Annotated in this window: 53 protein-coding genes and 1 pseudogene (2 of these 54 only partly in view); 22 read left to right on the forward strand and 32 right to left on the reverse strand. The window is 67.6% G+C overall.

The annotated features are described in order from the left end of the window. Nucleotides 1-35: the 3' end of an HNH endonuclease gene (locus tag AC3WTE_RS25045; protein ID WP_492441874.1), read on the forward strand. Its footprint begins 1,204 nt before the window's first position; 35 of the gene's 1,239 nt are visible here — the last part of the coding sequence; its start codon lies beyond the left edge, outside the window; its stop codon occupies nt 33-35. A 132-nt stretch (nt 36-167) separates the two neighbouring features. On the opposite strand, the gene AC3WTE_RS25050 is transcribed toward AC3WTE_RS25045, so the two are convergent. The 14 genes from AC3WTE_RS25050 to glf form a co-directional block, all read right to left on the reverse strand. Then, on the reverse strand, nt 168-1,058 hold the full coding sequence (locus AC3WTE_RS25050; protein ID WP_492441875.1) for an alpha/beta fold hydrolase: 891 nt from the start codon (nt 1,056-1,058) through the stop codon (nt 168-170). Beyond that, nucleotides 1,049-1,471: an RDD family protein gene (locus tag AC3WTE_RS25055; protein ID WP_492441877.1), complete on the reverse strand. Its 423-nt coding sequence runs from the start codon at nt 1,469-1,471 to the stop codon at nt 1,049-1,051. The genes AC3WTE_RS25050 and AC3WTE_RS25055 overlap by 10 nt, the downstream gene beginning before the upstream one ends. Further along, entirely contained in the window at nt 1,468-1,917 is a 450-nt protein-coding gene (locus AC3WTE_RS25060) for a hypothetical protein (RefSeq protein ID WP_492441879.1), read from the reverse strand. The genes AC3WTE_RS25055 and AC3WTE_RS25060 overlap by 4 nt, the downstream gene beginning before the upstream one ends. 84 nt (nt 1,918-2,001) lie before the next feature. After that, nucleotides 2,002-3,567, reverse strand: coding sequence for an acyl-CoA carboxylase subunit beta (locus tag AC3WTE_RS25065; protein ID WP_492441979.1), 1,566 nt, complete (start codon nt 3,565-3,567; stop codon nt 2,002-2,004). A gap of 23 nt (nt 3,568-3,590) precedes the next feature. After that, nucleotides 3,591-9,029: a polyketide synthase Pks13 gene (gene pks13 / locus AC3WTE_RS25070; RefSeq protein ID WP_492441881.1), complete on the reverse strand. Its 5,439-nt coding sequence runs from the start codon at nt 9,027-9,029 to the stop codon at nt 3,591-3,593. Nucleotides 9,030-9,085: 56 nt separating this feature from the next. After that, nucleotides 9,086-10,969 (reverse strand): long-chain-fatty-acid--AMP ligase FadD32, encoded by a 1,884-nt coding sequence (gene fadD32 / locus AC3WTE_RS25075; RefSeq protein ID WP_492441981.1) that lies wholly within the window; start codon nt 10,967-10,969, stop codon nt 9,086-9,088. Between the two features lie 220 nt (nt 10,970-11,189). After that, nucleotides 11,190-12,206, reverse strand: a complete 1,017-nt coding sequence (gene culp6, locus AC3WTE_RS25080; RefSeq protein WP_492441883.1) for a carboxylesterase Culp6 — start codon at nt 12,204-12,206, stop codon at nt 11,190-11,192. Between the two features lie 136 nt (nt 12,207-12,342). Continuing rightward, entirely contained in the window at nt 12,343-13,212 is an 870-nt protein-coding gene (locus AC3WTE_RS25085; protein WP_492441885.1) for an alpha/beta hydrolase-fold protein, read from the reverse strand. A gap of 256 nt (nt 13,213-13,468) precedes the next feature. After that, nucleotides 13,469-14,470, reverse strand: a complete 1,002-nt coding sequence (locus AC3WTE_RS25090; protein ID WP_459367418.1) for an esterase family protein — start codon at nt 14,468-14,470, stop codon at nt 13,469-13,471. A gap of 163 nt (nt 14,471-14,633) precedes the next feature. Continuing rightward, nucleotides 14,634-16,661, reverse strand: a complete 2,028-nt coding sequence (gene aftB / locus AC3WTE_RS25095) for a terminal beta-(1->2)-arabinofuranosyltransferase (RefSeq protein WP_492441887.1) — start codon at nt 16,659-16,661, stop codon at nt 14,634-14,636. Beyond that, nucleotides 16,658-17,575, reverse strand: a complete 918-nt coding sequence (locus AC3WTE_RS25100) for a decaprenyl-phosphate phosphoribosyltransferase (protein ID WP_492441889.1) — start codon at nt 17,573-17,575, stop codon at nt 16,658-16,660. Before AC3WTE_RS25100 ends, aftB begins: the two co-directional genes overlap by 4 nt. After that, nucleotides 17,572-18,156, reverse strand: coding sequence for a phosphatase PAP2 family protein (locus AC3WTE_RS25105; protein ID WP_492441891.1), 585 nt, complete (start codon nt 18,154-18,156; stop codon nt 17,572-17,574). The genes AC3WTE_RS25100 and AC3WTE_RS25105 overlap by 4 nt, the downstream gene beginning before the upstream one ends. Further along, nucleotides 18,153-20,102, reverse strand: coding sequence for a glycosyltransferase (locus tag AC3WTE_RS25110; RefSeq protein WP_492441893.1), 1,950 nt, complete (start codon nt 20,100-20,102; stop codon nt 18,153-18,155). The genes AC3WTE_RS25105 and AC3WTE_RS25110 overlap by 4 nt, the downstream gene beginning before the upstream one ends. 5 nt (nt 20,103-20,107) lie before the next feature. Then, nucleotides 20,108-21,343: a UDP-galactopyranose mutase gene (glf, locus tag AC3WTE_RS25115; RefSeq protein ID WP_492441895.1), complete on the reverse strand. Its 1,236-nt coding sequence runs from the start codon at nt 21,341-21,343 to the stop codon at nt 20,108-20,110. A gap of 242 nt (nt 21,344-21,585) precedes the next feature. Between glf and AC3WTE_RS25120 the strand changes: the two genes are divergently transcribed. After that, nucleotides 21,586-22,599 carry a hypothetical protein gene (locus tag AC3WTE_RS25120; protein ID WP_492441896.1) on the forward strand — a complete coding sequence of 338 codons (1,014 nt, stop codon included), beginning with the start codon at nt 21,586-21,588 and terminating at the stop codon, nt 22,597-22,599. Between the two features lie 159 nt (nt 22,600-22,758). Then, nucleotides 22,759-24,375 (forward strand): N-acetylmuramoyl-L-alanine amidase, encoded by a 1,617-nt coding sequence (locus tag AC3WTE_RS25125; RefSeq protein ID WP_492441898.1) that lies wholly within the window; start codon nt 22,759-22,761, stop codon nt 24,373-24,375. A gap of 72 nt (nt 24,376-24,447) precedes the next feature. On the opposite strand, the gene AC3WTE_RS25130 is transcribed toward AC3WTE_RS25125, so the two are convergent. The 3 genes and pseudogenes from AC3WTE_RS25130 to AC3WTE_RS25140 form a co-directional block, all read right to left on the reverse strand. Next, on the reverse strand, nt 24,448-25,260 hold the full coding sequence (locus AC3WTE_RS25130) for an HAD family hydrolase (RefSeq protein ID WP_459367426.1): 813 nt from the start codon (nt 25,258-25,260) through the stop codon (nt 24,448-24,450). Continuing rightward, a pseudogene (locus tag AC3WTE_RS25135) lies at nt 25,260-25,606 on the reverse strand (1-acyl-sn-glycerol-3-phosphate acyltransferase). The gene AC3WTE_RS25130 and the pseudogene AC3WTE_RS25135 overlap by 1 nt, the downstream one beginning before the upstream one ends. Nucleotides 25,607-25,610: 4 nt before the next feature. Continuing rightward, a complete protein-coding gene (locus tag AC3WTE_RS25140; RefSeq protein ID WP_459367428.1) occupies nt 25,611-26,384 on the reverse strand; it encodes a lysophospholipid acyltransferase family protein in 774 nt (257 codons plus the stop codon). A 71-nt stretch (nt 26,385-26,455) separates the two neighbouring features. Between AC3WTE_RS25140 and AC3WTE_RS25145 the strand changes: the two genes are divergently transcribed. The 3 genes from AC3WTE_RS25145 to AC3WTE_RS25155 are packed head-to-tail and all read left to right on the forward strand — an operon-like array spanning nt 26,456 to nt 29,102. Beyond that, nucleotides 26,456-27,124, forward strand: coding sequence for a phosphotransferase (locus AC3WTE_RS25145; protein WP_492441900.1), 669 nt, complete (start codon nt 26,456-26,458; stop codon nt 27,122-27,124). Nucleotides 27,125-27,183: 59 nt separating this feature from the next. Then, the gene (locus AC3WTE_RS25150; protein WP_492441902.1) at nt 27,184-28,734 is read left to right on the forward strand and encodes a Rieske 2Fe-2S domain-containing protein; all 1,551 of its coding nucleotides are present in this window, start codon (nt 27,184-27,186) and stop codon (nt 28,732-28,734) included. Continuing rightward, complete coding sequence (locus AC3WTE_RS25155; protein ID WP_492441904.1) at nt 28,731-29,102, forward strand: hypothetical protein; 372 nt, start codon at nt 28,731-28,733, stop codon at nt 29,100-29,102. Before AC3WTE_RS25150 ends, AC3WTE_RS25155 begins: the two co-directional genes overlap by 4 nt. A gap of 28 nt (nt 29,103-29,130) precedes the next feature. Here AC3WTE_RS25155 and AC3WTE_RS25160 read toward each other — a convergent pair whose 3' ends face one another. Beyond that, on the reverse strand, nt 29,131-29,379 hold the full coding sequence (locus AC3WTE_RS25160; protein ID WP_492441906.1) for a hypothetical protein: 249 nt from the start codon (nt 29,377-29,379) through the stop codon (nt 29,131-29,133). Nucleotides 29,380-29,448: 69 nt separating this feature from the next. Beyond that, the gene (locus tag AC3WTE_RS25165; RefSeq protein ID WP_492441907.1) at nt 29,449-30,270 is read right to left on the reverse strand and encodes a DUF5718 family protein; all 822 of its coding nucleotides are present in this window, start codon (nt 30,268-30,270) and stop codon (nt 29,449-29,451) included. Between the two features lie 108 nt (nt 30,271-30,378). Here AC3WTE_RS25165 and AC3WTE_RS25170 point away from each other — a divergent pair, with 108 nt between their 5' ends. Beyond that, a complete protein-coding gene (locus AC3WTE_RS25170; RefSeq protein WP_492441909.1) occupies nt 30,379-31,107 on the forward strand; it encodes a hemerythrin domain-containing protein in 729 nt (242 codons plus the stop codon). Here the strand turns inward: AC3WTE_RS25170 and AC3WTE_RS25175 are convergent. Then, complete coding sequence (locus AC3WTE_RS25175) at nt 31,097-34,420, reverse strand: ATP-binding protein (RefSeq protein ID WP_492441911.1); 3,324 nt, start codon at nt 34,418-34,420, stop codon at nt 31,097-31,099. The two genes, AC3WTE_RS25170 and AC3WTE_RS25175, sit on opposite strands and share 11 nt — an antisense overlap. A gap of 19 nt (nt 34,421-34,439) precedes the next feature. After that, nucleotides 34,440-35,696 (reverse strand): serine--tRNA ligase, encoded by a 1,257-nt coding sequence (gene serS / locus AC3WTE_RS25180; protein ID WP_492441913.1) that lies wholly within the window; start codon nt 35,694-35,696, stop codon nt 34,440-34,442. Between the two features lie 110 nt (nt 35,697-35,806). On the opposite strand from serS, the gene AC3WTE_RS25185 reads away from it, so the two are divergent. From AC3WTE_RS25185 to AC3WTE_RS25195, 3 genes are read left to right on the forward strand one after another with little or no spacing between them, the layout of a single operon-like run. Continuing rightward, nucleotides 35,807-37,276: a septum formation family protein gene (locus AC3WTE_RS25185; RefSeq protein ID WP_492441915.1), complete on the forward strand. Its 1,470-nt coding sequence runs from the start codon at nt 35,807-35,809 to the stop codon at nt 37,274-37,276. A 2-nt stretch (nt 37,277-37,278) separates the two neighbouring features. After that, entirely contained in the window at nt 37,279-37,629 is a 351-nt protein-coding gene (locus AC3WTE_RS25190) for a metallopeptidase family protein (protein ID WP_492441917.1), read from the forward strand. Between the two features lie 49 nt (nt 37,630-37,678). Beyond that, nucleotides 37,679-37,876 carry a hypothetical protein gene (locus tag AC3WTE_RS25195; protein WP_492441919.1) on the forward strand — a complete coding sequence of 66 codons (198 nt, stop codon included), beginning with the start codon at nt 37,679-37,681 and terminating at the stop codon, nt 37,874-37,876. 1 nt (nt 37,877) lies between these two features. Here AC3WTE_RS25195 and AC3WTE_RS25200 read toward each other — a convergent pair whose 3' ends face one another. Together AC3WTE_RS25200 and pheA are read right to left on the reverse strand one after the other, a co-directional pair. After that, nucleotides 37,878-38,552, reverse strand: a complete 675-nt coding sequence (locus tag AC3WTE_RS25200) for a histidine phosphatase family protein (protein ID WP_492441921.1) — start codon at nt 38,550-38,552, stop codon at nt 37,878-37,880. After that, nucleotides 38,549-39,454, reverse strand: coding sequence for a prephenate dehydratase (gene pheA / locus AC3WTE_RS25205; RefSeq protein ID WP_492441922.1), 906 nt, complete (start codon nt 39,452-39,454; stop codon nt 38,549-38,551). Before pheA ends, AC3WTE_RS25200 begins: the two co-directional genes overlap by 4 nt. A 121-nt stretch (nt 39,455-39,575) precedes the next feature. Here pheA and AC3WTE_RS25210 point away from each other — a divergent pair, with 121 nt between their 5' ends. The 3 genes from AC3WTE_RS25210 to AC3WTE_RS25220 all read left to right on the forward strand — a co-directional run bounded on the left by AC3WTE_RS25210 (nt 39,576) and on the right by AC3WTE_RS25220 (nt 41,906). Then, the gene (locus tag AC3WTE_RS25210) at nt 39,576-40,379 is read left to right on the forward strand and encodes a DUF2470 domain-containing protein (protein WP_492441924.1); all 804 of its coding nucleotides are present in this window, start codon (nt 39,576-39,578) and stop codon (nt 40,377-40,379) included. Nucleotides 40,380-40,439: 60 nt separating this feature from the next. Then, nucleotides 40,440-41,207: a CPBP family intramembrane glutamic endopeptidase gene (locus AC3WTE_RS25215; protein ID WP_492441926.1), complete on the forward strand. Its 768-nt coding sequence runs from the start codon at nt 40,440-40,442 to the stop codon at nt 41,205-41,207. A 150-nt stretch (nt 41,208-41,357) separates the two neighbouring features. Continuing rightward, nucleotides 41,358-41,906 carry a ferritin gene (locus AC3WTE_RS25220; RefSeq protein ID WP_492441928.1) on the forward strand — a complete coding sequence of 183 codons (549 nt, stop codon included), beginning with the start codon at nt 41,358-41,360 and terminating at the stop codon, nt 41,904-41,906. 9 nt (nt 41,907-41,915) lie between these two features. Here the strand turns inward: AC3WTE_RS25220 and AC3WTE_RS25225 are convergent, their stop codons facing one another. From AC3WTE_RS25225 to AC3WTE_RS25235, 3 genes are read right to left on the reverse strand one after another with little or no spacing between them, the layout of a single operon-like run. Beyond that, a complete protein-coding gene (locus AC3WTE_RS25225; protein WP_492441930.1) occupies nt 41,916-42,770 on the reverse strand; it encodes a glycerophosphodiester phosphodiesterase in 855 nt (284 codons plus the stop codon). A 4-nt stretch (nt 42,771-42,774) separates the two neighbouring features. Further along, a complete protein-coding gene (locus AC3WTE_RS25230; RefSeq protein WP_492441932.1) occupies nt 42,775-43,737 on the reverse strand; it encodes a DUF4328 domain-containing protein in 963 nt (320 codons plus the stop codon). A gap of 59 nt (nt 43,738-43,796) precedes the next feature. Beyond that, on the reverse strand, nt 43,797-44,138 hold the full coding sequence (locus tag AC3WTE_RS25235; protein WP_492441934.1) for a rhodanese-like domain-containing protein: 342 nt from the start codon (nt 44,136-44,138) through the stop codon (nt 43,797-43,799). A 394-nt stretch (nt 44,139-44,532) separates the two neighbouring features. On the opposite strand from AC3WTE_RS25235, the gene AC3WTE_RS25240 reads away from it, so the two are divergent. The 4 genes from AC3WTE_RS25240 (at nt 44,533) to AC3WTE_RS25255 (ending at nt 46,995) form a co-directional block, all read left to right on the forward strand. Beyond that, entirely contained in the window at nt 44,533-44,688 is a 156-nt protein-coding gene (locus tag AC3WTE_RS25240) for a hypothetical protein (RefSeq protein ID WP_459367447.1), read from the forward strand. Nucleotides 44,689-44,832: 144 nt separating this feature from the next. Continuing rightward, a complete protein-coding gene (locus AC3WTE_RS25245) occupies nt 44,833-45,456 on the forward strand; it encodes a superoxide dismutase (protein ID WP_020099575.1) in 624 nt (207 codons plus the stop codon). 160 nt (nt 45,457-45,616) lie between these two features. After that, complete coding sequence (locus AC3WTE_RS25250) at nt 45,617-46,150, forward strand: peptidase (RefSeq protein WP_492441937.1); 534 nt, start codon at nt 45,617-45,619, stop codon at nt 46,148-46,150. A gap of 446 nt (nt 46,151-46,596) precedes the next feature. After that, the gene (locus AC3WTE_RS25255; protein WP_020099577.1) at nt 46,597-46,995 is read left to right on the forward strand and encodes a helix-turn-helix domain-containing protein; all 399 of its coding nucleotides are present in this window, start codon (nt 46,597-46,599) and stop codon (nt 46,993-46,995) included. Between the two features lie 47 nt (nt 46,996-47,042). Here the strand turns inward: AC3WTE_RS25255 and AC3WTE_RS25260 are convergent, their stop codons facing one another. The 3 genes from AC3WTE_RS25260 to AC3WTE_RS25270 all read right to left on the reverse strand — a co-directional run bounded on the left by AC3WTE_RS25260 (nt 47,043) and on the right by AC3WTE_RS25270 (nt 49,503). Then, entirely contained in the window at nt 47,043-48,206 is a 1,164-nt protein-coding gene (locus AC3WTE_RS25260; protein ID WP_492441939.1) for a hypothetical protein, read from the reverse strand. Next, a complete protein-coding gene (locus tag AC3WTE_RS25265; protein ID WP_459367450.1) occupies nt 48,203-48,694 on the reverse strand; it encodes a DUF955 domain-containing protein in 492 nt (163 codons plus the stop codon). The genes AC3WTE_RS25260 and AC3WTE_RS25265 overlap by 4 nt, the downstream gene beginning before the upstream one ends. A 62-nt stretch (nt 48,695-48,756) precedes the next feature. Then, complete coding sequence (locus AC3WTE_RS25270; RefSeq protein WP_492441941.1) at nt 48,757-49,503, reverse strand: hypothetical protein; 747 nt, start codon at nt 49,501-49,503, stop codon at nt 48,757-48,759. A 1,044-nt stretch (nt 49,504-50,547) separates the two neighbouring features. On the opposite strand from AC3WTE_RS25270, the gene AC3WTE_RS25275 reads away from it, so the two are divergent. The 3 genes from AC3WTE_RS25275 to rraA are packed head-to-tail and all read left to right on the forward strand — an operon-like array spanning nt 50,548 to nt 52,154. Further along, nucleotides 50,548-51,204, forward strand: coding sequence for a DUF6474 family protein (locus tag AC3WTE_RS25275; protein WP_492441943.1), 657 nt, complete (start codon nt 50,548-50,550; stop codon nt 51,202-51,204). 20 nt (nt 51,205-51,224) lie between these two features. Continuing rightward, the gene (locus AC3WTE_RS25280; protein ID WP_492441945.1) at nt 51,225-51,650 is read left to right on the forward strand and encodes a hypothetical protein; all 426 of its coding nucleotides are present in this window, start codon (nt 51,225-51,227) and stop codon (nt 51,648-51,650) included. A gap of 24 nt (nt 51,651-51,674) precedes the next feature. Continuing rightward, nucleotides 51,675-52,154: a ribonuclease E activity regulator RraA gene (rraA, locus tag AC3WTE_RS25285; RefSeq protein WP_492441947.1), complete on the forward strand. Its 480-nt coding sequence runs from the start codon at nt 51,675-51,677 to the stop codon at nt 52,152-52,154. A gap of 83 nt (nt 52,155-52,237) precedes the next feature. On the opposite strand, the gene AC3WTE_RS25290 is transcribed toward rraA, so the two are convergent. Beyond that, the gene (locus AC3WTE_RS25290; RefSeq protein WP_492441949.1) at nt 52,238-53,707 is read right to left on the reverse strand and encodes a flavin-containing monooxygenase; all 1,470 of its coding nucleotides are present in this window, start codon (nt 53,705-53,707) and stop codon (nt 52,238-52,240) included. 78 nt (nt 53,708-53,785) lie between these two features. On the opposite strand from AC3WTE_RS25290, the gene AC3WTE_RS25295 reads away from it, so the two are divergent. After that, a complete protein-coding gene (locus tag AC3WTE_RS25295) occupies nt 53,786-54,421 on the forward strand; it encodes a TetR/AcrR family transcriptional regulator (RefSeq protein ID WP_492441951.1) in 636 nt (211 codons plus the stop codon). Nucleotides 54,422-54,454: 33 nt separating this feature from the next. On the opposite strand, the gene AC3WTE_RS25300 is transcribed toward AC3WTE_RS25295, so the two are convergent. Both AC3WTE_RS25300 and AC3WTE_RS25305 read right to left on the reverse strand, forming a co-directional pair. After that, nucleotides 54,455-55,114: an MspA family porin gene (locus tag AC3WTE_RS25300; RefSeq protein ID WP_492441953.1), complete on the reverse strand. Its 660-nt coding sequence runs from the start codon at nt 55,112-55,114 to the stop codon at nt 54,455-54,457. 72 nt (nt 55,115-55,186) lie between these two features. Continuing rightward, complete coding sequence (locus AC3WTE_RS25305; protein WP_492435705.1) at nt 55,187-55,861, reverse strand: MspA family porin; 675 nt, start codon at nt 55,859-55,861, stop codon at nt 55,187-55,189. Nucleotides 55,862-56,071: 210 nt separating this feature from the next. Here AC3WTE_RS25305 and dinB point away from each other — a divergent pair, with 210 nt between their 5' ends. Further along, on the forward strand, nt 56,072-56,944 hold the 5' portion of the coding sequence (gene dinB / locus AC3WTE_RS25310) for a DNA polymerase IV (protein WP_492441955.1). It continues 342 nt past the right edge of the window; the window shows 873 of its 1,215 coding nt (coding positions 1-873); the start codon lies at nt 56,072-56,074; its stop codon lies off the right edge, out of view.

A 56,944-nucleotide genomic window follows, 5' to 3' on the forward strand; every position in this document is an offset into this window, starting at 1 on the left:
ACCGCCGTACCATGCGCCTCGACGTGGCCGCCTGACCACCACAGCTACGCCATCGAACCTGCTGTGCACCTTGATAACTCAATAGTGTCAACTGGCCCCATGTTCGCGCGGCGGGTGGAATTCGCACCCGCCGCGCGAACATCAGGGCCCGCAAATTCGGCAGCGCCCTAGGGCGCTCCGATGAACTCGACGCCGGCGACGATGGCCGGGCGGTGCCGCAAAATCCGGTAGTGCGCGAGTCGGCCCAGGCCCTTGGTGGTCTCGAGCCGGGCGTCCGGCCAGATCTGCACGAGTTCTTCACTTTCGGAGTAGAGCGCGTCGGGATCGTCCGGATCGTGAATCACCAAGAGCGGCCGGTCACCGGCGTGAACCGCCAGCTTGGCGATGTCGGTGTCCAGCAGCGGCATGCCGATCCGTTTGTCCAGCCTCCGGTGCAGCCGGTCCCGGATGCGCCGCCCGAAATTGTGACGCTCGGCGAAAACATCCAGGTACCAGGAAAATTCGCCCATCGGCGCGAGGAAGACCAACTTGCCGGCCGCCGCGCCCCGCGCGACCGCCAGTGCGGCCGCCTTGGCGCCCAGCGAATGTCCGATGACCGCGTGCGCCGGACCGTGCTCGGCGATGACAGCCCGCACCGCTTCCGCGCACTCGACTATGGTGCTGCGTCCCGGCGCAAGGGCGCCCGGCTCGGAATCGTTGTGACTCGGCAGGTCGAAGGCGATTACCCGATATCCGGCCGCGACAAGAGGTTTGACGAAAACGGCCATGTGCGCCCGGCACCCACCCCACCCGTGCACCAGGTACACCAGCGGGCCAGAACCCCAGGATTGCCCAGCGAGCCGGTGGCCGTCCCACGACGCCTCGACGGGCGTGCTGTCCGGCAACCCCGGCGGCATCTTGGTGCTCAGGTCGACATCCGGCACCGTGCACCACAGTTCGGTGGCCCAACGGGCACCGATTGCCGGCGCGAAGCGCTCCAGCCACCAGAACGCCCGACGCGTCGCCTCCGGGACAGGCGGATGCACTCCGGATTCGGTACCCGGATCGGTCAGTGCCATGCGTAAACCACCTTGGTGCGAAATATGATGTCCTGCAACGATCGTCGTCGCGCATCGATGACGACCCACAGCAGCCCTACCGGAAACAGTACGCAGGCCACGGCCCGTAGGCAGGCCCGTACCGGCGACAGTCGCTCGCGGCGCAGGCCGGTGACCCGCAACCCCATCACGACTGAACCCACCGTGCTACCCGACACGGCCCAACAGGCCGTCAGATACAGCACCGAGACGACGCCTGTGGCCGCGGTCGAGTAGATGAACGACAGCGTCGGCACGTGGAACATGATGGGACGGAACATGAACTCGGCCAGCCGCAATCCACCGTAGAGCAGTCCCAGCAGTGCGCCGACCACCAGGAAATCCACGACGGCAGCCGCACCGCGGCTGACGATCCCGGCAGTGCGATCCGTCATGTGCGGTGCCGTCCCAGCAGGCGGTCGACGAATCCCGAGATCGCGTCGTCGGCCCGCTCTCCCTGACTGCGGACGTCGGACATCACCTCGGCGGTCATCGAGTCGGTGGATTGCCGGATGACAGCCTCCAAGTCGATGCCGTCGATCACCTCGTTGGCCAGCCCGATCAGATCGACTCGCTGACGCACCAATTCGTTGAGATCGAGTTCGTCGAGAACTAGCTCAACGACCTGGCCGGCGACGTCGGCGATCAACGCCTTGATGGGTCCCAACGCCCGCTCCCCACGCTCCATCATGTCGGATCGAGTGCGGCGAAACAGATTTCCGATGACTGGTAGCCGTTCCACACCACGGTAGACAGCTACGGCACCACCGACGGCTGTCGCCGCCACTCCGGCGACGAGCAGCACCGCGGGGTTCGGCGGCGACGCGGCCGGTTCAGTCACCGCGCGTCACCCGCTCTTGCCAAAAGACGCAGATGTCCCCCAAACACGTTGTGTCGGGGGACATCTGCGTCGACTCGCGAAGAATTACAGCGGGGTCAGGCCGTGCTTGCGGGCAATGCGATCGTGCTTCTGCTTGTCGCGCAACAACTTCAGCGACTTACGCAGCAGCAGTCGGGACTCGTGCGGCTGGATGACCGCGTCGATGTAGCCACGCTCGGCCGCCGTCCACGGGATCGCCATGTTGGCGTTGTAGCCCTCGATGAAGTCCGCCTTGATCTTCTGCACCTCGGGCGCAGTCGGATCGGGGAAGCGCTTCACCAGCAGCTGCGCCGCCCCCTGGGCGCCGATCACCGCGATACGCGCCGTGGGCCAGGCGAAGTTCAGGTCGGCCGAGAGCTGCTTGGAGCCCATGACGGCGTAGCCACCCCCGTAGGCCTTGCGGATCACGAACGTCACCTTCGGCACGTCAGCCTCGACGATGGCGTTGAAGAAGCGGCCACCGCGCTTGATGATGCCGCCCGTCTCCTCGGCGACGCCCGGCAGTGCGCCGGGGGTGTCGACGACGAAAACCAAAGGCAGATTGAAGGAGTCGCAGAACCGGATGAACCCGGCAGCCTTGTCGGAGGCTTCGTTGCCTATCGCGCCCGCCATGAACAGCGGCTGGTTGGCGATGACGCCGACCGGCCGGCCGTCGACCCGCGCGAACGCCGTGATCATCTCCGGAGAGCGTTGGTCGGCGATCTCGAAGATGTCGCCGTCGTCGAACATGCGCAGCAGGATGTCGTGCATGTCGTAGCCGGCGTTGTCGGCGTCCGGCACGATCTTGTCCAGCTCGAAGTCACTCGGCGTCAGCTCGGGCTCCAGGCCCGGGTTGACGATCGGCGGGTCGTCCCACGTGTTGGCGGGCAGGAAGCTCAGGTAGTCACGGACGTACTGGAAGGCGGCCGCTTCGTCCTCGACGACCTTGTGGATGTTGCCGCGCTGAGCCTGGACGTCCGCGCCACCGAGTTCGTCGAAGGTCACATCCTCGCCCGTGACGTCCTTGATGACGTCCGGGCCGGTGATGAACATGTAGCCCTGGTCGCGCACCGCCACCAGCAGGTCGGTCTGGATCGGCGAATACACCGCACCGCCGGCACACTTACCGAGGATGATCGAGATCTCCGGCACCGTCCCGCGGAGCATCTCGTGCCGGCGGCCCAGCTCGGCGTACCACGCCAGCGAGGTCACGGCGTCCTGGATGCGGGCGCCGGCTGAGTCGTTGATACCGATGATCGGGCAGCCGACCATGGCCACCCACTCCATCAGCTTCGCGACCTTGCGGCCGAACATCTCGCCGACCGAACCCTGGAACACCGTCTGGTCGTGGCTGAACACCGCCACCGGACGGCCGTCGATGGTGGCGTGGCCGGTCACCACACCGTCGCCGTACAACGCATTCGGGTCGCCGGGCGTCTTGCACAGCGCGCCGATCTCGAAGAAGCTGCCCGGGTCGACGAGCGCGTGGATGCGCGCGCGGGCCGAAGGAATGCCCTTCTTGTCGCGGCGCGCTTTGGCCTTCTCGTCACCGGGATCGGCTGCGCGCGCAAGCTTTTCGCGAAGTTCGGCGAGCTTCTCAGCCGTGGTGGCAGGGCTGCGCGTTTCGGTCACTTCAGTCACGATTCTCCTACTACCTACTTGCCGGCCTGGATCTGGTTGATGGCTTGGCTCATATGCGCGCCCACCTTGGCGATGTACGGCTCATCGATCGCCTGGACGTGCTCGCCGCCAATATGCACGACCTCCAAGTCGGGAGCGAACTCGCCCCAACCACCGTCTGGCTGACGGGTGGCGTACGCGGGCTCGAACACGATGGCGTCGTCGTGGTAGCGGTCCGCCATGTAGAGCACGACGTGGCCGTCGTACGGCTGGATCTCGATGGTGTCCAGCGCGCGGTTGTCGAGATACGACGTCCGCTGGTGCTCGATGATGCCGCCCGGAATCTGCACGCCGCTCTGGGCGACGATGTCCAGGACGAACTTCACCTGGCCCTCGTCGTCGAGCTTCTCCAGTTCCTCGTAGGGAATCTCCGGAACCTCGACGTTGAAGGTGCGCTCGGCGAAGCGGGCGTAGCGGTCCCAGCGGGCCCGCATGCCGGCCTGCGTCTTGTCGATCGGCACACCGGGCCGCACGCAGTCGATCAATCCGACATACCGCACATCGGCGCCGGCCTGCTTGAGCCCGATGGCACACGCGTAGGCCAGGGCCCCACCCAGCGACCAGCCGGCCAGGATGAACGGACCCTTGTGCATCGCCAGCAGCTTCGGCACGTACTCGGCGGCGCGCTCCTCGATGGAGCCCTCGACCCGTTCGATGCCATAGACCGGGATGTCCTCCGGCAGGCGCTTCAACAGCGGCTCATACACCACCGTCGAGCCACCGGCGGGGTGGAAGACGAACAGCGGAACCTGCGGGCCGCCTTCCTTAGCGGGACGCAGCGTACGGACGAACCCGTCGACCACACCGTCTTCGAGCTGATCACGCACGATGGTCGACAGCGCTTCGATGGTCTTGGCCGACCGCACCTGCTCGACCGTCACGATGCCCTCGGCGCGCTCGGAGAGCCGCTCGGACAGCTTGGTCGCCGTTGCGTCGTCGACGGCGGGCAGCTCGTTGAAGATGCCGCCGGGCGACTTGCCGGTGACGATCGCCCACGTCGCGAAGGTGACGCGCTCAGCCGCGTCGCGCGGGGGGACGTCGGCGCCCAGCGCCTCGGTGACCGCCTCCTGCGTGAGAACCTTGGCCGCAGCTGCGGCCGCGGTGGCCTGGCTCGGTCCGGCAGGTCCCGACGGGTTGGTCGGCGGCGGCGGGACCGCCGGGCCGGCCGGGTTAGTCGGAGGAGCCGGGATACCCTGCGCCACAGCCGCATCCGTAGCGATCGCAGCGGCAGGCGTCTCCTCCGCCTTGTCGGCCAGCGGATGCCCGGCCTCGGCGAGCTTCGCCTCCAGCTCAGCGACAGTGGTTGCGCCGCCCATCAATTCGGCCTGCGCAGCCGCGATCTCCTCGGCGGTCTGCCCCTTCTGCGCCTCGGCCAGCTGGCCGACCTCGTCGCGGTGCTCGATCGCGTACTCGATCAGCTTCTGCACCGCGTACAGGTTGGCGTCGCGCACCGCGGTCAGCTGAATCGGCGGCAGGTCGAAGTCGTACTCGACCCGGTTCTTGATCCGGACCGCCATGAGCGAGTCCAGACCCAGCTCGATCAGCGGCACCTCCCACGGCAGGTCCTCGGGCTCGTAGCCCATGGCGCCACCGACGATGGCACCCAGCCGGTCGGCGATGGTCTCACCGGATTCCGGCGACCACTTCGCGAAGTTGGCGGCCAGGCCGGCACCCGCGGTCAGGTTGTCCTGCAGGATGGCGGCGTCGTCTTCGGGTTCCGGTGCGGCTACGACGGTTTCGGCCACCGAGGCGCCGACGGCGGCCGGCAGGGCCGTGCCACCCATCGCGACCGGCAGCGCTGCGCCGTCACCGCCGCGGGTGACCACGGCGTCGTACACCAAGGTGAAGGACTCGCCCATGCGGGCGTGCACCTGCACCGTGCCACCACCGGGGTGCCGGGTCAGCGTGGTGACCAGGCGGGCACCCGCACCGGGGATGGCGCGCTGCTCGTAGGCGGTCAGCGTGGCATCCGGAAGCACCTGTGCGGCAGCGGCTTTCACCAGCTTGGCGAGCGCCGCGGCGTCGACCTCGCCGCGCGGGGCGTACTCCCACACGTGGCGGCCGTCCGGGGTGGCGACGTGGCTGCCCGGCTCGATGGCCGAGCTGTCGGCGGTGAAGTGCGCGTCCAGCCAGTGCGGCTTGCGCTTGAAGCGCGTCGGCGGGATCGGCGCGTAGTCGACGGCCGGGTCCACGGCCGGCGAGAACATCGTCCGGAAGTCCAGGTCATGGCCATGCACGAACAGCTGGGCCATGGCATTGGTCATCGAGTCGACCTCGTCCTGCTTGCGGGCGAGGGTCGGGATCAGCTGACCGTCATGCAGGCCGGCCGACATGGTGGTGAGCCCAACCTGCATGAGCGCCACCGGGTTCGGCGCGAGCTCGAGGAAGGTGGTGTGCCCGTTGTCGACGGCGTTGCGGATGCCGTGGGTGAAGTAGACGCTGTGGCGCAGCCCCTTCTTCCAGTACTCCACGTCGTGGATCGGATCGGCACCGGCGCGGATCAGCTGACCCTCGTGCACCGTCGAGTAGTAGGCCGTCTGCAGCGGGTGCGGCTCGATGCCCTGGATCTCCGCGGACAGCTCGCCGAGCAGCGGGTCCATCTGCTGTGTGTGGCTGGCGCCCTTGGTCTGCATCTTGCGCGCGAACTTGCCCTCGGATTCGGCGCGGGCGATGATCGCGTCGACCTGCTCCGGCGGGCCGCCGATGACGGTCTGGGTCGGGGCGGCATAGACACACACCTCGAGGCCCGGGAAGTCGGCGAAGACCGTCTTGATCTCCTCGGCCGAGTACTCGACGAGCGCCATCAGGCGGATGTACTCGCCGAACAGCATGGCCTCGCCCTCACCCATGAGGTGGGCGCGCGAGCAGATGGTGCGGGTGGCGTCGGCGAGCGACAGGCCACCCGAGAAGTAGGCCGCGGCCGCTTCACCGAGCGACTGGCCAACCACCGCACCGGGTTTCGCGCCGTGCGCCTTCAGCAGCTCACCGAGGGCGATCTGCAGCGCGAAGATCACGGTCTGGACGACCTCGATGGGGTATTCGCACGTCTCGTTGGTGTAGTCGATCGCGTCGTCGAGGATCAACTCGACGACGGAGTAGCCGCGCTCATCCTGGATGTGGGCGTCGACGTTGTTGATCCATTCCGCGAAGATCGGATCATTCAGGTAGAGGCTCTTGCCCATCTTGCGGTGCTGGGCCCCGAAACCGGCCAGCACCCACACCGGGCCGTTGGTGACCGGGCCGTCGGCGGCCAGCACCAGCGGGTTCTGCTTGCCCTCGGCCAGCGCCCGCAGACCCTTGACCGCCTCGTCGTGGTCGTGCGCGAGAATCACGGCGCGCGAACGGCCGTGGTTACGCCGGGACAGCGAACGACCGATCGATTCCAGCGAGTAGGACCGGCCCGTTTCGCTGTCGATCCAGTCCGCCAGCTCAGCGGCGGCGGCCTTCTTGCGCGAGGTCAGGAAGCCCGAAACCGCAAGCGGCACAATGCGCTTGACCGGCTCAGCAGCGTCCAGCTCAGCGCGCGCGGCTCCGATCAGCTCCAGCGCCCGCTCGGTCAGGCCCGGCAGCTCCGGCTCGTCGTCGGTCTCGTAGCCGTAGAACTCGGCGTCACCGCGAGTGTCATCTTCATGATCGGCGAACTCGCCGTACTCGTCCATCTTGACGCCGCCGACGTAGACGGCGCCCGCGTCGGAAGCCGGCTTCTCTTCGGCCACAACCTCTTTGGGCTCCGGCTCGACGAGGTCGCTGGGCAGCACCTGACGCATGACGAGGTGCGCGTTGGCACCACCGAAGCCGAAGCCGGACACACCGGCGACGGCGTGGCCGCTGTAGCGCGGCCACTCCGACAGCTCGGCGTTGACCTTGAGGTGTTCCTTGTCGAAGTCGATGTACGGGTTGGGACCCGCGTAGTTGATCGAGGCCGGCAGCTTGCCGTGGTACAGCGCCAGTGTCATCTTCGCGACGCTGGCCGCACCGGCAGCCGATTCCAGGTGTCCCACATTGGATTTCACCGCACCGAGCAGCGCGGGCTTGTCGGCGGCGCGGCCACGACCCACGACGCGGCCGAGCGCGTCGGCCTCGATGGGGTCACCCAGGATGGTGCCGGTGCCGTGCGCCTCGATGTAGTCGACGGTCTTGGGGTCGACGCCGGCGTCCTTGTAGGCCTTGCGCAGCACCGCTTCCTGCGCGTCAGGGTTGGGCGCCAGCATGCCATTGGAGCGGCCGTCGTGGTTGATGGCCGAACCGGCGATGACGGCGAGAATCTCGTCACCATCGCGGCGGGCATCGGCGACGCGCTTGAGCACGACCATGCCGCCGCCCTCGGAGCGGGCGTAACCGTCGGCATCCGAGCTGAAGGATTTGATGCGGCCGTCCGCCGCCAGGACGCCGCCGACCTCGTCGAAGCCGACGGTCACCATCGGGGTCACCAGGGCATTGACGCCACCGGCCACCACCACGTCGGCCTCACCGGAGCGCAGTGCCTTCACACCCTCGTGCATCGCGACGAGCGACGAGGAGCAGGCGGTGTCGATGGTCATCGACGGCCCGCGGAAGTCGTAGAAGTACGAAACGCGGTTGGCGATGATGGAACTCGCGGTGCCGGTGATGGCGTACGGGTGCGTGATCGACGGGTCCGAGACGGACAGGAAGCTGTAATCGTTGGTCGAGGAGCCGACGAAGACGCCGACCGCCTCGCCGCGCAGCGACGACGCCGGGATGCGAGCGAACTCCAGCGCCTCCCAGGTCAATTCGAGTGCCATCCGCTGCTGCGGATCGATGTTGTCGGCTTCCATCTTCGCCAGCGCGAAGAACTCGGCGTCGAAACCCTTGATGTCCGAGAGGTATCCACCACGGGTGCGCGCCTTGGCCACGCGCTCGGCGATCCGCGGTTCGGACAGGAACTCCTCCCACCGTCCCTCGGGCAGATCGGTGATGGCGTCGCGGCCTTCCAGCAGCGCCTGCCACATCTCGTCGGGCGTGTTCATGTCACCCGGGAAACGGGTGGCCAGACCGACCACCGCGATGTTCATCACGTCCTCGTCGACGTCGCGGGACCAGTCCTCGGCATCGGCGGCAGCGGTGTCCACTTCCGGCTCGCCCTCGACGATGACCTGTGCCAGCGACTCAATGGTCGGGTGCCGGAACGCCACGGTGGCGGTCAGCGTCACACCGGTCAGATCCTCGATGTCGGAGGCCATGGCCACCGCGTCACGCGAGGACAGGCCCAGTTCCACCATGGCGGTGGACTCGTCGATCCGGTCGGGCGACTGGCCCGTGGCGTTCGCCACCCAGTTGCGCAGCCACTCACGCATCTCCGGCACGGTCATGCCGTTGGCGCGCGGCACGGGCGCGTTGTCACCCTCCTGCGGCGAAGTGTCGAGTTTGTTCGAATTGTCTTCGGTGTCAGTCATTTTCACTGTTCACTTTCGCCGCCGGACGGGGTAGTTCGGGCCCGGGATAGAGGAGTTCAGTTCAGATCGTCGGGGAACGCGTTGGCCACCTTGCCGCTGCGCAGCGAGCCGTCCAGATAAGCCTGGCGGGTGGCGCGGCGGCCGATCTTGCCACTGGAGGTACGCGGGATGGCGCCGGCCGCGGTCAGCAGCACGTCACGCACGGTGACGCCGTGGCGCACCGCGATGGCCGCGCGAATGTCGTCGATGATCGGCTGGGTCTCCAGCTTGTGCGCGCCCGGCGCACGCTCGGCGACGATCACCAGTTGCTCGGAGCTGTCGTCGGGATCGCGCTTGAGGCCGACGTGGGCGTCGGCGAAGACCTCGTCGGGCAGCTGGTTGGCCGGGACCGAGAAGGCCGCCACATACCCGACACGCAGGGCCTTGCTGGCCTCCTGCGCCGAGTACTCGAGGTCCTGCGGATAGTGATTGCGACCGTCGACGATCACCAGGTCCTTGACGCGACCGGTGATGTACAGCTCGCCGTCGTGGTAAGCGCCGAAGTCGCCGGTGCGCACCCAGGTGGCGTCGTCGGCGGCGCCTTCGGCGTGCGACGGGCTGGTGCGCGACTTGAGGATGTTCTGGAACGTCTCGACGGTCTCCTCGGGCTTGCCCCAGTATCCGGTGCCCATGTTGGCGCCGCTGATCCAGATCTCGCCGATCTGGCCGTCGGGCAGCTCCGTGGCGGTCTCGGCGTCCACGATCACGGCCCACTCGTCGACACCGATCTTGCCGGCACCGGCCTGGGCCACTGCCTTCGGCGAGTCGTCCGGGACCACCACGAAGGTGCCGGTGTTCAGGGCGTCGCGATCCACCGAGACGATGGTCGGCTCTTCGGACGACGGCGTGGTGGACACGAACAGCGTGGCCTCGGCCAGACCGTACGACGGCTTGATGGCCTTGGACGGGAAGCCGAAGGGGCCGAATGCCTCGTTGAACCGGCGCACGGTCGCGGCCGAGATCGGCTCGCTGCCGTTCAGCACGGCCTTGACGTTCGACAGGTCGATCGGTTCTTTGGGAACCCCGCGCGCCGCGGCGTGGTCGAAGGCGAAGTTCGGGGCCACCGAAATGACGCCGCCGGTGTCGCCTTCCTTGCGCGCCATCTCGCGGATCCAGCGCTCCGGGCGGCGCACGAAGGCGGCGGGGGTCATGAAGGTGAAGCTGTGCCCGATCATCGGCGCCAGCAGCGCGGTGATCAGACCCATGTCATGGAAGAACGGCAGCCAGGACAGGCCCCGGTCACCCTCTTCACCTTCGAGGGCCTCAACGACCTGCACCACGTTGGTGGCCAAGTTGAGGTGCGTGATCTGCACACCGGTCGGGATGCGGGTGGAGCCCGAGGTGTACTGCAGGTACGCCACGGTGTTCTCGTCGACGTCGTCGAACGGCACCCAGGTGACGCCGACCTCGTCCGGCACGGCGTCGACCGCGATGACGCGCGGCCGCTCGTTCGCCGGACGGCTGCGGAAGAACTTGCGCACGCCTTCGGCGGCGGCGGTGGTGGTGAGGATGGCCGACGGCTTGCAGTCGTCGAGCACGGCGTGCAGGCGGCCGACGTGACCCGGCTCAGACGGGTCGAACAGCGGCACGGCGATGCGGCCGGCGTACATGGCGCCGTACATCGCCACGAGGTAGTCGAGGTTCTGCGGGCACAGGATGGCCACCCGGTCGCCCGGCTGTGTCACCTGCTGCAGGCGGGCGCCGACGGCGCGGTTGCGGGCACTGAACTGGGCCCACGACAGGTCTTTGGCTTCGCCGTCACGCTCGGTCGAGTAATCCAGGAACCGGAAGGCCAGCCGGTCGCCGCGGACCTTCGCCCAGCGTTCGACGTGCTTCACGATGCCGGCACCGTCCGGGAAGGTGATCTTCCCGTTCTTGACGAACGGGTTGTGGAACGCCATCAGAAATCTCCTGTCACAGCCTGCCGCGCCGGCCACGTCGTGTGTGCGTCCGGTCACGCCAAATCCCGGCAAATGGTACCGGGCAGTAGCGATATGCCACGCCAAGATGCACCGTCAGCAATACGACCGTGCTCTTAGTTATCTCTTAATGTTAGGTGACGCGTATTCGCAGGCCAAATCGCCCCATCGGTTTGTACTCGCCAGTAGCCAACGCCGGATGTCAGCCGTGCTTGGGATGCGGCGCGTTGTCGACGAGCTGCTTGGCCCAGTCCAGTGTCCACTGCGTCGAGGTCTGGCCGTCAAGGCTCCAGAACTGCGGCGTGTTGTACAGCGCGTGCACCGGTCCCGCGGCGCTGCCAGACAGGGTGGCAAGGGTGTTCGGAAGGTTGACGACGTTGAACGCCTCGGTCGGCGCGGCGCAGATCAGGTCACCCTTTCCGCAGATCTCGTTGACGCGGTCGTTGAGCGCGCCGAAGCCGCCGACGCGCGGTCCCGTCATGTTCAGCCCGAGCATCCCGAGCGGCAGTTCGTGCAGCGTGATCTCGGCACCCTGTCCGGGAGGGTTCGGGCCGACATCCTTGCCGACGTCGGGCTGACGCCGGCCGTCGGCGATCAGCGTCACCCCGAGCACCAGGTCCTGGTCGATGGGACCGCGGCCGTTGCCGATGTCACTGGCGATGTCGCCGGCAATGACCGCGCCCTGCGAGAAGCCGACGATCACGAAGCTGGTCAGCGGGCACCGGTTGTTGATGTCGGTTATCGCCTCGACAGCTTTCTTCTTACCCTCTTCCCGGCTGTCGTTGTACGACATCTGGTTGTCCGCGGCCAGCGGGTTATGGAACTGCGCGGTGTAGGGCACCGTGTACTGCGCCAGCCTGTCGGCGCCGAAATCCTGGCCCAGCGGGTTGCTGACGTTCAGCAGCAGCGCTATCGGGAACGCCGGCGTCGGGTTCAGCGGGTCGAGGGCCCGTGACGACTCCCAGGTACCCGGGATCGAGATCAACTGCACGTCGGGGCAGTCGGCCGACTGGTAGGCCGGCCGCGGCTTGGACGGCTTCGTGGTGGGACCCGAGGTCGGCGGCTGCGCGGAGGGCGGCGGTGTCGGCCCGGGAATCTCGCCGGGCTGACGCAGCCACACCACGATCGCGAACGCGACCACGATGACCAGCAGGGCTACCGCACCCGCCGCGGCGATGGCAAGGATGCGGTGGCGGCGACGCCGATTGTTGGTGGCCATATGGTGTGAAGTCTCCTGCGGGCAGAGTCGATCCGGTTGCGTTCCGAATGTACTCAGCGCTCGTCACATGGAGGTCACGCCGACTGCTTTTCGGCTGGCCAGCGCCACTGCGCTGTGCGCGAAATCATGGAATTGGCTAGCGGATGACGCTCACCAATTCGCCCGACATGGCGCCGAGCTGGCCGCTCCAGCTGCCCCAGTCGTGCTGCGGGCCGTCCGGGAAGTCGAAGTGCGCGTTGTGGCCACCGACGCTGCGGTAGTGCGAGTAGAAGGCGCGGTTGCTGCCCTGGGCCTGGTCGCAGTAGCCGATCATGGCCGCCGGGTCACTGCAGGTGACCGTCGACGGGCTGAACACCCAGATCCGGGTGTTGTTCTGGTTCAGCAGGCTCACGTGGACGTCCGGATCGTGCCACTTCCAGCGGCCCAGCTGCGGGGCGCCCCACATGCCGTAGGTGTCCACGCCGCCGAACTCGCGCATCCCGGCGGTGATCGCGCCGTTGAACGTCGTCGACGACGGCGTCAGGAACCCCGACAGCGAGCCGGCGAAGCGGAAGCGGTCCGGGTGGAACTCGGCAAGCGCAAGCGCGGCAGTGCCACCCTGGGCCGCGCCGACCACACCGTGACCGTTCGGGGCCAGGCCCTTGTTGGCCGCCAGCCAGTCCGGGAGCTCCTGACTCAGGAATGTCTCCCACTGCTTACTGCCGTCCTGCTCCCAGTCGGTGTAGAAGCTGAACGCGCCACCGGCCGGGGCCACCACGGAGATGCCCTTACCGGCCAGCGTGCCCATGGCATTGCCGGCCGTCACCCAGTTGCTCACATCGGGACCGGCATTGAACGCATCGAGGAGATAGACCGCGTGCGGACCGCCGCCGGAGAACGTCACCGGGATATCCCGGCCCATCGCGGCCGAAGGCACCATCAGCGTCTCCACGCCCGCGGCTCGGGCGGTTCCGGTGCCGGTCAGCATGCCCGCGGTGAGTGCCACCGCGGCTGCGCTCGCAGCCATCGTCCGGAACATCCCCCGCATTGCCTGCAACCCCATAACCAACCTCACCTGTTCGTGATCGTCCGAGCGTCCTGAACCCGCGTTGTAGTGAACCACATCACCTCTGGAGATGGTGACCGAACAACGGGAGGGAACGTTGCCAGTGATCGGCCGGATATGCGCTCACCCGGACATAAACGACTGGCGGCGACGACCCGTGAAGGTCGCCGCCGCCAGTGCGAGTTGTTGCCAGAGGATTTACCTCAGGAGCAAGCGCTTACGCCTGTCCCGAAGCACCCAGCACACGCTGCAGGTCAGGCTTCATGGCCTGCAGCTGCTGGCCCCAGTAGCCCCAGTCGTGGGTACCGCTGTTGGGGAAGTTGAACACACCGTTGGTACCACCGGCAGCCAGGTAGTTCTGCTGGAAGGTGCGGTTGGTGCGGATGGTCAGGCCCTCGAGGAACTTGGCCGGCACGTTGTCGCCGCCCAGGTCGCTCGGGTTGCCGTCGCCGCAGTAGACCCACAGGCGGGTGTTGTTGGCGACCAGCGTGGCCATCTGGACCATCGGGTCGTTGCGCTTCCAGGCGTTGTTCGGGTCGCCAGTGGAGCCCCACATGTCGTCGGCCTTGTAGCCGCCGGCGTCACCCATCGAGATGTTGACCAGGAACGGCCACCAGCCCTCGGACAGGTTCAGGAAGCCCGACATCGAGCCCGCGTAGATGAACTGCTGCGGGTGGTAGATGGCGAGGGTCATCGCGGCCGAACCGGCCATCGACAGACCGACAGCAGCGCCACCGGTCGGCTTGACCGACTTGTTGGCCTGCAGGTAAGCGGGCAGTTCCTGGGTCAGGAACGTCTCCCACTTGTAGGTGGAGCAACCAGCCTTGCCGCAAGCCGGCTTGTACCAGTCGCTGTAGAAGCTGGACTGGCCGCCGACCGGCATGACCATCGAAATACCCGAGCCGTTGTACCACTCGAAGGCGGCGGTGTTGATGTCCCAGCCGTTGAAGTCGTCCTGCGCACGCAGGCCGTCAAGCATGTAGACGGCCGGCGAACCCGCGCCGCCGCTCTGGAACTGGATTTTGATGTCGCGACCCATGGCCGCAGACGGAACCTGCAGGTACTCAACCGGCAGACCGGGACGCGAGAAAGCCCCTGCAGTCGCCGTTTCACCGACGACCCCGACAAGACCGGGCAGCGCTGCCGCGGCAACGGCCGCAACCGCCATCCGGCGCGGCATGGCCTTGGCCATCGACCGCATCTTCCCAACGAAACTCATACCGCTCCCTAAATTTTCCTATGACGGCGTACGGACAACCCTCACCACCGCCTCTGCCGTTGAGGTGACGATCAGGCCGGGCGCACACGCCCGAGTGGTTATCGCCGCATGGTTCCCCGGCGTTACCTACGCTTCAGACCGTGCCAGCGCTCATGCGCTGAAACTACGGACCGGTAGCCGGTAAGCCAGTGTAAGGGGTCGACAGCTTCGGAGGCACATCGAGCCCGCAGCGGTGCAGCTCGTATAACGGCACGCGATCGATCCGGTAACGCGTAAATGTGAACGCGTGTACCAGATTTGACATGAACCGGTGGAAGTCCATCGGCGCGCGCACCGAGCTCAGCATCGTCTCGGTCTCCGGGCACGTCAGCGCGACCGCCGCCTGCGCCACCCAGTCCTGGTCCAGATACGTCGGAATCCACGGCGGCTTGCGCAGGAACGGGCCCTCGGCCACCGCCCAGTCCGGGAACAGGTCCTTGTCGTGACCGATGCGCGCGTCGTCCAGCCGTGCCGTGTGCGCGGCCAGCGGATTGGCCAGCCCGATCTGGTCGATCACCCGGACCTCGAGCGGCAGGTTCATGCCCATCATGCCGAGGTTGGTGAAAAAGACTGTGTGTGGGCCTTTTTCGAACCAGTTGGGCGGCGGCGGCGACTTCGGGTCCGGGACCGGCGGCGGCATGGCCGGAACCACGTCCCACTGGTCGTAATTGCCCGACGGCAACAGCAACGCACCCACCGGCGTGTTGTCGATGGCCGTCAGCACCGCCCGCATGCGCGGGTAGTCCAGGTAGTCCGCCGCCGTCAGCGGGTGCGCGTGCCCGGTGGCCTGCGAGTAGAAGCGCCGCTCGTCGACGATGCCGGAGTAGGTGACCCGGGTGGCGTCGTATCCGAGCCCCGGCGAGTTGGCCGCCCACAGCGACCAGCCGACCACCGCCAGCCACAGGGCCGTCGTCGTACCGGCCAGCGCGTAGCCGACCTCGCGGGCGATGTTCTTGCCGTCCGGGAGCACGATCGGAATCAGCGCAATGGGCGTGACCAGGCAGAACAGCGGGACCAGGAGCACCCGGCCGTGCATGAAGTCGCCACCCTGGCGCAGCCAGTAGAGCGCCTGCACCAGACCACTGCCCGCCATGAATATCACTACGGCAGTGGGGCTTTGGACCCGGCGGGCCAACGAGCGGTAGCCGCGCGGCGCCGGTTGGCCCCACCACGGCCGGCTGTGTGTGACGAACAACACAATTGCCAGGGCCACCGTCAGCACGGCCGGGATCCACAACAGGTACGGCCGGTTGAAGTTGCTGAGATAGACGAAGCCCTGCTGCCATTTGGAACCGGTGGCGTCCTTGGCCAGCGCGGTGATCGGCACCAACAGGCCGTAGTAACCCATCCGGAAGATCTCGAAGGCAATCGGGATCAGGCCGCCGGCCACCACAATGATCACGCGGCGATGCCGGCCCCGGGCCGCGACCAGCTGCATGACCAGTGCCACGCCGCCGATCAGCGCCAACTCGGGCCGCACCATGACCGACAGGCCCGCCAGGCAGGCGAGCGCGCCGTCGAAACGGGCGCTGGTGACATTGGCGTCGGCTTCGCTCGGGCCGCTGCGGACGGGAGGAGCAATGAGACCGCTGCGGACGGGAGGAGCAATCGGGCCCTGTGACCAGCACACCATCATCCACCAGAGCAGTCCCAGGTAGGCCATGATCAGGCCGTTCTCCAGGCCTGAGGTGGCGAAGTCACGGGCGGGCGGCACGGCCATGTAGACCAGTGCGCCGGCCGGGACCAGCAGCGCGCGCCGGCCCCGCAGGCCGGGGGCGTACAGCCGGCCGGTGCCGAGCATCGCGAAGACCAGGCCCGCCACGCTCAGCGTCAGGGCCAGGGCCAGGGCCACGTACTCGAGCTGCACCGAGCCACCGATCCAGGCCCCGAGCGTGACCAGATAGGTCCACAGCGTCGAGGTGTTGGATTCGACCCGCTCACCGACGTTGAAAACGGGGCCGTTGCCGGCCAACAGGTTTCGCACGGTGCGCAACACGATGAGACCGTCGTCGGCGATCCACCGGCGCTGCCAGGCGCCCCAGCCGAACAATGCGGCACACACCACGACGCTCAGCCACAGGCTGATCCGCGCGGCCCGGCCATACGGGAAGACCGGCCCGCGCAGCAATTGCCGAGCGGGCGAGTCACTCACCGGATCAGCCCGGGCAGAATCGCGGCGACGAGGGTTGCGACCAGGGCCACGCCCAGCAGCTGCAGCACTCGGTCGTTCAGCACGATCTCCTCGGGTTCACCCGCAGCACCACTGTCGACGTCGACGGCGTAGCGCAGGATCGCGATGGTGAACGGCACCATCGACACCGCGAACCACGGGCCCTTGTTGCCCTCGAAGGCCCACAATCCGTAGCAGAGCACCACGGCCGTGGCCGACAGCGTCCAGACGAACCGCAGGTAGCTGCTCGTGTAGGACTCCAGCGCCTTGCGGATCTTGGCGCCGGTGCGCTCGGCGAGTTGCAGTTCGGCGTAACGCTTTCCGGCCGACATGAACAGCGAGCCGAACGCGAACACCAGGAGGAACCACTTGGACAGCGGGATCCCGGCGGCCGCGCCACCGGCGATGGCGCGGATCAGGAAGCCCGACGAGTTGATGCAGATGTCCAGCACCGCTTGGTGTTTCAGACCGAAGCAGTAGGCCAGCTGCGTCGCGAGATAAACCGCCATGACGATGGCCAGGCTGGGCGTGAGCCACCACGAGATGCCCAGAGAGGCGACACCGAGCACCACCGCCATGCTGTAGGCCAGCTGAACAGACACGACGCCCGCCGCGATCGGCCGGTACTGCTTGGTGGGGTGTACCCGGTCGGCCTCGACATCACGCGCGTCGTTGATGAGGTAGATACACGATGCGGCCAGACAGAACACCACGAACGCCACACTGACGTCCTTGAAGACCTCGCTGTAGCTGTAGGCGTGTCCCTGAGCACCGAGCGACGCCAGCGGGGCGGCCAACACCAGGACGTTCTTCACCCACTGCCGCGGGCGCAGCGCCTTGATGATGCCGGCGGCCAGGTTCTTCGGCGGCCCCAGCTGCTGCGTCTGTTCGGTCATGCCTTCACCTCTGCAGTTCGCGCTCTGGCCGATCGATCGGAAACCGCCCCGACCGATTCGGCGACCACGGTTCCCACCACGACACCGGTCAGCACGTCAGTGGGATAGTGCACGCCGAGAACCAAGCGCGACAACGCCATCGGCGGCACCAGGAACCACGGCAGCGGCAGGCCCGTGGCCCGGCCGATCAGGATCGCGGCCGCAGCGGTCGACGTCGCGTGCGCCGAGGGGAAGCTGAGCCGGCTCGGAGTGCCGACGTTGACCGCGATGGCCGGATGCTGCGGGCGCTCGCGCTTGATGACCCGCTTGATCAGCACCGCGGCCGCATGGGCGACGAAGGTGCCGACACCCGCGGTCACCCAGGCCCGGCGGCGCTGCGGCTGCAGCAACGCACCGAGGCCGCAGACGGCGAACCAGCCCAGGCTGTGTTCGCCGAAGTGGGACAGCACGCGGGCTCCGGCGAGCACGCCGGGACGACCGGTCAGCGCGGACTGAACGCCGACCAGGATGGCGTCCTCACCGCGCGGGGAGTCGGCGACGGGTTCGCCCGGCTCCGGATCGGGGTTACCTTCGAGGCTCACCTAGCACCGGCCGATTCGGTCTGAGAGGCCAGCAGCACGCTCTCCCACTTCGCCTGGCTCGTCAGCTCCGGCAATGCGTTGCGGTACACCTTCCGCAGGCGGTTGAACTTGCGGGCCAACTGCACCTGACGCTTGGCCGACTCACGCAGCAACTCGAACATCTTCTCGCGGTCACGCTGGCGGTAGACCACACCGCGGCCGTCGGCGGTGGTGACGGTGACGCCGTCGACCATGCACAGCGAGAACCAGCGGGCGTCCTGCGTCGCGACGTTGATCTGCGGCCGCACATGGTTTTCCGGATCGTGAGGCTTGAGCTGGTGCACGACACCACGGCTCAGACGCAGCGCGATCGACGGCACGCTGGTGGGGATTTTGACCTTGCGGCGCCACTTCTTGTCCGACGGCGCGGGCAGCGTGGTCGCGCTTTCCAGCACCACCGCATCCGGGAACTCGGTGCGCATCGCCCGCACCTCGGGCAGCGCGGACTCGAGGATGGTGAACAGATTGTCCGGCCCGGCCAGGAAGTCATCCATCGCGTGGTTCTGGATGGCGACCGTCGAATATTCAAGGCACAGAAGGTGTTTGATAGTCGCCTTCATGTGACTGGCGAGCAGTCCGCGAATGTTGCCGTCCCAGTGCAGCGCCGCGACGACCAGGCGGTTGCGCAGGTGGAAGTACGCCTGCCAGTCGATGGCGTCGTCCTTGTCGCTCCACGCCATGTGCCAGATGGCGCAGCCGGGCAGAGTCACGGTCGGGTAGCCGTGTTCACCCGCGCGCAGTCCATACTCGACGTCGTCCCATTTGATGAACAGCGGCACCGGCTGTCCCAGTTCCTCGGCGACCGTCCGCGGGATCATGCACATCCACCAGCCGTTGAAGTCGACGTCGATGCGGCGGTGCAGGATTCGGCTGCGGTACTCCTCTTCGTCGTTCAGCGGGTATTTGGCGAAGTTGTGGTCGTACTCGGTGTTGACGGCGCCGCTCCACATGAAGTTCTCCGCGTCGACCATCTCGCCCATGACGTGCAGGTGCGAGGGCTCCTGCAGGTTGAGCATCTGCCCACCGATCAACGTCGGCTTCTTGGCGAAGCGGCTGAGGGCCAGCGCCCGCAGGATCGAATCGGGCTCGATGCGAATGTCGTCGTCCATGAACAGAATCTGTTCGCAGTCAGTGTGTTTCAGCGCCTCGTACATCACCCGGCTGTAGCCGCCGGAGCCGCCGAGGTTGGGCTGGTTGTGGATGGTCAGCCGGTCGGCCAGCGGAGCCGCCGCAGCCGCGAAGTCGGGATGGTCCTTGACCTTGCTGGCGCCCTGGTCGGACACGATAACCGCACCGATTACGTTGTCCACCAACGGATCCGAGGTCAGCGCCGCGAGGGCGTTGACGGCGTCGGCCGGCCGGTTGAAGGTCGGGATACCGATCGTGATGTTCGCCCGCCCGGGCGCTTCCACCGGGGCGTACCACCCGGCGTTGTGCACCGTCACCGGACTGTCGGTGGTGATGTCGAACCAGATCCAGCCGCCGTCCTCGAACGGCTCCAGGCCGATCTCGAACTCGACCACTGCCGGGAGGCCGTCGTCGCCGCTGGCAATTTCGCTGCCGCCCACGGTGATTCGCGCGCCGGTCGCCTTCGACCGGTAGACGTCCACCCGCGCGCTGCCGGTCAACTCGACCCGCAGCACGACCGAGGTCAGGATCGACCAGCGCCGCCAGTAACTGGCCGGGAAGGCGTTGAAGTAGGTGGCGAACGAAACCTCGGACTCCGTACCGATTTCCAGCGTGGTGCGGGTCGGGGCGTGGGCGCGCCGGGCGTTGGTGGCCGACTCCTCGATGTACAGCTTGCGAACGTCGAGGGGCTCACCCGGCCGGGGCAGGATGACGCGAGACAGCAGACTCACGGCACGGGACTGCCCCGACGCCAGCGCGCCGGACGGAATATCGCTCATGGTTTTCAGCTACTTTCTGTGACGGCATCGCCGAGCGCTGCGCCGTCACGCAGATGCGGCATCAGGACGTTGTCGTACATGTTCAGCGCACTGGCGATGGCCATGTGCATGTCGAGGTACTGATAGGTGCCCAGACGGCCCCCGAACAGCACGCGGTTCTCCTCGGTCTCGGCCTTGGCCCGGGCCCGGTAGGCGGCCAGGATCGCGCGGTCCGAATCGGTGTTGATCGGGTAGTACGGCTCGTCGTCGTCGTTGGCGAAGCGCGAGTACTCCCGCATGATGACGGTCTTGTCGGTCGGGTAGTCCCGTTCGGGGTGGAAGTGCCGGAACTCGTGAATCCGGGTGAACGGGACGTCAGGGTCGTTGTAGTTCATGACTGGGGTGCCCTGAAAGTCGCCGATGGGCAACACTTCCATCTCGAAATCCAAGGTGCGCCAGCCCAGCCGGCCCTCGGAGTAGTCGAAGTAGCGATCGAGGGGGCCGGTGTACAGCACCGGAGCCTCGGGGGACGCATCCCGGAGCTCTTGGCGGACGTCGAACCAGTCGGTGTTCAGCACCACGTCGATACGCTCGTCGGCGGCCATGTTCTCCAGCCAGGCGGTGTACCCGTTGACCGGCAGCCCCTCATAGGTGTCGTTGAAGTAGCGGTTGTCGAAGTTGTAGCGCACCGGCAGGCGGCTGATGATCGACGCGGGCAGGTCCTTGGGGTCGGTCTGCCACTGCTTGGCGGTGTAGCCCTTGACGAAGGCTTCGTAGAGCGGCCGGCCGATCAGCGAGATGGCTTTCTCTTCGAGATTCTGCGCATCGTCGGTGTTGATCTCGGCGGACTGCTCGGCGATCAGGGCGCGGGCCTCGTTCGGGCTGAAGTAGCGCCCGAAGAACTGGGACACCAGGCCCAGACCCATCGGGAACTGATAGGCCTGGCCGCCGTACATGGCAAACACGCGGTGCTGGTAGCCGGTGAAGTCGGTGAACTGCCGCACGTAGTCCCACACCCGCTGATTGGAGTTGTGGAACAGGTGGGCGCCGTACTTGTGCACCTCGATGCCGGTTTCCGGCTCGGCTTCCGAGTAGGCGTTACCGCCGAGATGGTGCCGGCGCTCCACGACCAGCACCCGCTTGTCGAGTTGAGTTGCCGCGCGCTCGGCAATCGTCAGCCCGAAGAATCCGGAGCCGACGACGATGAGGTCATAAGGGCCGGAGGACTGGGTCGCAGCGCCCCGGGAATCAGCGGAGGTCATCGGCGTTCAGGGTATCCGACAGAGGCCGTTCGGCCCGAAAACACCCTGTCGGCCCTGCCAGTGCGCGGGCCGGTCGCAATTCGCTCACGATTCCGCATCGTCACTCTAATCCCACTAATCACAGCTTTAACATCGAATGCGTCGGAGCTGTCTACTCGGCAAGCCGGCCGAAACCAGACAGCCACCCACACCGAACATGCGCCTCACGGCTGCATGTGCCCCACAGATTTGAGGAGACTTCCGTGCCGAACCGACGTCGACGCAAGCTCTCGACAGCCATGAGCGCAGTCGCCGCAGTGGCCGTCGCAAGTCCGATCGCACTCGTGGCGGTCGCCGAGATGACTCCGGCGAACCCGACTCCGCAGCACCGGGAATTCGTCCAGGCCGCGCTGGTCACCGACCTCCCCAACGAGGTCATGTCCGCGCTGTCGCAGGGCCTGTCCCAGTTCGGGGTCAACCTGCCGAACCTCATGGGTGGCGCCGGGGGCTCCCCCAGCCCCCTGACCGGACTCACCCCCGGACTGTCACCGCAGAGCGGCCTGACCCCTGGCCTGGGCACCACCCCCGGACTGACGCCTCCGGCCGGCCTGACGCCGGCGGGTGGGCTCACTCCGCCGGCCGGTCTGACCCCTGGTCTCGGGACCACTCCGTCGACCGGGCTGACCACGCCGACCGGACTGACCGCACCCGGGTTGACCCCGCCGACCGGGGCGACCGCTCCTGGCCTGACCCCGCCGGCCGGCCTGGGCACCACCAGCCCGTCAGCGCTCACGCCGGGCCTGACGACTCCGGGCCTGACGACTCCGGGCCTGACGACTCCGGGTCTGACAACCCCGGGCGCGACCCTCCCGAGCGCGAGCACGCCCGGGCTGACCGCACCCGGCCTGAGTGCCACGGGTCTGACGACGCCGCCCCTCGGCGCAAGCCCGGCCGGCCTCGGCGGCGCGGGCATGCCGATGACCGACCCCAACGCCAGCCTGGGCCTCGGCCCCGGCCAGGGGCTGGGCGGCAGCTACCCGATCCTCGGTGACCCGTCGGTCGGACTGGGCGGCGGCGAGGGCCTCGGCGCCGGGTCGAGCAGCGGTGGCGGCGGGTTGATCAGCGACCTGACCAGCGCGGCCAACCAGCTGGGCGCGACCCAGGCGATCGATCTGCTCAAGGGCATGGTCGTGCCGGCCATCACCTCTGCGGTGAAGTCCGCGCAGGCCGCACCCGCGGCAGCCGCCGCGGCCGCACCGGCCCTGCCGGCCGCCTGAACTCCCGTCACCACACACAACTGAAGACCTGTAACCAAGACGGCACCGCAGAAGCCCCACGGCTCTGCGGTGCCGTTGCGGCGTATCGCAAGGAATTGACAGCTCAGTAATCCGTGTCGAAACATTGGCAACACCTGACACATACGTAACATGCGCGTTGTGCCGCCCCGTCGCCCTGCACCGTCAATACTGCTGTCCGCCCTGGCGGCGACCGTCGTGATGGTGCCGTTGGCGATCAGCGGCATCCCGAGCATCCCCGGCCTGACGGACGACAAACCGTCAGCGCCCGAGCTCCACACGCAGCCACTGGCCGGTGTCGGCGGCGGACAGACCGTCCGGGAAATCCACCAGGACACCCCATTCTCTCTGGTCGCGCTCACCGCATCGGACTTCACCGGCACCTCGGCCCGCGTCCGAGCACAGAAAGGCGACGGCTCCTGGGGACCCTGGTACGAGGTGGAGGCGCCCGACGGCGTCGGCGAGGCGCACGCCACCACCCGCGGTACCGAGCCCGTGTTCGTCGGCCGCACCACGACCGTCCAGATCGCGGTGACCCGGCCCGCCGAGGCCCCTGCCACCCCACCCGCCGCAGACCGACCGCAGGGCCCCGGCCTCGGGTACCGCCCTGTCGACGTCGAGAAGCCGTTGGGGCCGAGCATGAAAGCAGTGCTGATCAGTCCGCCGCAGGCGCCGGCCGACGTCCAGTTCCAGCCGACCGCGGTCTCGGCCCCGAACCAGCCACCGAACATCATCAGCCGCGCGCAGTGGGGCGCCAACGAGAGCGTCCGCTGCGGACAACCGGTCTACGACCGCGGCGTGCGCGCGGCAATCGTCCACCACACCGCCGGTAGTAACGACTACTCGCCCGAGGATTCCGCCGGCATCGTGCGCTCGATCTACGAGTACCACACCCGCGAATTGGGTTGGTGCGACATCGCTTACAACGCACTGGTCGACAAGTACGGGCAGGTTTTCGAGGGCCGCTTCGGCGGTATGACGAAGCCCGTCGAGGGGTCGCACACCGGTGGATTCAACGTCGACACCTGGGGCGTGGCCATGCTCGGCGACTTCGACGCCGTGCCTCCCACCCCGCTGCAATTGAAGATGACCGGCAGGCTCATCGGCTGGCGGCTGAGCCTGGACCACGTCAATCCCCTGGGCAGCGTGGTGCTGACCTCCGGCGGCGGCACCTTCACCCATTTCCCGGCCGGCGCGAAGCCCACCCTGCCGACGATCTTCACCCACCGCGACGTCGGCAACACCGACTGCCCGGGCAACGCGGCGTACGCCGCGATGGGCGAACTACGCGACATCGCAGCATCTTTCACTGCCCCACCGGGCGCGCTGAGCGCGATGGACATGCTGCGCGGCGGTGCGATCTTCGACAAGTGGCAGGCCATGGGCGGAGCCTCCGGCCCACTCGGCGTGGCGACCTCGCCCGAGGCCGCGGCCGACGGCCAGACCCGCTATGCGACCTTCGACCACGGCGCCATGTACTGGTCACCGGCCACCGGCGCCCAGCCACTGACCGGGGCCCTCTACGACGCCTGGGGCGCACTGGGTTTCGAGCGCGGCGCTCTCGGACTGCCGACCAGCGGCGAGATCCCGGAGCCGCAATGGATCGTGCAGAACTTCCAGCACGGCACCCTCAACTTCGACCGCGAGACCGGGACCGTCACGCGCGTCATCGACGGTGTGCCGCAAGAGCTTCCGCCGCCGCCGAAGCAGGAGCCGGTGCAGCTCGAGCGGTTCAGCCGCATCGATATGCAGAGCTAGCGCGGGGCGGCTCCGGCCCGATTGCCGCACTCCTCATCGCGGCTCGTCTCTCGCCGCTTGATCGTCGCGCGGCTAAAGCCACCAGCGTTCGAGCACCCGCGCCACACCGTCGTCGCTGTTGGTCGTGGTGACCTCGTCTGCGGCCGCCACGGCCTCCGGGTGTGCATTGCCCATCGCGACACCCAAGCCGGCCCAGCTCAGCATCGGGATGTCGTTGGGCATGTCGCCGAACGTCACCACATCCTCGGCGCCCAGCCCCAACGGGTGGATGATCTCGGCCACGCCGGTGGCCTTGCTGATGCCCAGCGGCACCACCTCGATCAGTCCGTTGTTGGTCGAATAGGTCAGGTCGCCGGTGACGCCGATATGCGGAGCCAGTGCCGCGGCCAGATCGGCGCTGTGCGCGCCGGCCTTGCGGATCAACAGCTTCACCGCCGGCACGCTGAGCATGTCCTCGACCGACACCTCGGTGTTGTCCGGGTTGTGCCAGGCGTGCTCGTAGCCGGGTGAACTCGCGAACTGCGGCATGGACTCGTCGAACGCGGTGCGGCCCACCCGCTCGACCGCCAGCCCGACACCCGGGATCACCCGGGTGGCGATTTCGGCCAACTCGCCCAACGCATCCGGGCTCAAGGTGTGGGCCGAGACGATCCGGTCCGTCGCGGCGTCATAGAGCACCGCACCGTTGGCGCACACCGCCAGGGGCGCCAGCCCCAGCCCCTCCACCACCGGCGGAATCCAGCGGGGCGGCCGGCCGGTGGCGAGCACGAACTTGGCGCCGTTCGCGACCGCGGCCTGCACGGCGGCGCGTGTCCGCGGCGTCACCCGCTCATGGGCATCGAGCAGCGTGCCGTCGACATCGGTGGCAATCAGCGCCGGCAGCATCAGCGGTCCCCGGCTTCCCGGCGGGCCCGTTCGGCCTTCTCCAGCACTTCGGCCTCCTCAGGCGTCGGGGCACCTCCGCCCAACCGGCGGGGCACCCAATACTCACCCGCCGGGTGTGGGTAGTCCTCCTGCACGACATGCAGTTGATCGGTCATGGTTTGCTGCAACATCGCCATCACCGCGGCGACCGGGCCGGCAGGAAGTCGACATAAGCGGTGTGGTTGATCGCGATCACTGCGCCACCGGTATCCGGAATGTGTTCCAGCCCTTGATAAGTGATCCGGGTTCCAGTAGCGGCGACCACCGCCTTGGCGGCAATCTCGATGCCGCGGAAGACTGGCTCCATGGCGCTATTCCGGCGCCCCTTCCGCCTGCCGCGCCGCCCGCCTGGCCGCCTTCTCACGAGCTTCGTCGAGATCCATCTGGTCGGCCTCGGCCAGCGTCGGCGCACCGCCGCCCAACCGGTGCGGCACCCAGAACTCGCCTGCCGGATGTTCGGGGTACCGATCCTGGACCTCCGACAGCAGGTGCTGCATCCGGGCGTGCAGCAGCGCCGTCAGCTCGGCAGCGGGCAGCGTCGGGTAGATGGGCTCGCCGACGTGGATGTAGATGGGCACCTTGGGGCGGCGCATGTTGCGCGGATGGCCCTTGGTCCAGATCCGCTGGGCGCCCCAGATGATGTGGGGGACGATCGGCACGTCGGCCTCGATCGCCATGCGCGCCGCGCCCGACTTGAACGCCTTGATCTCGAAGCTGCGGCTGATGGTGGCCTCGGGGTAGACGCCGACCAGCTCGCCCGCCTTGAGTTGTTTGACGGCCTCGGCGTACGAGTCGGCGCCGCTGCCGCGGTCGACCGCGATGTGCCGCATCTTGCGCATCAGCCAGCCGCCGTACTTGTTGTCGAAGACTTCCTTCTTCGCCATGAACCGCACCTTGCGGCCCCGCTTCTGCAGGACGGCGGGCAGCCCGGCGAACGTGAAGTCGAAGTAGCTGGTGTGGTTGATGGCGACCACCGCGCCGCCGCTGACCGGCAGGTTCTCCGCGCCTGTGATGGTGAATTTCAGGCCCTGCACCCGCCACACCGTGCGCGCAAGCTTGATGACGGTGCCATATACCGGTTCCACGGACATCAGCCTAGTGCGGACCGTCGGTACCGTGCGTAAGAAGGCATGCCAAGGTACGCAAGGCTAGAAGCATGACGTTCCCCACCGGCCCGGTCCCCATTCCCGACGTCGTCGACGCGCTCGCCGGCGGCCGTCCCGTGACCGCGGTCTGGCAGAACGAACTCGGTGGCGTGACGTTCGCCATCGGCGCCGGCGACGAGTACGTGAAGACCTACCCGGCCGAGCACGCCGCCTTGCTGACCGACGAAGCGGTCCGACTGCGCTGGGCCGGGAAGTACATCGCCGTCCCGCCCGTACTCGGCGCAAGCGCGGGGTGGTTGCACACCGCAGGGCTGCCCGGCCGCTCCGCCGTCGACCCGTTGTGGTCCGACGACCCCGAGACCGCGGCTCGCGCGATCGGCGCCGGCCTGCGTGCCATGCACGACGCACTGCCGGTCGAGGGCTGCCCGTTCGAACGGCCCTCCTGGGTCGTGGACGTCCCGGACCCGGACCGGCTCGTGGTCTGCCACGGTGACGCCTGCGTACCGAACACCCTGATGAGTGCCGACGGTGCGTTCGTCGGACACGTCGACATCGGGGACCTCGGAGTGGCCGACCGGTGGGCCGACCTGGCCATCGCCACCATGTCCTTGGACTGGAACTACCCGGGCAACTACGAGGCCGCCCTGCTGGACGCCTACGGGGTGGCCCGGGACGACGCGCGTATCGACTACTACCGCGCGCTCTGGGACGCCGGCTGACACACCGGGACATCCCGCTAGACTCGCTGGCGAACTCTCCACCGCCAAAAGGGGCATTTGTGCAGGTCACAAGCGTTGGGCACGCCGGATTCCGGATCGATACCGCCGCGGGCAGCATTCTGTGCGACCCGTGGGTGAACCCTGCCTACTTCGCATCGTGGTTCCCGTTCCCGGACAACAGCGGGCTGGACTGGGACGCTCTCGGCAACTGCGACTACGTGTACGTCAGCCACCTGCACAAGGACCACTTCGACCCGGAGCACCTGCGCGCCCACGTCAACAAGGACGCGACGGTGCTGCTGCCGGACTACCCGGTGCCGGACCTGCGCCGCGAACTCGAGGCCCTCGGCTTCCACACATTCTTCGAGACCACCGATTCGGTGAAGCACCGCGTGAGCGGGCCGAAGGGCGATCTGGACGTGATGATCATCGCCCTGCGCGCCCCGGCCGACGGCCCGATCGGCGACTCGGGCCTGGTGGTGTCCGACGGTGAGACCGTCGCGTTCAACATGAACGACGCCCGCCCCATAGATTTGGATGTCCTGGACTCGGCCTTCGGGCACGTCGACGTGCACATGCTGCAGTACTCGGGGGCCATCTGGTACCCGATGGTCTACGACATGCCGGCCCGCGCCAAGGAGGCCTTCGGCATCCAGAAGCGGCAGCGGGGAATGGACCGCTGTCGCCAGTACATCGCACAGGTCGGCGCCACCTGGGTGGTGCCGTCGGCGGGGCCGCCGTGCTTCCTGGATCCCGAATTGCGCTCGCTCAACGACGATCACGGCGATCCGGCCAACATCTTCCCCAACCAGGCGGTGTTCCTGGACCAGATGCGCCAGCACGGTCATGACCGCGGGCTGCTGATGATCCCCGGCACGGTCGCCTCGTTCACCGGCTCCACGTTGGATTCGCTGGTGCATCCGATCCCCGACGCCGAGGCCGAGGCGATCTTCACCACCGGCACGGCCGCGTACATCGAGGCCTACGCCCAGCGGATGGCGCCGGTCCTGGCTGCCGAAAAGGCTTCGTGGGCACCGGCTTCCGGCGAACCTCTGCTGGACCCGCTGCGCGCCAAGTTCGAGCCGATCATGGCACAAAGCGACCAGATCTGCGACGGCATCGGCTACCCTGTCGAGCTCCGGATCGGCGCCGAAACCGTGGTGCTGGACTTCCCGAAACGGGCGGTGCGCGAAGCGATTCCGGACGAGAAGTTCCGCTACGGCTTCGGCATCGCGCCCGAGCTGGTGCGTACCGTGCTGCGGGACGACGAGCCGGACTGGGTGAACACCATTTTCCTGTCCACGCGCTTCGAGGCGTGGCGGGTCGGCGGCTACAACGAGTACCTGTACACGTTCTTCAAGTGCCTCACCGACGAGCGCATCGCGTACGCCGACGGCTGGTTCGCCGAGGCGCATGACACTTCAGCATCAATCGAGCTGGGCGGCTACGAGATTCAGCGTCGGTGCCCGCACCTGAAGGCCGACCTGTCGAAGTTCGGCATCGTCGAGGGCAACACCCTCACGTGCAACCTGCACGGCTGGCAGTGGAACCTGGACAACGGCCGCTGCCTGACGTCCAGGGGACACGAATTACGGAGCACCAAGCGGTGACCAGCGCCCACTCCGGCGCTCGCTCGGACGCGCACTACGACGACGGCCAGATCTTCCTGGATCGGCAGGCGATCACGTTGCGTCGCTACCACTTTCCGTCGGGCACCTCGAAGATCATCCCGCTGGGCTCGGTCCGCGGCTACAAGTCGGAGTCGCTCGGCCTCATCATGGACCGGTTCCTGATCTGGGGCGGCACCGACCCGCGCCGGTGGCTGCCGCTGGACATCTGGCGGCCCATCAAGTCGACGCTCGTGACGCTGGACGTGCCCGGCACCACCCCGGCGCCGGCCTGTACCCCGTTGCGGCCAAAAGAGTTTCTGGCCACGTTGGACCAGTTGCTGGGAGAGCAGAACGCTCGTCGAGGTTGACGAAAACGGCGGCGTCAGCCCAGCCGCGCTACCACCTGGTGCCCTCGAGCCCGGGAATCACGCACCGCCCGTCCGCGGCGACGCGGCCGATCAGCATGCCGTCGTAGCCGGTGCACGACGCGTTGAGCGGCTCACAGGTGTTGATGGACGTGATCACCTTGTCCTGGCCGCATGGGGTCCCCGGCCCCGGGGGGTCGGCTGCGGCCACGGCGCTGCTGAAGCTCAACGCGAGAATTGCCACAGACGTGACGGCGAACGAGCGGGTCGAGTCGAACATGATCGATACCTCCGGCCGATGGCCCCGACGTGCACCCATGCTACGCCCAAATCAGCGAGGTAATTCGGGCTAATCCGCGGCGCGCACCGTCTGCCGCAGTTCCGAGACGTCGTCGGACGCGGTGTCGTACACGCGCACGATGGCCTGGTCGCCCGGCTTGAGGTAGGTGGACTCCCCCAGCTCGGTGTACCGCGTCGCGCCGATGCCGACGAGCAGGTGCGTCGGGTGACCGCTGGCGACCATCAGGGCGCCGACATCCTCCAGAGGCGTGTCGTCCGAACCCTTCTGGTTGGCCAGCCGGTCGACGATCCACTCCAGCAGCTGGGTCCCGTAGTACGAGTAGCCCAGCAGCGGGCTGTCCTGGCCGTACGCGTGCTCGGTGCCGGCCCCATCGTCGCAGCCGTCGTCCAGGAAGCTGGCCAGGTGCAGCGAGGACGTCGGGCCGTCGGGGCTCAGGTCGTCGATCTCGAAGAACCGAGGGGCCACACCCTTGGACGCCGGGCCCCAGTTCTTCTTGTGGCTGATCTTCGGGGCGCCCGGCCGGCGGATCGAGCAGTCGTTGAACGCGCCCAGCGCGAACGGCCGCAGCCCGACCACCCGGTCGCCCGACCAAGACACCTCACACGCCAGGCCGACTTCCGGCTCGATCTGCAGGTTCAGCGGGGTCTCACTCACCGGCAGGATGACCGAATCCGTCGACAGCGGAAACTCCCCGAGGAAGGTGTCGCTACCCGGCGCGTACCACGGGAAGATGCCCTTGGGTGCCCCACCCTCCGACCGGACGTTGACGAAATCGACTGCCTCCCCGGCCTGTTCGAGGTGTCCGGCGAAGTTGCCCGCCACCCCGAAGCCGAACCAGCCACGCATGTCGTCCAGGTCGAGATCGATCATGGCTGCCACCCTACTGCGGCCGTGACCAGCACCGACAAGCCGCAACCAAGTCGCGCTTAAGTCACGGCGGCCAGGCTGTCCACCAACCTGACCACCAAGGAGTCTGCTGTGCCCACCTCCCTCCATCCCGTCACCGTGACACCCCGCCAGGCCGGCGAACCCATGCCCGACCTGCTGGGCATCACGCTCGCGCACCGCGCCATGCTCGTCGACCTGGTCCGGCTCACCGAGCTGGCCAAGGCCGTGCGCGACCGCAATGTCATCTGCACACCAGCCAGGGCGCGCGCCATCTCGCAGTACATCGAGATGCTGTGCGACTCCATCCACCACCACCACAGCACCGAGGACACCGTGCTGTGGCCGGTGATCCAGGCCAGCGTGGGCGACCACCTGGATCTGAGCGAACTCACCGACGACCACGCCGCGCTGGACCCGCGCCTGGATCAGCTGCGCGCCCGCGCGGCGGCATTCCGGCTGTCCAACGGTGACCGCAAGGTCGCGTTCCTCATGGCCTTCGAGCTGGCCGAACTCACCGCGATGCTGACCGAGCACATCAACGACGAAGAACAGGATCTGTTCCCGCTCATCACCGAGCATGTGTCGGTCGCCGACTGGGAGTCGGTGGAAGCGGCCGCCCGGGCCGGCAGCCGGATGTCGTTCGACGGTCCGCGCTCGCTCGCGGTGATGACCGACGACGAGCGGGCCTCGATGGCGGGGCAGCTGGGCATCGGGCTGCGGGCCATGCTCACCGTGCTGGCGCTGCGGCACCGGCGCGTGATGCGCACAGTCTTCGGAGACCTCGCGCAGAGCCCGTTGGAATCCTTGGCTAGTCGATGAAGCCGCGGGCCTCGGCGGCGAGCCGCGCCCGCAGCGCCTCGGCGGCCACGCGGTACCCGCGGGCGTCGTCGGGCCGGCCCAGCACGTCGGCGGCCGCGGCCAGCGCGTCGTCGACGGGGCCGACCATCAGACCGTCGACGCCGAGGCCGGCGATCAGGCCCGAGTACGGCTCGAGTTCGGCGGCCCGCGCGCGGGCCTCGTCGACATCGCCCAGCGCCACGGCGGCATTGACCCGCAGCACGGTGAACGGCACCCAGAAGTACGCCCGTTCAATCGGTTTGCGGTCCTGCCACAGCTGCCGGGCCTCGGCCTCGCGGCCGCGCGCGACCAGCGCCAGCACCGCCGCGTCCAGCGCGGCGACCGAGATCTCTCGGTAGAAGAACACCAGCTCGTCGGCCAGCAGGCCCAGATCTCCGAGGCAGAACTCGCCCGTCACCCGGCCGACCATCGCGAGCTTGGCACCGTTGGCGGCCCCGTTCTCGGCCATGCGCGCCGCCAGGTCGGTGTAGGCGCTCACCGCCTCCTCCAGACGACCGGCCAGCAGGTACATCCGGGCCTGGAACAGGCCCAGCACGCCGAGGAGGTGCACCAGCTGGCCGGTGCTCGCCCGCGCGACCGCGAGGTCGACGTGCCGCTTGGCCGTCACCAGGTCGGAGCGGTTGCCGGCGGCCAGCGACAGCAGCCAGTGCGCCACCGCCTGATAGTCGGCCTGTTCGGCGGCTTCGGCGGTCTGCAGCAGTTCGGCGGCGAGCGCGTCCCGCTCGGTGTCGAGGTCGGGCCCGAGCGCGCAGAATGCGTGGACGTTGAGTGCCGTGCACAGCAGACGGCCCGCCCCGGGATCGCCGGCGTACACCTGGCGGGCCAGTGCGAGCATCTCGGTGCTGGCGGCCAGTGCGCCTTCGGGGTCGTTGCCCTCGAGTTCCACGTAGAGCGCTTTGAGCAGGCGAATCCGGTCGGCCGCGGCAACGTCACCGGCCAGCACATGGCGCAGCAGCCCGATCATCTGGCCGTCAGATTCGTCGTACTCCCGGTCCCGCCACACCAGCGGGGTGTCCCACGCGGTGAGGATGCGCACCACCAGGTCGTCGCGCGACCGGCCCGACACCAGTTGCAGCGCGCACTTCATCTCGCTGCGCGCCGTGACGGCGTCGCCGGACTGCGCCAGCGCGGCGATCAGTCCACAGCGGACCTCGATGTCCTGGTCCAGCATCGCCTCGGTGGGGGCGAGAGCACGGCTGGCCGCGAGTTCCAGCATCTGCACCGCGGCCCGCCATTGCCGGGCGGCCTCCGCATGGGCTCCCACCGAACCCGCGTCCCGCGCGGCAGCGGTCGCGAAATCGGCTGCGGCCGAAGCAGTCTCCGCGGTGGCCGAGGCGACGGCATGGTGGGCCAGGGCAGCGTGGTCAACCGAGCGACCGGGTGCGCGCAGCAGTCCCAGCGCGGCGGCATGCAATCGGGACCGGCGCAGTTTCGAGGTGTCTTCGTAGAGCGTGTCGCGGACCAGCCCGTGCGCGAACTGCAGCCGGCCCGGCGTCGGCTCGTCGAGCAGGCCCAGCAGGACGGCCGGTTCCAGGGCGTCGAGCAGGTCGTCGGGGTCGCTGCGACCCAGTTCGGCCAACAGGTCGACGTCGATGTCGCGGCCCAGCACCGCGGCCTGCCGCAGGGCGGTGACGGTCTGCCCTGGCAGCCGGGCCAGCCGGCGCCGCAGCACGTCACGCACGCCGACCGGCACCGACGCCCACACCGCGTCCGGTCCTTCAGCGGCCATCAGCCGGGCCAGCTCACGGACGAACAGCGGGTTGCCGCCGGTGCGCTCACGCAGCAGGCGCAGGGCTTCGCCGCTGGTGGTCAGTCCGCAGTCGGCGGCGACCGCGGCGGTGGCCGCGGCGTCCAGGCCGCCGAGAATCAGGTGCGCGGACGTGTGGACCGTCAGTGCCGCGCGCGCCACCTCGAGTTCACCGCGGTCCTCCGACGGGCGGTATGTCGCGATCACCAGCACGCGGTGGTCCTGGATGCGGTCGGCCACCAGGCGCAACAACTCGAGCGTGAGGCCGTCTGTGCGGTGCAGATCGTCGAGCACGACGGCCAGGGGCTGATCGTCGGCGACGGCGCTCAGCGCGTCGGCCACCGCCTGTCCCAGCCAGAACGTGCCCTGGTCGGCGGCGGCGCCGTCGTGCAGCAGCGGGGCCAGCGCCTGCCGGTCGAGATCCGTCGAATCGACCAGTTCGCGGAGCACCTCGGTCCACGCCCAGCCCGCTGGTGCGCCGTGGACCTCCTGGCACCGGCCGTGCACGGTCCGCCAGCCGGCCACCCGGAGCCGGGCCGCGGCGGCCGCGGCCAGCGTGGTCTTGCCCGAGCCGGCCTCGCCGCCGATCCACAGCACCGCACTGGCGCCCGCGGCGACGCTGCGGGCCGCGGCGTCGATGGTCGCGAGCTCCTCGGCCCGGCCGTAGGCCGACTGGCCGGTGCGCTCGCGCGGCGCGGGCTCGGGCACCTGCGGGATCTCCGGGAGAGACGACGTCAGCGGCGCGGGCTGCGACGGTTCCAGATGGTCAGCCTGGCGCAGGATGTCGCGCTCGAGATCGCGCAGGGCCCGGCCCGGTTCCAGACCCAGCTCATCGATCAGGTGTTCACGGGTGCGTCGCAGTACCTCGAGCGCGTCGGCTTGGCGCCCGGTCCGGTACAGCGCGGTCGCCAGGATCGCGGCAGCGCCTTCGCGGCCGGGATGCTCGGCGACATGGCCTTCCAGCGCCGCGATGGCGGAGCTGTACCGCCCGAGATCGACGTGGGCGGCGGCGTGGCTTTCGACTGCGGCCAGCCGCAGTTCGGTCAACCGCGACACCTCCGGTGCCGCCCACAACGCGTCACCGGCACCTGCGAACGGCTCTCCTGCCCAGCCGGCCAGCGCCTCGTCGAGCAGCTGCGCGCGTTGCTTGAGGTCGGTTTCCTCTTGTGCTGCAGCCACTTTCGCTTCGAAACGCCAGACATCGACGGCGTCGTCGGGCAGTCGCAGGCAGTACCCGGGCGCGGCGCTGACCAGGATCCTGGCCGGCGCCCGGCGCTGCCGATCGGGTTCGAGCACGCGGCGCAGATGCGAGACATAGACCTGCAGGGCCGACAGCGCCTTGGGCGGCGGTTCGCCTTCCCACAGATCATGGATCAGCCGGTCGACCGATACCGTGCGCCCGTGCGCGGCCACCAACCGGGCCAGCAGTGCCCGCTGCATCCGCGCACCCAGGTCGACCGGCTCGTCACCGACCCACGCCTGCACGGGGCCGAGCACCGTGACCCGCACCGGGTTCTCCACCGTCATGCCCCCGCCGACGTGGTTCCTACTTGGGCTGTAACACCGCGGTGCCGACGTACGGCACCAGCGCCTCGGGCACCCGGACGCTGCCGTCGGGCTGCTGGTGGTTCTCCAGGATCGCGACCAGCCAGCGGGTCGTGGCGAGCGTGCCGTTGAGGGTCGCCGCCGTCTGCGGCTTGCCGTTCTCGTCGCGGTACCGGGTGGACAGGCGCCGGGCCTGGAACGTGGTGCAGTTCGAGGTCGACGTCAGCTCGCGGTAGGCCTGCTGCGTCGGCACCCAGGCCTCGCAGTCGTACTTACGGGCCGCCGACGAACCGAGATCGCCTGCCGCGACGTCGATCACGCGGTAGGGCACCTCGATCATGGCGAGCATCTGGCGCTGCCAGGCGAGCAGCTTCTGGTGCTCGGCCTCGGCGTCTTCGGGCTTGCAGTAGATGAAGGCCTCGACCTTGTCGAACTGGTGCACGCGGATGATGCCGCGGGTGTCCTTGCCGTAGCTGCCGGCTTCCCGGCGGAAGCACGACGACCAGCCGGCGTATCGCAGCGGGCCCTCGGACAAGTCCAGGATCTCGTCGGAGTGGTAGCCGGCCAGCGGCACCTCCGAGGTCCCGACGAGGTACAGGTCGTCGGCTTCGAGGCGGTAGATCTCGTCGGCGTGCGCACCCAGAAAACCGGTGCCGCGCATGACTTCTGGACGCACCAGCACCGGCGGGATCATCAGCGTGAACCCGTTCTCGGTAGCCAGCCGGACGGCGAGTTGCAGCAGGCCGAGCTGCAGCAGGGCGCCCTGGCCCGTCAGGAAGTAGAACCGCGAGCCGGACACCTTGGCGCCGCGCTCCATGTCCAGCAGGCCGATGGCCTCACCCAGCTCCAGATGGTCCTTCGGGTTCTCGATGGCCGTCGGCGTGCCGACGGTGTCCAGCACCTCGAAGTCGCTCTCGCCGCCGGCCGGGACGCCGTCGATGATGACGTTGCCGATCGCCATATGTGCGGCGGTGAAGGCCTCCTCGGCCGCGCCCGCACGTACTTCGGCGGACTTGACCGCCGCGGACAATTCCTTGGCCTTCTCCAGCAATGCGGGCCGCTCTTCCGGCGAGGCCGCGCCGACGAGCTTGCTCGCCGCCTTTTGGTTGGCTCGTGCCGTGTCGGCCTCGGCGATGGCGGCGCGGCGGGCCGCGTCAGCTTCCAGCAGCGCATCCACGAGGCCGGGGTCTTCGCCACGGGACCGCTGCGACGCCCGCACCCGGTCCGGATCTTCGCGCAACAGCTTGAGGTCGATCACGGGCGTCAGACTACTTTTCTCACCGCCCCCATGTCCGTAGCGGGGCCCGGCCACAACCACATAACGTTACAACTGCAACTCTTGTCACAGCTCTAGCTGCGACTGTCACAATGGAACCGATGTTGGACGCACCCGCGGCGGTCGAACCGGGCCTGGATACGCCCCCCGACGAACCGAAGACGACGACCACCTGGCGGCAACGCATGCACGGCATGCATGTCACCGGGACGCAACGCGCGCTCGTCCTCACCGCGCTCGGCGGACTGCTCATCGCCGGAATCCTCACCGTCATGCCCGAGGGCGCGCTCGGCCCGGCGGGGCTCGGCTTCAACAACGGCCGTGTCAACGCCAGCCGGGTCAGCGACACCCTGGACCATGCCAAGCCCGGCGACTGCCTGAACTGGCCGGACCGCTCGCCGGATGCCGTCGAGATCGTCGACTGCAAGAACGAGCACCGCTTCGAGGTCGCTGAATCGCTCGACATGCGCACGTTCCCGGGCAGTGAATACGGTCCCAACGCCGCGCCGCCGTCGGACGCCCGGATCAAGCAGATCAGTCAGGAGCAGTGCCAGAACGCGGCGCGCGACTATCTCGGACCGCGCTTCGACCCGAACGGGAAGTTCGCGGTCAGCCTGGTCTGGTCCGGTGACAAGGCCTGGAAGACCAAGGGCCAGCGCCGCATGCTGTGCGGTCTGCAGTTGCTCGGCCCGGGCAGCCAGCAGCTGGCCTACAAGGGCAAGGTCGCCGACGTCGACCAGTCCAAGGTGTGGCCGGCCGGCACCTGCCTCGGCATCGACCCGGCGACCAACCAGCCCATCGACATCCCGGTCGACTGCTCGGCGCCGCACGCCATGGAGGTCACCGGCGCGGTCAACCTGGCCGACAAGTACCACGACGTCATGCCCGCCGAGCCTGACCAGCTGGCCTACATCAAGGACACCTGCACCAAGGCCACCGATGAGTACCTGACTCCGGTTCAGCTGCGCGGCACCACGCTGACCCTGATCTACAGCTCGATCGCGCTGCCCAGCTGGACGGCCGGGAGCCGCCAGGTGTCGTGCAGCATCGGGTCGTCGCTCGGTAACGGCGGCTGGTCGACGCTGGTCAACAGCGCCAAGGGGCCGTTGATGATCAACGGGCAGTCGCCCGTCGCGCCTCCGGCCATCCCTGAGGAACGGCTGAACCTCCCGCCGATCCCGGTCGTCGAGCCGCCGGTGGACACGTCGTCGCAGAGCTCATCGTCGTCGGGCTCGTCGTCGCAGGGCTCTTCGTCGCAAGGTTCGCAGTCCGGCCAGAACCAGCGTGGCCAGCAGACCTCGCAGACACCGCAGGGCAACCAGCACATGCCGGGCCAGACCGACACCCCGGACCAGCACGGCCCCGCCGCTCCCGGTACGCCTCAGCAGCAACAGGGCAACACATTCCTCAACGGTCCGCCGCCTCCGCCTGACGCGCCGGGTTCCGGCGCTCCCCTCGAAGGCCCGATCGAGGATCAGCCCGCGCCCGCCGCGCCGCCGGCCGGGCCCGCGGGCGCGGGTGCACCACCCGGACCGGTCGTGGCGCCGCCGCCCGCGTCGTAGCCATGCCCGTACCTATGGGCCGGCAGCGGTTCGAGGAACTGGTGTCCGACGCGCTCGACCTGATTCCGCCCCGGCTCGCCGCGGCGCTCGACAACGTCGTGGTGCTGGTGCAACCGCGGCACCCGGACGAACCCGAGATCCTCGGCCTGTACGAAGGCGTTGCCCTCACCGAGCGCGATTCCTTCTACGCGGGTGCGCTGCCCGACACCATCACGATCTACCGCGATGCCCTCCTGGAGATGTGCGACTCCGAGGATGAGGTCGTCGACGAGGTCGCGATCACGGTGATCCACGAGGTCGCCCACCATTTCGGCATCGACGACGAGCGGCTGCACGAGCTGGGCTGGGGCTGAGCAGCGCGGCACCCCGATTTTGTCGGACCGCGGTGTTACAACAGAGGTCATGAGCACCACCTGCCGCAACTGCGTGGACGGGCTGGCGCATTGCCACGGCACGGTCATCGTGCACGTCGGTCTGCCCGCCGAATGCACCGATGACGCGTGCACGCTGCCTGAATCCGAACACACCTTGCGCATCGACTGCGACGTCGTCGGGTGCGGCTGCGCAGAGCCCGCGGCCAGTCTGCGCGCCGCCGGGTAAGTCAGCCCATCGGGTCGGGCGCGGGAGGCGCCTCGGGATCGTGTCCCGGATAGAACGGCGGCAGCACGGCTCCCCACTGCACGCAGCTCCATCGGCCATCCGTGATCGGGCTGAGCACCACGCATTGCGCGTTGCCCAGGTGATGCTCCAACGCGAAATCGGCGTCCACACCGGCCAATTGAGCGGCCACCAGACGGATGGCCGCGCCGTGGCTCACCACCAGGATGTCGCCCTCCCAGTCATGGTTGTCCAGATTGCGCACCCGCAGATTCGTCAGAATCGGTACATACCGGTCCAACACCTCGCGTCCGGTCTCACCACCTGGCATCGCGACATCGAGCTTGCCCCGCTGCCAACCCTCGTACAGGGCCTCGAACTGAGTGATGGCATCAGCGTCACTGCGGTCTTCCAGGTCGCCGACCTGCACCTCGTGGATGCCGTGGGCCTCGATCGGGTCGAGTCCGAGCCCGTCCGAGATGGCGGCGGCCGTTTGAATCGCCCGCTGCGCCACCGAATGCACCACCAGACCGACGGGATGGGGCCAGTCGATCCCGAAGTCGCGGGCCTGCTGATGGCCCAGCTGCGTCAGCGGCGCCCCCGGCGGCCGGGTGTCCAACCGCTTGGCGACGTTCGCCTCCGACTGCCCGTGCCGCACCAGCACCAAGCGCCCACTCATGTCCGGTCCCCCTCTCTCAAGCCCGCCAACCACTGCGTCGCCTCATCGGTGACCGGCGGAGCCGCGCCGGCGGCCACCCCCGTCGGCCACGATCCCAGGTACCGCACGTCGGCCACCCGCCGGTGCAGCGCCTTCAGCGCTTCGGCGACCGGTGCGTCGTCAATGTGTCCGACGCAGTCCAGGAAGAAGATGTAGGTGCCCAATTCCGTTCTGGTGGGCCGTGATTCGATGCGGGTCAGGTCGATGTCCCGGATGGAGAACTCTGTCATCGCGGTCACCAGGGCACCTGGTTCGTTGCGCAGCCGCAGGACGACGGACGTCCGGTCGGCGCCGGTGCGCGGCGGCGGCGGACCGGGGCGGCCGACGAGCACGAATCGTGTTCTGGCATTGGGCTCGTCGACCACACCGTCGGCCAGCGAGTCCAGTCCCCACCGCGCGGCCGCCAGCGCGGTACTCACACCTGCGTCCACCACACCTTCGGAAACCTGTTGTGCCGCACCGGCATTCGAGATCGCGGGGACCAGAGTGGCGTGCGGCAGCTGTTCGGCCAGCCAGCGGCGCACCTGCGCGGCAGCCACGGGGAACGCCGCGACCGTCAACACCGCATCGGCGGCCACCCCCGGCCTGACGACGATGCTGAACGCGACGTCCAGCGTGTGCTCGGCGAAAATCTGCACCCCGCTACCGGACGACAGGCTGTCCATGGTCGGCAGCACCGAACCCTCGATGGAATTCTCGATCGGCACGCACGCGTAGTCCGCGGTCCCGAGGCGAACGGCTTCCACCGCCGCGCCCGAGCTGTCACAAGCGACCGGTTCGAAACCCGGTTTGTCCGCGGCCAATTGCAGCATGGCCGCTTCAGTGAAGGTGCCTTGCGGCCCGAGATAGGCGATGCGTGCCACGCCGCAACCCTACTGGCTACCGGTCCGGCAGAGCTCGCGACGCGGTCCTTTCGATAGCCCTTGCGCCAACACCCCTCGCTAGTTAACTTAGGCTTACCTCACTTACTAGCGAAGGCGGGACATGCGCGACCTCACGACGACAATCGCAGCACCGACCACGGCCGAACGCGTCCGTAGCGCGTGTGCCCGAGCTGCAGACGCGATGCTGGCCGCCGACGGCGTCACCCCGGCCACCACGCCCGTCCACCACCTGCTCGCCGACGGCTCCGTCGTGCTGACGGTGCCGGCAGACGGCCTGCTCGCCACTACGGTGGCCGCCGCGGGAACCGGCGGTGTCGCCGCCATGCTGGAGCTGACCGATTTGGCCGCCCTGCCGCTGCGCGAGCGGGTGCGCTCCCTTGTCTGGTTCCGCGGCCGCCTCCATGCGGTACCCGCGGCACGCGTCGCGGCCATCCTCGACCTGGTCGCCTCCGAGCATCCGCACCCGGCACTGCTCCAGGTGAACACCGGCTCTGGCCACGACGAAACCGAACCTGCCTACACGCTGGTCCGCCTCGAGATCGAGTCTGTCGTGGTGGCTGACGCCACCGGTGCCGAGTCGGTGCCCGTCGGCGCGCTCCTGGAGGCGCGGCCGGACCCGTTCTGCGCCATGGAGTCGCATTGGGTGCAGCACATGGAGAGTGCACACCGCGACCTGGTCGACCGGCTCGCCAGCCGGCTGCCGATGACGCTGCGCCACGGCCACGTCCGTCCGCTGGGCCTGGACCGCTACGGCGTGCAGCTGCGCGTCGAACGCGAAGACGGCGACCACGATGTCCGGCTGCCGTTCAGCAAGCCTGTCGACGACGTCACCAGCCTCAGCCGCGCCATCCGCACGCTGATGGGCTGCCCGTTCCTCAACGGGCTGCGGGCACGCAGGATCTGAGCGCGCCGATGAGCCGCTCGCGCGAAGAGCGATAGCTGGGCGCCGGTTACGGTAGCTGCGATGACCGGGCCGCAGCAGGAGCACACCGAACGTCGCGCGCTGCGCATCGAGATCGCCGTGATGCTGGCGGTGACGTTCGGCCTGTCGGCCTACACGGCAGTGGTCAGCTTGGCCGAGGCCGTCATTCTCGGCCTGTCCGGGCAGAAGGTCGCGCTCAATCACCGACGCTCGCCGATCGACTTCATCGACTTCTTGCTCAATCTGAGCCCGGTCCTCACTCTGGCCGGTTGGGGCTGCCTGGCGCTGTACCTGTTGTGGCGCACCGGCTTCCGGCCCCCGGCGATCGGGCTCGGCCGGTTCCGGTGGCGCCCCGATCTCCTCGGCGGTCTGGGACTCGCCGCGCTGATCGGATTGCCCGGACTCGGCCTGTACCTGGCCGGCAGAGCCCTGGGCATCGGCGTCGACGTGGTGCCGAGCACCCTGGGCGACACCTGGTGGCGTATTCCGGTCCTACTGCTGACAGCGTTCGCCAACGCCTGGGCCGAGGAGATCGTCGTCGTCGGGTTCCTCCTGACCCGGCTCCGCCAACTGGACGTCTCCCCCACCAAATCGCTGGTCTTGTCGGCGCTGCTGCGCGGCAGCTATCACCTGTACCAGGGGTTCGGCGCCGGACTCGGCAACATCGCGATGGGGCTGGTGTTCGGCTACACGTGGCGACGCACGGGCCGGTTGTGGCCGTTGATCATCGGACACGGCGTGATCGATGCGGTGGCATTCGTCGGCTATGCGTTGGCCGCCCGCCATTTGGGTTGGCTGCACTCGAGGTAATTGCCGCGGCCCCGGCCAAAGCCTTGCCTCTATTTCTATTCAGCAATTCGAATTCGAATATATTGTGTCGGTCACCGGTAAGGATATGCTTTCCTGAATTAGGTTGACCTTGCCTGACAAGTGCCTTTGACCTGCACTATCTTCATTTTCATGCCCGACGTGACGCGCCTCGAGACGAAATTCCACCAGCTCCTTCAGGAACAGATTCGAAGCGAATTCGGCGCGTCTCAGCAATACATTGCGGTCGCCGTCTACTTCGACGGAGAAGACCTTCCCCAGCTCGCCAAGCACTTCTATGCGCAGGCCGTCGAGGAGCGCAACCACGCCATGATGCTGGTGAAGTACCTACTCGACCGGGACATCGAGGTCGAGATTCCCGGCGTCGACCCGGTGCGTAACAGCTTCACTTCGCCGACCGACGCCCTCAAGCTCGCGCTCGCCCAGGAACGGGTGGTCACCGAGCAGATCAGCCGGTTGGCCAGCGTGGCCCGCGAAGAGGGCGACTACCTCGGCGAGCAGTTCATGCAGTGGTTCCTCAAAGAGCAGGTCGAAGAGGTCGCGACCATCACCACTCTGGTGAAGATCGCCGACCGTGCCGGGGAGAACCTGTTCAACCTCGAGGATTTCGTCGCGCGCGAGTTGGCCGGCACCGGCGCCACCGACCCCACCGCGCCCGAAGCCGCCGGCGGCAACCTCTAGGCCCGAGCGCTAGGTTTCCACGTCCTGGCCGGCGGCGGGACCCGCGCCGGTGAGCCCGTTCTGCAACCAGTCCTTCGTGCGGCCCGGGTGGTTGGTGGCGACCCAACCAACGCCGAGATCCGCGCAGTAACGCACGTCCTCGTAGTGATCGACGGTCCAGCAGTACAGCGCACGCCCGTGCGCGGCGGCGTGGTCGACCAGTTCGGGATGCTCACGCAGCGTCGTGATGGAGGGGCCCACTGCCGTCGCGCCGACGGTCGTCGACGCACTGCCGCCCAGGTACCGCGACGTCTCGCCGAGTAGCACGGTCGGCAGCATCGGCGCCGCGCGGCGGATCCGCCACACCGCGGCCGCCGAGAACGACATCACCACGGCGCGAGCGAGATCCGCCGACGCCGGCGCCGCGATGCCGTAGCGGTGCAGCAGTGCCAGCACCTTGCTCTCGACCAACGCGCCGTACCGCACCGGATGCTTGGTCTCGATGAACAGCTTCACCGGGCGGCCCCACTCCAGCGCCAGCCGGATCAGCTCGTCGAGGGTGAGCAGGCCGGCCGAGCTCTGGCCGCCCTCGGCGCGGCTGGGGTGCCATGCGCCGTAATCCAATTCGCGAAGCTGGGCCAGGCTCATCTCGCTGACCAACCCGGTGCCGTTGGACGTGCGGTCCACCTTGCGGTCGTGCACACACACCAGATGCCCGTCGCGCGTCAGCCGGACATCGCACTCGAGACCGTCCGCGCCCTGGCTCAGGGCCAGCTCGTAGGCCGCCAGCGTGTGCTCGGGCCGCTCGGCCGATGCCCCGCGGTGCGCCACCACGAAAGAGTTGTTGCGTGTACCGTCTGTGCCGCCACTGCCGTCCACGCCCATGGTCCTATGCTGCCGGTTCCTCTGGCGTGGGCGGGGCCGGAACCGCCGATTCGGTGGCCGACACCTCTGCTTCGCCTGTTTCTTGCGCGCCGACGACCACCCAGCGATGTACGGGTGCATCAGCCTGCGTCCGTTCGAAGGCGTGATAAACGCGCAGGACGGTGGCCAGCGCCAGCATGCCCATGAGGTACGCGATGACCGTCACCTCGGTGCTGTCGGCGATGCCCTGCGGATCGGTCGCGAACATGCCCCCGATGGACCATACGACGACCAGACCCGAGACGGCCCAGATGGACCACCAGATGCCGATGGGACGGCGCAACGCCCTCATCCGGTTCTCGGCCGTCGCCATCTCCGTGACGAACACCGGCGCGAGGAACATGTTCACCACCGGGACGAGGCAGCCCACCCACAAGACCCAGCGGCGGCGCGGGTCCGTCGTGCCGGCCCGGTGGTAGGCGGCTGCGCGGCGGGCGACCAACCAATTGGTCAGCACGATCGCGACCGCCAGCACAGTGAACAGCGCGACGACGCTGGCCGCGACGCCCAGCCAGCTGCCCGCGATGGCCACCCACGGGTTGAGCAGCACCGTGCGGTTGATCAGCAACAGGATGTAGCGCACGACGTGCATCAGGGCCGCGGCGCCGAGCGCGATCATCGCGATGGCCGCGACGCCCTGCACCGTCCCGGTCGACGGTCCGCTACGAGACCGTTCCTGCACCGCGTCCGGCCCAGAGTCCTGCTCGTCGAACTCGTCGGTCAGGCCCCATCGCGGAATGTAGTCGTAGTGCGGCGTCGGCCCCAGCGGCGGTTGGTGTCGCCGCGGCTTCGGCGCCGGGCCGGGCCGGACTGCGATCCACCGGTATCCGCGCGACGACTTCGCCTGACCGGCGGCCGGCACCTGCGCGACAGGCGCCAACAACGGACCGCGACAGCGCGGGCACCACTGACGCTGGCGATCACGCACGTTCCAACGCGTCGAGCACCGGGAACAGACCTGGATCACGGAACCAGCCTACGGGCCCGTCAGACGGCGCCGGGGGCGCCGTCGTCGGTGACGACGGCGCGGCCCAAACCTGCCCAGGCCACCATGCCGCCGGCGACGTTGACCGGCTGGAAGCCGTTGCGGGCGAGGTAATGCGAGACCTTCAGCGACCGGCCGCCGGAACGGCAGATGACGTACAACGCGGCGTCACCATCGATCTCGCCGAGCCGGACAGGCACCTCGCCCATCGGGATGTGCTGCGCCCCGGCGGCATGGCCGCGGGCCCATTCGTCGTCTTCCCGCACGTCGAGGAGAACGGCGGTCCCGTCGAACTCGGTGGGCAACTGATCGACGTCAATCTGCGGCACGTGCACATCGTCCATGGGGTACATGCTGGCACGTGTCGCGCTCGCGGACCACGGGACGCCACGACAGCAATCGGCCAACTATCCACAGTTTCCACAGATTCATCCACAGGCCTATAGAGAGCAAGCAGCCGTCCGTACCGGCCAAAGTGCACCGAACCGGAAATTGACTGGGGATAAACAAGGGCCATTGGTCCCAATTGATCAACAGGCCGATGTGCGGCACGAGCGAAAAAGCTTGCCGAGCTAAGTAATTCCGGCGGCGCAAAAGCCGACCCACCGCCGATGGCGCCCGATTTCCCCCTCCCGCCGGCAAATGGTTATGATCGGCGTCACAACATCCGGTTGTGACAATCCTCACTCCGCTCGAAACGGGAACTCAGGGTTGTTCTGGCAGGTCAGGGAGTATGCAATGGCGGCACATCCGTTGCGTCCGGGCTCCGGCGCATCGCCGGAGTGGCATTCTGCTTTCCCGCCCCGCACCCAAAGCCAACTGATCGCCTGCATCCGCGCCGGCATCATCGCGCTGGTCCTGCTCGTCGTGCTCGTTCTGATCGTTCTGGTCTAAAGCCCCGACAGGCGCCGACCACACCCCTGTTACGGGGGCGTCCTTGCGGTGTGCGCACCGATGGAGCAATGTGGTCTCGGATCTGTGGACGAACCCCAACTAGGGTCGTTGATCCCGCACGCGATCATCTAAGGAAGGAATCCTGTGGCTGAGTACACCCTGCCGGAACTGGACTACGACTACGGCGCCCTGGAGCCGCACATCTCCGGTCAGATCAACGAAATCCACCACAGCAAGCACCACGCGGCCTACGTCAAGGGCGTCAACGATGCGGTGGCCAAGCTTGAAGAGGCACGGGCCGGAGACGACCACGCCGCGATCTTCCTGAACGAGAAGAACCTGGCCTTCCACCTCGGCGGCCACGTCAACCACTCGATCTGGTGGAAGAACCTGTCCCCCAACGGCGGCGACAAGCCGACCGGCGAGCTGGCCGCGGCCATCGACGACCAGTTCGGTTCGTTCGACAAGTTCCGCGCACAGTTCACCGCGGCCGCCAACGGCCTCCAGGGCTCCGGCTGGGCGGTGCTGGGCTACGACAGCCTCGGCGGCCGGCTGCTGACCTTCCAGCTGTACGACCAGCAGGCCAACGTGCCGCTCGGCATCATTCCGCTGCTGCAGGTCGACATGTGGGAGCACGCCTTCTACCTGCAGTACAAGAACGTGAAGGCCGACTACGTCAAGGCGTTCTGGAACGTCGTCAACTGGGCCGACGTGCAGGAGCGCTTCGCCGCTGCCACCACGAAGACCAACGGCCTCATCTTCGGCTGATCTCGCGTTTCCGGTTCGTTAACGGGGCGTCGCGCTTCTGCGCGGCGCCCCGTTCTCGTTCACAATGGACTCAGGGGAAACACCTGGCACTCGGGCACTCTTGCGTGCTAACCCGTGCCTGCCGGACCCTGGTGTATTGATCGAGCCCTCGGAGGCAGCCATGGACAGCGCGTCTGGTCAACCGGTCGAAATTGCGCCGTTCCATTCCGGCGGAGCGCTGAAGGGCTTCGTGGTCTCCGGGCGGTGGCCCGATTCCACCAAGGAATGGGCCCAGCTATTGATGGTCGCGGTACAGGTGGCCTCCCTGCCCGGCCTGCTGGCAACCACCACCATCTTCGGCGCGCGCGAAGAACTTCCAGAACATCCACAGCCTGGGACGGTCGGGCTGGTTCTCGCCGAAGGTCCCGTTGTTGGCGAAACTGCGGTGCCACCCGGATACTTCGCCGACCACCAACCGCCGGCACTGCTGATGCTCCATCCTCCCGCCGAGACGACACCGTCGCTCCCCGAGTGCCGCGGCGCCGCGTCGGGCTGTCTGCTGCTACCCGGACTGCCTTACCTGGGACTTGATCACCGCGCCGCCTGGGTCGAAGCCGAGGCGGACGGCACCATCACCTCGATGGTCAGCCGGGTCGGCGTGGACCCCATCAGCCACCCCGATACCGCGATACTGGCGATGCTGCTTGCCGCCTGACCCAACAGTGGGTTAACAGCAAAGCAGCCCACTTTTCCGCCACGCCTCGGCATGCCGCTTCGGTGGCTCGACAACCGGCATGCGCGGTTACCGCGTCATGCCGCCACGGTTAATTCCCGGTACGCTGACGGCAAATACTCCGGACGACACCGACCGCCCCGCTCCCGGATTGCTGAATCGTCCACCGCCCGACAGAGACTGCGACGCGACATGTTGCCAAAGTCCGGGCAAAATAGCATACGCGTCAAAATTTGCTTCACCCAGCCCCAGGTGAGCGCTCGGATCCGCACCCGGAATCCCAGCTCGCAGGCTTTTCGACAGACAAATATGGTAGCTGGATCGAGTTTTCCCTGGTTTGCACTTGGCTCTCGGCGCAACTCTCGCTACGATAGTCAGCAAATAGTGACACTGACGCCTGCAGATATCGCTAAGTGGAGGAATAACCGATGAGCATGACGTTCGCCGCTCGGCTGAACCGGCTGTTTGACACCGTCTACCCGCCAGGACGCGGTGCCCACACATCTGCCGAGGTCATCGCTGCACTCAAGGCCGAAGGTGTGACCATGTCCGCCCCGTACCTGTCGCAGCTGCGTTCGGGCAACCGGACCAACCCGTCTGTCGCGACCATGGCCGCGCTTGCCAACTTCTTCCGGATCAAGCCGGCCTACTTCACCGACGACGAGTACTACGAGAAGCTCGACAAGGAGCTGACCTGGCTCGCCAACATGCGCGACGAGGGCATCCGCCGCATTGCCGCTCGCACCGTCGGCCTGTCCCCTGAAGCCAAGAAGGACCTCGCCGACAAGGTCGACGAGCTGCGTCGTCAAGAGAACCTCGACAGCTAATCCGGTTAGCCCGATCGGGCTAACCACAATACGACCAGCGGATTCCGTTAATCCGCTGGTCGTACTGCTTTAACCCGGCTTACAGACGCCTTGGCGGCCGTTCCGGTCGCATCAGCCTTCCCCTGCCGATCCAGCTCCCGGTACTGCGCGGCAATCGCCAGGATCCATTCACGATCCGAATACGTCGTCGGCTGCCGCAGCCAGGCCGGGCCGGGGAACTTCGTTCGCGACCCGCCCTTCGGCCGGTCGCTGCGACCGTCGTAAATCCAGCCGGCCACGCGCCGCGCCTGGGCGTCCGGTGCCACGTCGACGCGCTCGGTGTCCGCAATATGGCCACCGTCCAGGATGGCCGTGGCTTCCAGGTACAGCGCATCGGAAATCAGCGACATCTGCTCGGCGACCCGGAACAGCAGCGGGCCGCGCGGACGCTCACCGATGCCGATGTTCGGATGACGGCGACTGAGCTCTGCGAGCAGCGGAGCGATGGTCCGCAGTTCCCGCCGCGCCCCGAACCAATCCTCGACGCTGGGCAGCAGCGAGCCGCTGGCCACCACCAGCATGGCGCAGCCGAGGATGGTCGCTGCGGCCCCGACGCCCACCAGCTGGGTGCTGCCGACGGCGCGCAGCAGGATGAAGGCGCTGGCCAGCACGATCAGCACGATGCCGACGCTGAACACGAACAGCGCCCGGCCGCGCCGGGTCCGGTTGGAGTTGCGCACCCCGGCCCACGCCACGAGCGTAAGCGCCAGCAGCACGTACAACAACGGCAGCAGCCACGACAACGAGTTGCCACCCGACCCGAGATTTCTGCGCAGGTACTCCTCCGGTGCCATCTCCGGCTGCTGCGGGGTCAGGAAGAACAGCACCAACGTGAGCACCGCGATCGCCCCGGCGACGCCGTACTGGACCAGAGCGATGCGGCGGATGGCCTGTGGCTTGCGACTGGACGACGCCGACGTGATCATCACGCAGCTGCCGGCGGCACAGGCGATCAGCGCCACCTGACTGAGCATGCTGGACACGTTGGGCCAGTGCAGGATCGTGTCGAGCAGCAGCGTGAGCGGCTCCCAGTTCAGTGCCGCGACCAACCCCAGACTGCCGAGCGCCACGATCATCGCTGCGCTGACGAGCGACTGCTTGTTGACCAGGGCCCAACCGATACGCAGGCCGGTCGCCAGGCCGAGCAGGCCGGCGATTACCCAGATGATCAACCAAACGCCTCGCCGAGACGGATCTGGACGATCGAGGAGCGGTCAGAAGGCAGGCGGCCCAACCGGTGAATCAGCAGCGCGGCGAAGTCTTCGGCTTCCTGTTCAGCCTCTTCACCGGCCGGTCCCATGCAGCCGGTTCGCTGGTTCAGCATGTAAGCGATCAGATCCGAACTGGCCAGTTCCGTGGTCTCGCGGGCCGCCTCGGCGACCGAGACGCCGTCATGGCCGAGCACCAGGTGACCGAGCTCGTGAGCGAGGGTCCTGTCACCGGCCGGCAGTCCCTTCTGCAAAAGGAACACGTCACGGTCGTTGTACTGGCGCCACTGTCCGCACACCCCGGAGGGCAGGTCGGCCATGGTCACCTCGATCGGGCGGCCACGATCTTCACTGACGGCTTCGACAAGACGGGCAAGTGAGACTTCACCACGTCGCGGAGCCAGATCCAGCACCGAATTGACTGCGCGTGTGACGCGGCGGCTCGCGGGCATGCCGAACCCCCTTTCACTACGATTGGCACGGCTGCCATCAATTGTGCCGCAGCCCCGTTCGGTCAGGTCATAAATCGTGCGGTGCCGCTGCGGCGGACCACATGACCTGCGCGCGCCTGCCGGTATCCGACCAGCCCACCGGCCCCCGTCAGAATGAGGATGCCCGTGAAGCCTGGGACGGCCACCGCCGCGACCTCACTGAGACCGGCTGCGCGCAGGTAATCAGGATATCCGGCGCGGAACGCGGAGTCGGCGACGATCTCGTTCTTGGCGCCGAATGTGGTCGGTTGTGGTGACCGCACCACCGGGATTTCCGCCGGGGCACTGACGACGACCGGGCTGTCGAGTTTCAGTGCGGGAAACGCGGGCGTGTCCAGCACGGGCGCCGACGGCAAGCTCGCCGCCGGCGCGGGCATGCGGTTCTGCCGTCCGAGATTCATGGTCGGCACGGCTTGCCCGCTCAGCATCGACAGCGATGTCTGCATGAACGGCAGCGAGGTCGCCGCGTCGAGCGTCGCGTTGGTGAGGCCCGCGACGAAGTCGTACACCGGCTCGAAGTGGGCGAGCACGAAAACCGGGATAGCGGCCAGCTGCGCGAGTACCGGAATGTTCGACATGTCGGGAAGCTGCGGGAGCTGGTCCCACAGCGGCAATCTCGGTACCAGCGATGCCAGCGGAATCTTCGTCAGGTCCACGCTCTGCACGGTGCCGGTCGGGGTCATTTGGACCGCAGCGGACGGCAGGGAGAACGTGAGGCCCATCAGGTTGAGGGTGGTCGTCGGGGCGGGAGTCGTCTTGGGGGGCGCCATGGTGGGCGCTGTGGTGGGCAACGCCGACGACGCGGGGCTGGCCGAACCGCTTCCGGAAGTGACGCCACTCGGGGCCGGGAGGGCAGGCAGGCTCGGCAGCGCAGGAAGGTGGGGAAAGGCCGGGAGGCCGAGGAGGCCCGGGATGTCGGGGAGGCCCGGGAGGCTGGGGAGCCGAAGACTGGGGAGGCCCACCGCGGTCGCCGGCGCCGGACCGGTCGCGCTCGTCGGTTCGGTTGCGCCGGTCGGAGCGGGTTGGCTTGTCGCGCCCGTCGTTGCCGGCGCCGTGGTACTGCCCGTCGTCCCCGTTTCGGTCTGCTGCGTCGACGAGCCTGCCGACGGCTGATGTTCGCCAGCAGCCGGGTTCGCTGTTCCGGATTCCTCGGATCGACCCGGGGAACTACCTGCATTTTGTTTGCTGGGAGGATTATTTTGGGACGCATTTTTGCCCGATTCGCCGGCATTACCCGGACCCTGGACACCGGTTCGCGAACCACCGTGAGCAACGCTGCCGGATGTGTCGCGCTTATCCTTTTTCATGCCCGAATCGGCATTATCGGCGGACGGGGCGTCGGACTGGCCGCCGGCCGGCTTGGTCGTCCGGCCGGGGTTCCCATGCCCGCCACCAGCGGCTGAGCTGCCATCGGGCTTCTTGGAGTCGCGAGCAGCACCGCCACTGTGGTCACTCGAGCCACCACCCGAACCTGCAGAATCAGCGAAGGCGTTCGCGCCTCCCATGCCAGCGATCAACAGCCCAGATGCCATCAGAGCGGCAGCTGTAGCTATGCGTTGGCGTGGCGCCATCGTCCCCTCCGCTTTCATGGCATCAAAAACCCGCTCAGATGAATTCCGAATAATTGTCTCACAGCCGCCGGACTTTGTTTGCTGGATAAAGTAGCGAGAAATGTGGGAAATTCCACCCTTGAATTGCGCCCGAATTCGACGCGCGACCCGGTGCCCGATTCCAGCCCACGGACGATAAGGTGACGACACCAATCGCAGCAAGATCGTGCACACGTGTCGAGGAGACCGGGAGGTCAGCGGAGAATGGGCCTGTTCAAGCGACGCAAGAGCCGGGCAACCCGCCGCGCCGAGGCGAAGGCGATCAAGGCGAAGGCAAAACTCGAGGCGAAGCTGTCCGCGCGGAACGAGGCCCGTCGCATCAAGGCGGACGGCCGTCGGCAAACGAAGCGCGACCGGGCCGGCGTCAAAGCCCAGCGCGACAGCGACAAGATGGCGCTCAAAGTTGCTGAAACGCAGCTGCAAGCCGCCCGCGAGGGCAAGCTGCTGTCGCCGACCAAGATTCGCCGGCTGCTGCTGGTGTCGCGAATCCTCGCCCCCGTCGTCGTGCCTGTGGCGTACCGGGCGGCGATCGCCGCGCGGGGAGTTCTGGACCAGCGCCGCGCAGACCAGCTGGGTGTGCCGCTGAGCCAGATCGGCCAGTTCTCCGGCACCGGAGGCGCGCTGTCCGCGCGAATCGCGGGAGCCGAGCGCTCGCTGCGCCAGGTGGCCGAGAACAAGCCCAAGGACGCCGAGACCAAGCAGTTCGTGACGACGCTGACGAGCAAGCTGGCCGACCTTTCCGCCGCGGTGACGGCAGCGGAGAACATGCCGGCTCCGCAGCGACGGACCGCGCACGCAGCCATCGACAACCAACTCAACGGCATCGACGCGGACGTCCTCGCCCGGCTCGGGGTGTCGTAACCGCTCGGAGGAGCATCCGCATGGCAGACGAGCAGAATTCCCCCGACGAGACGCCGCCCAGCGTTCCGGCGAAGAAGACACCCGCCGATAAGGCACCGGCCGAGAAGGCCCCCGTCAAAAAGACGCCGGCGAAAAAAGCCGCTGCCAAAAAGGCACCCGCCAAGAAGGTGCCGGCGAAGAAGACGCCCGCCAAGAAGGCTGCCACCACCGCCCCGGCCAAGAAGGCGCCCGCGAAGAAGGCTCCGCCGAAGGTCGCGCCACCGCAGCCGCCGGCACCCGAACCCGAGCCCACGGCCCCGACTCCCGAGCCTCAGGCCCCGCTGCCCATCCTCACGCTGGCTCCGCCCGCTCCCCAGCGCTCGCGAGTGCCGGCGCCCGCGATCATCGCCGCGAGCGTGCTGGCCCTGCTCGTCGTGCTGCTGGTCCGACGCCGCGCCGCGGACTGACAGCGCCCCTGAGATAATCAGCGGGTGACCATCGAACCCCGCGCCACCGCTGACCTCGTCGACGAGATCTATCCCGATGTCCGTAGCTGCGATCTGCAGCTGCAGAACTACGGCGGTCGGACCATGTTCGCCGGCCGGATCACCACGGTGAAGTGCTTCCAGGACAACGCCCTGCTCAAGTCCATCCTGTCCACGCCGGGCGACGGCGGCGTCCTCGTGGTCGACGGCGACGGATCCCTGCACACCGCCCTCGTCGGCGACATCATCGCCGGCCTGGCTCACGACAACGGCTGGTCCGGTGTCGTCGTCAACGGACCGGTGCGTGACGCCGCGACGCTGCGCACCATCGACGTCGGCATCAAGGCCCTGGGCACCAACCCCCGCAAGGGCACCAAGACCGGTGCCGGCGAGCGCGACGTCGAGGTCACCTTCGGCGGCGTCACCTTCGTCCCGGGTGACATCGCTTACTGCGACGAGGACGGCATCGTCGTCGTCTCCTCCTGATCCAAACCGGACCCACTCGCGGCAACGCGAAAACCCCCAAAATCCTTTGACTTTGGGGGTTTTCGCGACTGTAGGTCAGTGAACTACGCGTTCACGGCGACCCGGTGTTTCGTGAACTGCAGGGCCTGCTCGTCGACCTTGCCGTACCGGATGGTCCGCATGTCGAAGAAGTAGTTCTGCTTCAGCTTCCACGGCGCTTCCGAACCCGACTTGGGCAGGCTGTCCATGGCCCGCTTGAAGTAGCCCGGGGTGAAGTCCATGAACGGCAGCTCGTCGACGCTGTTACCCGGGTGCTGCGGCTCGACGCGGTCAAACCCGTTGGCGTCCATGTAGTTCAGCACGCGGCAGATGAACTCCGAGACCAGGTCGGCCTTGAGGGTCCAAGACGCGTTGGTGTACCCGAAGGTGATCGCCATGTTCGGGACGCCTGAGAGCATGAGGCCCTTGTAGGTCATGCACGAGGGCAGGTCGATCGGCTCACCGTTGCGGTGCGCGACCGCGCCACCGAACAGCTGCATGTTCAAACCTGTTGCGGTGACGATGATGTCGGCCTGCAGCTCCTCGCCCGAGCTCAGCTTGATGCCGTTCTCGGTGAAGGTCTCGATGGTGTCGGTGACGACGCCGGCTTTGCCCGAGCGGATGGCCTTGAACAGATCGCCGTTCGGCGCCAAGCAGACTCGCTCGTCCCACGGGTTGTAGCGCGGGCTGAAGTGCTTGTCGTAGTCGAAGCCTTCGGGCAGGCGTCGGGTCGCCATCTCGCGCAGCGCCTTCTTGAACACGGCCGGGAACTTGCGGGCAAGCTGGTACTGCCCAGTGCTGTAACCGATCTGCTTCCAGCGGTTCACGAAGTGCGCCAGGTGCTTCGGCAGGTACTTGTTGGCCTGCTTGGCCACCGGGTCCTCGAGCGGCAGCGCGCCGATGTACGTGGGCGACCGCTGCAGCATTGTCACGTGGCCGACGCCACCGTTCACGAGTGACGGGATCAGGGTGACGGCCGTTGCGCCGGAACCGATCACGACGACATTCTTGCCGGTGTAGTCCAGGTCCTCGGGCCAGTGCTGCGGGTGCACGATCTGTCCCTTGAAGTCGGCAGCGCCCGGAAACTCGGGCGAGTAGCCCTCGTCGTAGTTGTAGTAGCCGCTACACACCGACAGGAACGACGCGGTGATCTGCTTTTCCTCGCCACCGGCGGTGATGGTGATGGTCCAGCGGTTTTCGGCGTCCGACCAGTCCACCGAGGTCACCTGCTGGCCGGTGCGGATGTGCTGCCGGATGCCGTTCTCGTCGGCGGCCTCGTTGATGTAGTTCCAGATCGACTGGCCATCGGCGATCGACTTGGCCGACTCCCACGGCTTGAACCGGAAGCCGAGAGTGAACATGTCCGAGTCGGAGCGGATGCCCGGGTACTTGAACAGGTCCCAGGTGCCACCGATGTTCTCCCGGCGCTCCAGGATCACGTAGCTCTTGGTGGGGCAGCGGTCCTGGAGATGCCAGGCGGTGCTGATGCCGGAGATCCCGGCGCCGACGATGACAACATCGAAGTGTTCGATCATGGTACCGACGGTATCAACGCGGTGTTGAGTCGGTCAACAGCGTGTTGAAAAACTCGACAAACTGTTAGGCTCAGCTGCGTGAGTACCGCCGCACAGACCCGGACACCCCGGGGCCGACGTGCGACTCGACCCTCGGGTGACGATCGCGAAGCCGCCATTCTGGCCACCGCGACAACGCTTTTGCAGCAGCGCGCGTTTGCGGAGATTTCCGTCGATGACCTGGCCAAAGGCGCCGGCATCTCGCGGCCGACGTTCTACTTCTACTTCTCGTCCAAGGAAGCGGTGCTGCTGTCGCTGCTCGATCCACTGATCAAGCGCGCCGATACCGGGTTCGACGGCGCACTCGAAGACATGCCGGCCGACCCCAAGGAGGCCATCCGGCACGGCATCGAGATCTTCTTCAGCTCATTCGGCTCCCACCCCGCCACCGCCCGGGCGGGCGTCGAAGCGGTCAGAACGGTTCCCGAATTCCGCGAGTTCTGGGCCGGCCTCATGCAGAAGTGGATCAACCTGACCGCCGCCCTGATCGCCGCAGAACGCGCCCGCGGCGCCGCCCCGGAGACCATGCCGGCCCGCGACCTCGCGACCTCGCTCAATCTCATGAACGAGCGCATGATCATGGCCACCTTGGCCGGTGAGCCGGGTGCCGTCGCTCACGACGACGTGGTGAACACCCTCACCCACATTTGGCTGAACAGCATCTACGGCAGCTGAGTAACCGACGCGGAAGACCCGAAGGCCTATCCGTCAAACCGACTTGGTGACGCCGTAGTAGGCCACGACGTCGTCGGTGTCGCTGGTGGAGCTCGTCAGCAACGCATACGACCGCAGGAACGACTGCCCGAGGCAGCCGTCGACCTTGACGTGGGTGTCCTTGAGGGTGACGCGGACCGGTGCGGACTTGAACGACTTCTTGTCGACGGGCACGGTGGTGACCGTGCCCGGCTTCGGGTGGACTTCGATCTGGCCCTGGATCGGGACGCTCACGCCGGTCGGGATGAGGCCGGCCAGGGTGGAACCCGAGGTGCTGACACCGACCGAGCCGATCAGCTTCACCATGCCGAGCTCCATGCCGCAGCCGATCTGGTAGCCGGCCTCCAGCGTGCCGCCATTGAGCGTGGTCTTGCCGCTACCGGCCACGGTGCCGGTGAAGGTGCCGCCCACCAGGTACTCGCGCGAGCTGACCGCGGTCGTGAGAGGTGCGACGGGGAGTTCGGTCTCGTTCTTCGCCACCACGGTGAGGATCCAGCCGTCGGGGGTCGTGACCGTCGCCGGTTCTTCCGAGGCCACCAGCCCCGTGTCCGGCGGCGGGTCGACCGGGTCGATGGGGTCGGCCAGTGCGGGCGACGCAACGGCTGCCGACGACAACACGCCGGCGGCGAACAAGACAACAACACGATTCAACATGGGTACGGCACCTCTCGGAAGCTCAGATCGAAAAAACTGGAAAGCTCAGCGCTGCAAGGCAATCGGGCTGACCTACACGGACTTGGTGACGCCGAGGTAGGTGATGACGTCGTCGGTGTTGTCGGTGGAGCTGGTCAAGGTGGCGTAGGACCGGATGAAGGACTGGCCGGCGCACTGGTCGGTCTTGATCCGCACGCCGGTGATGCTGACGCGGGCGGTGGTGCCCTTGAACGACTTCTTGTCGATCGCGACGGTGGTCACGGTGCCGGGCTTGAGGTAGACCTTGCCCTGCAGGCTGATGCCGGTGCCCAGGCTGGGGTCGGTGCCGGCGAACGGAATCTTGATGCCCGGGGTGAAGCTGATACCGGGGTTGATCTCGGTTTCGTCGGAGATGATGCCGCAGCCGATCTGCTCACCGGCTTCCAGGGTGCCGCCGGCGAGCTTGGTCTTTCCGCCGCCGGTGACGGTGCCGGTGAAGGTGCCGGCGACCCAGTACTCACGTGAGGACAGGGCGGTGGTCAGCGGGGCGACCGGCAGCTGGGTTTCGTTGCTGCCCACGACTGACAGGTGCCAGCCGTCGGGGGTGTCCAGGACACCGGCCGGTGCCGAGGGCACGGCGCCTTCGCCTGGGGGCGGCGGGCCGGGGTTGCCGGCGGGCTGCACGGGGGCGGCGGGATCGGCCGGCGGGTCAGCGAGTGCCAGCGGCGCGGTGCCGACCGGGAGCACCACGCAAAGGGCTGCCAACATGGCAAAACGGTTCGACAAGATAGGTGTGCCTTTCGCTGTGAGTAGCCAGACGATGTCAGGACGGCGACCTGATCCGATTTCCTATCCGTATCCGCGCAGTAAGGAGCTGTTCACACTGCCATCAAGCCCGGCGTGAGAGTTTTCACACCTAATGCGCCCAACGTTGGCCGAATCTTCCACTTCTCGAACGTGTGTGCGAAACTAGATGTCGTGTCGAATGCCGAAGCGCACGCGGAGGCCAACATCCTGCATGCCGACCTCGATTCGTTCTACGCCTCGGTCGAACAGCGCGACGATCCGTCGCTGCGCCGTCGGCCGGTGATCGTCGGCGCAGGCGTGGTGCTCGCTGCCAGCTACGAGGCCAAGGCCTTCGGTGTGCGCACCGCGATGGGCGGTCACCAGGCCCGCAACCTCTGCCCGCAGGCCGTCGTCGTGCCGCCGCGCATGTCCGCGTACTCGGAGGCGAGCCGGGAGGTTTTCCGGGTTTTCGCTGACACCACGCCAGTCGTCGAACCACTGTCGGTCGACGAGGCCTTCCTCGACGTCAGCGGCCTCGGCCGGGTGTCGGGCACCCCGGTCCAGATCGGCGCGACGCTGCGCGAGGCGGTCCGCGAACGTGTGGGGCTGCCGATCACCGTTGGCATCGCCCGCACCAAGTTTCTGGCCAAGGTGGCGAGCCGGGAGGCCAAGCCCGACGGGCTCCTGCTGGTGCCGCCGGACCGGGAGCTGGCATTCCTGCATCCGTTGCCGGTCCAACATCTTTGGGGCGTCGGGGCCAAGACCGCGGACAAGCTCCGCGAACATGGCATCGAGACCGTGGCCGACGTCGCCGCGCTGACCGAGTCGGCGCTGGGCGTGATGGTGGGCGCGGCAATGGGACGGCAGCTGTACGCGCTGTCGCACAACATCGACCGCAGGCGGGTCACCACCGGTGTCCGGCGCCGTTCCGTCGGCGCCCAGCGTGCGGTGGGACGGCGCGGAAACACCATGTCCGACAACGACGTCGACGCCATGGTGATCAACCTGGTCGACCGCATCACCCGCCGCATGCGCAGTAGCGGACGGACCGGACGGACGGTGGTC

It is taken from the genome of Mycobacterium sp. FW102-FHT13B02 (assembly GCF_058790275.1).

Coding starts and splice junctions, on each gene's coding strand:
- AC3WTE_RS25175 (WP_492441911.1), bottom strand. CDS start 34,420: ATGACGGTGGAGAACCCGGTGCGGGTCACGGTGCTCGGCCCCGTGCAG.
- pks13 (WP_492441881.1), bottom strand. CDS start 9,029: ATGACTGACACCGAAGACAATTCGAACAAACTCGACACTTCGCCGCAG.
- culp6 (WP_492441883.1), bottom strand. CDS start 12,206: ATGGCCACCAACAATCGGCGTCGCCGCCACCGCATCCTTGCCATCGCC.
- AC3WTE_RS25290 (WP_492441949.1), bottom strand. CDS start 53,707: ATGATCGAACACTTCGATGTTGTCATCGTCGGCGCCGGGATCTCCGGC.
- AC3WTE_RS25240 (WP_459367447.1), top strand. CDS start 44,533: ATGGCGGCACATCCGTTGCGTCCGGGCTCCGGCGCATCGCCGGAGTGG.
- AC3WTE_RS25235 (WP_492441934.1), bottom strand. CDS start 44,138: ATGGACGATGTGCACGTGCCGCAGATTGACGTCGATCAGTTGCCCACC.
- glf (WP_492441895.1), bottom strand. CDS start 21,343: ATGACCTCCGCTGATTCCCGGGGCGCTGCGACCCAGTCCTCCGGCCCT.
- AC3WTE_RS25100 (WP_492441889.1), bottom strand. CDS start 17,575: ATGACCGAACAGACGCAGCAGCTGGGGCCGCCGAAGAACCTGGCCGCC.
- AC3WTE_RS25200 (WP_492441921.1), bottom strand. CDS start 38,552: ATGAGTGGGCGCTTGGTGCTGGTGCGGCACGGGCAGTCGGAGGCGAAC.
- AC3WTE_RS25110 (WP_492441893.1), bottom strand. CDS start 20,102: ATGAGCGATATTCCGTCCGGCGCGCTGGCGTCGGGGCAGTCCCGTGCC.
- AC3WTE_RS25090 (WP_459367418.1), bottom strand. CDS start 14,470: ATGAGTTTCGTTGGGAAGATGCGGTCGATGGCCAAGGCCATGCCGCGC.
- AC3WTE_RS25165 (WP_492441907.1), bottom strand. CDS start 30,270: ATGATCGATCTCGACCTGGACGACATGCGTGGCTGGTTCGGCTTCGGG.
- AC3WTE_RS25305 (WP_492435705.1), bottom strand. CDS start 55,861: ATGTTGGCAGCCCTTTGCGTGGTGCTCCCGGTCGGCACCGCGCCGCTG.
- AC3WTE_RS25275 (WP_492441943.1), top strand. CDS start 50,548: ATGGGCCTGTTCAAGCGACGCAAGAGCCGGGCAACCCGCCGCGCCGAG.
- AC3WTE_RS25145 (WP_492441900.1), top strand. CDS start 26,456: ATGACGTTCCCCACCGGCCCGGTCCCCATTCCCGACGTCGTCGACGCG.
- AC3WTE_RS25280 (WP_492441945.1), top strand. CDS start 51,225: ATGGCAGACGAGCAGAATTCCCCCGACGAGACGCCGCCCAGCGTTCCG.
- AC3WTE_RS25215 (WP_492441926.1), top strand. CDS start 40,440: ATGACCGGGCCGCAGCAGGAGCACACCGAACGTCGCGCGCTGCGCATC.
- AC3WTE_RS25265 (WP_459367450.1), bottom strand. CDS start 48,694: ATGCCCGCGAGCCGCCGCGTCACACGCGCAGTCAATTCGGTGCTGGAT.
- AC3WTE_RS25250 (WP_492441937.1), top strand. CDS start 45,617: ATGGACAGCGCGTCTGGTCAACCGGTCGAAATTGCGCCGTTCCATTCC.
- AC3WTE_RS25130 (WP_459367426.1), bottom strand. CDS start 25,260: ATGCTGCCGGCGCTGATTGCCACCGATGTCGACGGCACGCTGCTCGAT.
- AC3WTE_RS25160 (WP_492441906.1), bottom strand. CDS start 29,379: ATGTTCGACTCGACCCGCTCGTTCGCCGTCACGTCTGTGGCAATTCTC.
- fadD32 (WP_492441981.1), bottom strand. CDS start 10,969: ATGGCGTTCCACAACCCGTTCGTCAAGAACGGGAAGATCACCTTCCCG.
- AC3WTE_RS25185 (WP_492441915.1), top strand. CDS start 35,807: ATGGAACCGATGTTGGACGCACCCGCGGCGGTCGAACCGGGCCTGGAT.
- AC3WTE_RS25220 (WP_492441928.1), top strand. CDS start 41,358: ATGCCCGACGTGACGCGCCTCGAGACGAAATTCCACCAGCTCCTTCAG.
- AC3WTE_RS25300 (WP_492441953.1), bottom strand. CDS start 55,114: ATGTTGAATCGTGTTGTTGTCTTGTTCGCCGCCGGCGTGTTGTCGTCG.
- AC3WTE_RS25255 (WP_020099577.1), top strand. CDS start 46,597: ATGAGCATGACGTTCGCCGCTCGGCTGAACCGGCTGTTTGACACCGTC.
- AC3WTE_RS25270 (WP_492441941.1), bottom strand. CDS start 49,503: ATGGCGCCCCCCAAGACGACTCCCGCCCCGACGACCACCCTCAACCTG.
- AC3WTE_RS25055 (WP_492441877.1), bottom strand. CDS start 1,471: ATGACGGATCGCACTGCCGGGATCGTCAGCCGCGGTGCGGCTGCCGTC.
- AC3WTE_RS25225 (WP_492441930.1), bottom strand. CDS start 42,770: ATGGGCGTGGACGGCAGTGGCGGCACAGACGGTACACGCAACAACTCT.
- AC3WTE_RS25195 (WP_492441919.1), top strand. CDS start 37,679: ATGAGCACCACCTGCCGCAACTGCGTGGACGGGCTGGCGCATTGCCAC.
- AC3WTE_RS25085 (WP_492441885.1), bottom strand. CDS start 13,212: ATGGCTGCGAGCGCAGCCGCGGTGGCACTCACCGCGGGCATGCTGACC.
- AC3WTE_RS25050 (WP_492441875.1), bottom strand. CDS start 1,058: ATGGCACTGACCGATCCGGGTACCGAATCCGGAGTGCATCCGCCTGTC.
- AC3WTE_RS25190 (WP_492441917.1), top strand. CDS start 37,279: ATGCCCGTACCTATGGGCCGGCAGCGGTTCGAGGAACTGGTGTCCGAC.
- AC3WTE_RS25210 (WP_492441924.1), top strand. CDS start 39,576: ATGCGCGACCTCACGACGACAATCGCAGCACCGACCACGGCCGAACGC.